Genomic DNA, 57671 nt, shown 5'->3' on the forward strand with positions numbered 1-57671 from the left:
GGTGGCACCTTGCTGCCCCGGCATGGCGTCGCCGTGGCCCAATGCCTTGATGGTGTCATGGGTACGTGGCACCATGCCGGCGTTTTCCGGATGGGGGATGACCACCATCAGATGCAGCAGCGGCACGTTGTCGCGTGTGCTTCCCACCTCCTTATGTCCTTGCAGATAGGCTTCACGCTGCTCTTTGAGATGATCGGCCCAAGGCTCGTAAAAGAAATACTGGTTTTCGATATAGATGTAGCGCCGTGCCGTGCTGGCGACATGCATGTACGCCAGCCGTATGCTTTTGTCGTAGTTGGTGTTTTCTTCTCCCTGATAGGCTTCTTCTGGCTGCGTGCGCAGGATTTGCAAGCGGGCAACATGGCTGGCGGCGCTGGTCTCAACGGGCTGGCTGAGGCGGGAGGGGTTGAGCGCTGCATTCAAGGGGGCGGGCTGTTTCGGCGCAGGGGGGCGGTTGCGCTGGAAGGGAACCGTCAGCGGTGGCAAGGCCGTCGCCCGGTTCCAGGCGCGGGTAAAGTTGATCCAGACATCCTGCAGGGCGGGCCCATGAATGCGGCAGGCATAATCCTGAAAGGGTTTGCGGCTGATGGGCTGACCCGCCTTGATCGCCGTTTGCACGATGGCATCGGTGCGGATGCCCTTTTCCTCCGCCGCCTTCAGTTCGGCCTGGGTGCTGAAGTCCTGTTCCCGCAAGTGGCTGTCAAACAGGTGCTGGGCGTCGTCCCAGTAGTCAGTCACGCTGTTAAGCCCCATGACATAACCCACCGCATGCTCTCCATCGGCATGGTCATAGTCGATGAGGATGGGTTTCTGGTGGTGCGTGGCATAACGTTCGATCAGCGTTTGCTCGTCAAATATGCCAAAAACCTCCCCCCCTTGTTGGCTGGGCTTGATGGGCTCATCCTTCACGCTGGCTTGCACCTTGTCGTCGGCGCCATCCCGGCAGCGCACTGTCAGGTTGGGGATGCGGCCATGGGTGGCATCGCGCCACCACTGGATGCAGTAATCCTGACGGATGTCAGCGAGGGGCTTGGGCATCTTTGCGTTGGGGTTGCGCTCATCCCAGGTCCATGTCAGTGTCCCGCCGGGCGGGGTATTGTCCGTGGCAACATAGCCCACGAGATTATTCTGCACGGAAGAGCCACCGTAGTTGTACCAGACCAGCAGGCGAACCTGCACGCCCTCCGCTGCTTTGCGCCGTAAGAGCTCGCCATAGGGCAGGCCGTTGGCCCATGGGTAATTTGCCTGGCCTTCGCCCCGCACCAGGGCCATGCCAGGGTCAAAGCCCCAGCAGACTATGCACAGGCTGCCACGCGCCGCTTCAATATCTTGCGCGATCCGCCCAAACCCCTCTTGTCCGCAGATCAGCGTTTCGATCCGGTTGCCTGCGGTAATCGGGTGCGAGCGGCTTTTTTCCAGTAGCCATTGAAAGCTGTGCGTGGCTTCGCCTGTTTCCTTGTCGAGCGGGGCAATAACCCGGTTGTGCGTGTTGTAGGGGTCGCGTGGCTGCATGGTCGGTGAGCTCCTTGGGGATTATTGGCGGGCACACCATGCTGCTGGCTGATAGGAGACATCTCACGCAACACCCGGTATGCCTTGCCATGAGGGTGTCGATCATGCACAGGATTGTTAAAAATGAATATTGCCCCAAAGGGCTTGGGGGCAAAGGGATGTGGGATGTTTTATTGCGCGCGCCAGAGGGACGCGCGCAATGGAGCGATCAGAACAAAATGGCGTTTAAATAGGCGTCGGCCAGTTCTGCAACAGCAGGGCAAATTCCGCCGCCGGTAGAGGACGGCTGGCGATAAAGCCTTGCATCTGGTCGCAGCCTTCTTTCTTGAGGAATTCGAGCTGGTTGACATTCTCCACGCCTTCCGCAATCACATTCAGGCGCAGGCCGTGGGACATGCGGATGATGGCGGTAATGATGGTGGCATCGTCAGGATCGGTCTCGATATCGCGGATGAAGCTTTTGTCGATCTTGACGTTGTTGATCGGCAGGCGCTTGAGATAGGAAAGACTGGAGTAGCCGGTGCCAAAATCGTCCAGCGCCAGTTTGACGCCCATGCTTCTTAGCTTGTGCAGCCAGTTGATGACTTCGGTTTCGGCGTGGATGGCCACACTTTCGGTGACTTCCAGCTCCAGGTAATCCGGCTCCAGCCCGCTCATGAGCAGAATCTCGCTGACCTCTTGCAGGAAGTTGTGCTGGCGCAGCTGCACGGTGGAAAGGTTAACCGCCACCGGAATGCGCGCCAAGCCTGCGGCTTGCCATTCCTGGTTCTGGCGGCAGGCTTCGCGCATGACCCACAGGCCTATTGGGCGGATCAGGCCGCTGTCTTCGGCAATCGGGATAAAGCGATCGGGTGCCACCAGCCCCCAGCTGGGGTGCTGCCAGCGGATCAGGGCTTCGGCCCCGACCACCTGCCCGGTGCGGATATCGATCTTGGGCTGGTAATACAGCACAAACTCGTTACGCTCCACGGCCCGGCGCAGCTTGCTTTCGAGTTCGGCAATCTCCATCACACGCTCGTTCATGGCACGGGTGAAGAACTGGTAATTATTGCGTCCCAGCGATTTGGCGTGGTACATGGCGGCATCGGCATTTTTGGTCAAGAGCTCGCCGTTTTCGCCATCGTCGGGGAAGACAGCAATGCCGATACTGGCCGACACAGTGATTTCGTGCGCGCCTATTTCATAAGGCACGGTGGCGGCGGCCAGCAGTTTTTCGGCCACCTCGGCAGGTGAGAAGTAATTGGTCAGCTCGGGCAGCAGAATCATGAATTCATCGCCGCCCTGGCGGCTGATGGTGTCGCTGGCGCGCAGGCAGCTTTCCAGGCGGCGTGCCACCATTTTCAGCAGTTGGTCACCCACTTCGTGACCCAGGCTGTCGTTGATATTCTTGAAATGATCCAGGTCCAGGAACATCAGGGCGATGAATTCCTGATCACGCTTGGCAATGGTCAGCGCCTGATGCAGGCGGTCATTCAGCAACAGGCGATTGGGCAGACCGGTGAGGTAATCATGCTCGGCCAGATAGGTCATCTTGTTGGCCATGTTGCGGGCTTCGCTCACGTCATGGAACACCAGCACCACACCCAGCACATTGCCATCCTGATCGCGGATGGGCGCCGCGGAATCTTCAATCGCGTATTCGTTGCCATGGCGACCGATCAGTGCGGTGTGGTTGGCAAGCCCGTAAATTTCACCATGCTGCAACACCACATCCACCGGGTTGGGCACCAGCTTGCGCGTGCTTTCATTCACAATGCGGAACACTTCCAGCAGAGGCTTGCCCTGGGCTTCGGCGTTGCTCCAGCCGGTCATGCGCTCGGCAACCGGATTGAGGTAATTCACCCGCGACTGCTTGTCGGTTGTGATGACGCCATCGCCGATGGATTGCAGGGTGACCACGGCGCGCTGTTTCTCGGCGTAGAGGGTTTGCTCGGCTTCGCGCCGCAGATCAATTTCAAGCTTGAGCAGGCGGTTGATTTCTTCCAGCTCGGCCGTCCGCTGGCGCACCTGAATTTCCAGCGTGTCATTAAAGGCCGCCAGCGAGCGCTCAGCCAGCTCACGCTCTTCGACTTCGTGTTCCAGCCGTTCTACCGTATCCTCAAGCTGCTGCGTGCTGGGCAGACGCAAGGCTTGCGGCATCAGCCGCCACAGCATGATGGCGGTCACCAGCGAGGCAACCCCCGTGATGGCTTTCATCGTCGCATCGGCCCAGTAGTCGGGGTTCCAGATCGTCCACAGGGAAAGCAAGTGGGTGGTGCCACAGGCAAAAATGAAAATGGAAAACATCACGAATATCCAGTTGAACTGGAGATCGGGACGTTTGCGCACGAAATACACCAGTGCCATCGGAATCGAATAATAGGCAACAGCGATCATGAGATCGGAGATGATGTAGGTCCAAAGCAAAGGTGGTTGCCACAGGTAACAATGCCCATGCGGCATGAAGCCATCGGTACTGAAAAAGCTGGTTATGACGTCCATCGCGGTTCCCTGTTTCTCGATTGCCATTAAGGCGTTATACACGTTTTCTTATGCACGCGGCTCTGATGAAGATAAACATCAGGAACTATGGGCAAGCTTTCACATCACATAAAAAGTAATACTTAAACACATCACGTACGCCAGTTTTTAACCAGAACAATCACCTCACTGGATACCATGCCGACTACCACTCCTCACCATGCGCCGTTTTACGTCATCCTTAATGCAGGATCTGGCCGCCACGACACCCATGAAGTTCGGCAAACCATACAGGGCATCATGGATGCAGCAGGCCGTCCTTGCACCATCATCGAGGTAGCCCAGCCGCAAGACCTGAGCCGCATTGCCCGCGAAACCGTCGCCACTGCCATGCAGCATGGCGGCATTGTCGTGGCCGCCGGCGGCGATGGCGCCATCAATGCCATCGTGCAGGAGGCCTGGCAATGTGATTGCCCCATGGGCATCCTGCCGCAAGGCACCTTCAATTACTTTGGCCGTACACACCACATACCCGAAGACACGGCAGAGGCTACCCGTGTGCTGCTGACGGGACGTTTGCAGCCGGTACAGATCGGCCTGGTGAATGACAAAGTGTTTCTGGTGAACGCCAGCGTGGGGCTGTATCCCCAGCTGTTGCAAGCACGCGAACAATTCAAGCGCCAGTATGGCCGTAGCCGCGTAGTCGCGCTGATCGCAGGCTTTTTCACCTTGCTGCGCCAGCATCGCGTCCTCAAGATCGTGTTGGAAACCAAAGGCGTCTCGCGCAAATTGCGTACGCCTACTCTCTTTGTCGGCAACAATCAGCTACAACTTGAGCAAATTGGTATACCACTGACCGATGCCTTGGCCACAGGCGAGCTGGCCGCCATCATGCTGAAGCCCACCAGCAAACTGGCGATGCTGGGACTCATGCTGAAAGGTGCGCTGGGCCGACTGGGTGAGGCGGAAAATATTGTCAGCTTCAGTTTTTCCAGCATGGGCATACGTCAGTTTTCGTTTCCGCGCCGCCGTATCAAGGTGGCGACTGATGGCGAGATCGTGCGGCTCAAATCGCCCTTGCAGTTTCGGGTGGCGCCGCGTCCGCTGCAATTGATCAAACTCGACGAGCCTGCCTGAGCGCCTGGAACCATGACCTTGATCGCCCATCTTTCCGACCCGCACTTTGGCACTGAACAACTGCCAGTAATGCAGGCGCTGCATGCCTTGCTGCAGCAGCAGGCGCCGCATCTGCTGATCCTGTCCGGCGATATCACCCAGCGTGCAAGACGCAGTCAGTTCAAGCATGCCCGCGCGTTTGTCGACAGCCTGAACATTCCGCACAGACTGGTGATTCCCGGGAACCATGACATTCCGCTTTTTAATCTGGCAGCGCGGGTGCTGGCCCCCTATGGTCGCCACCGCCAGGCCTTTGGGCATGACCTTGAGCCCCTGTATCGGGATGATGCATTGCTCGCCATTACCGTCAACACCACCCGGGCCTATCGGCATGAAGACGGCGAAGTCTCCCACGCGCAGATCACGCGGGTATGCGAGCAACTGCAACAAGCCGGGCCGCAGCAACTGCGTCTGGTCATTACCCACCAGCCGGTCTACGTCACTGAAGCGCGCGACAAAGGCAATCTTCTGCATGGTCATCAACAAGCAGTGCGCGCCTGGGCTGAGGCCGGGGCCGACCTGATACTGGGCGGGCATATTCACCTGCCTTTCGTGATTGCCCTGCATGAGAAACGGCCTGAGATACGCCACCGCATATGGGCGGTGCAGGCAGGCACGGCCGTATCCACCCGCATCCGCCGCAATGCGGGCAACTCCATCAACCTGATTCGTTACCAGGAGCGAAATACGCCCTGCATGGTCGAGCGTTGGGATTATGCGGAAACGCAGCAGCAGTTTGTGCAGGTATCTGCCGAAGCGCTGAACCTGGAGGGCGCATCGTCATGAATACCTCATGGTGGATGCACATTGCCACATACGGCGCTGAGTATTACCTGGTGGGGCTGGTGGCGATTTGGCTGATCGTGACGTTAGCTCACCATGCGCACTTTTCGTGTGCAGATGCTGAAAAGCGCTGGCTGACAACCAGCCTGTTGTTGATGAGTCTGGCCGGGGGGATGTTCTGCTGGATTGCCTACCTGCTGGAAACGGGCAGCCTCATGCAGCCAGATGCGGAATTCAGCGAAGCGGTGCGGGACCACGCCAGCCCATTTGCCATGCACTATTTCCACCTGATCACGCACCTGGGCAATACCTCGACGCTCACGGTAATCTGCGTGCTGGTGGTGTTGCTGATGCTATGGCTCAGGCATTTCAAATTGGCTGCGGGCAGTCTGCTGGCGATAGGCGGCAACAGCATTCTCAATGTCAGCCTCAAAGATATCTTTGAACGCCTGCGGCCGATAAACCCCTATAGCGAACCTCTCGAAAGCTGGAGCTTCCCCAGCGGCCACAGCTCAGGCTCGCTTGTGGCATATGGTCTGCTGGCTTATCTGGCCATGCGCCTGCTACCATCGCGCTACCATCTGCCAGCCCTGCTACTGGGTAGTTCCCTGGCGTTCAGCATTGCCTGCAGCCGGGTATTTTTGCATTATCACTATGCCAGCGATGTACTCGCTGGTTTAATGTCTGGCCTGCTATGGCTTACTTTTTGCATTGCCGTGATGGAGTACACCACCACGTCGTCCCCTTCGCATCAACCCTCACCAGATAAGGGTTGAATGCATTTTTCAATGCCCCTATGCTGGCCTAATTGATGTGTAAGAAAGCCATATGAAATCAGCCACCTTGCCGCCGGACGAAGCAGAACGTGTCGCCATGCTGCATGCACTCGGGCTGCTGGATACAGAGCCAGAGCCTGTTTTTGACAGAATCACGCAACTGGTTGCCCTGACCCTGAACGTTCCCATCGCCCTGATTTCGCTGGTGGATACGGACAGGCAATGGTTCAAATCCCGCATTGGGGTGGAAGCGGAAGAGTCGCCCCGTGACGTCGCTTTTTGCGCCCATGCCATCTTGCATACCAAGCCCATGGTGGTGAATGATGCCCTGCTGGATGAGCGGTTTGCCGACAATCCCATGGTGCTGCAATTTCCGAATATCCGCTTCTATGCAGGCATCCCCATACGGACCACGGCGGGCTATGCCCTTGGTACCCTGTGCGCCATCGATGCCCAGCCCAGAGAGCTGAGCAAACACGAGCTGGAGATATTGACCTGCCTTGCCGACCTCGTCAGCAAGGAAATCCGCTTGCGCGAAACCCTTGCACTCACCGAATCGCACCTCAAGCTCTCCCAAACCGTACTGCATGCTAGTGAAGCGCGCTTTCGCACCATCTTTGAAAAGGCTGCCATTGGCATTGCCCTGGTCGCCCCCGATGGCGGCTGGCTGAGTGTGAACGAAGAGCTATGCCGCTTTTTGGGCTACCATGCCGATGAGCTTTATCAGCTCAGTTTCAGGGACATTACCTGCCCCGACGATTTGCAAGCCGACCTGGATTTGCTGAAGCAATTGGCCGAAGACAAGATAGACCGTTACCAGATCGAAAAACGCTATATCCGCAAGGATGGCAAACTGCGCTGGGCCAGTCTGAGCGTCACCAAGCAGATCAATTCGCGCGGCGAGCTGGAGTATTTTGTTTCGATTGTCAAAGACATACACGACAGAAAAGTCGCCGAGCAGGCATTGAATGACTTGCAGCGCGACCTGGAAAACCGCGTTGCCCAACGCACCTTTGAGCTCAAGAAAAGCAACGAGATGCTGTCATTCGCCATGGCCAAGCAAACGCTGGCCGCGCAGGAACTCAAAGAACGCGAGCTTGAGATCAGCATGGTGATCGAAAATGCCAACGACGCTTACGTCAGCATCAATCAATCCGGCATCATCACCGCCTGGAACCGCCAGGCCGAATCCACCTTTGGCTGGTCGGCACGCGAAGCTATCGGCCAGCGTCTGGATCAGGTCATCATTCCGCCCCATCTGCGGCAGGCCCATCTCAATGGCATGCAGCACCACATGGATACCGGCGAAGCCGCCGTGCTGGGCAAACGGCTGGAGCTGGAGGCCATGCGCAAGGACGGCCGTACCATCCCGGTGGAAGTACGCATCAGCAAGATAGAGGTGCATGGCAAGCACATCTTCAGCGCATTTCTCAGTGACATCAGCGAGCGCAAGCACTTGCAAAGCCTGCTGGAAAAAGAAGCCAAGCACGATGTGCTGACCGGCCTGCCCAACCGCCGCGCCTTTACCCACGCCCTGCCGCTGGCGCTGGCCCGCGCCGACCGCACGCAGCAGTGGATGGCCTTGATGTTTATTGATCTGGATGGCTTCAAGCAAATCAACGACGAGCTGGGCCACGACGCTGGCGACATGTTGCTGCGCGAAATTGCCAACCGCCTCAGCAGCGCCACGCGGCAAACCGATACCGTCGCCCGCTTTGCTGGCGATGAATTTGTGGTGCTGCTGGAAAACATGCCAGAGCAAGCCCACGCCCAACTGGTGGCCGAAAAAATCCTGCATCTGCTGCGCGAGCCCATCCATCTGGGTGGCCTGCTACGCCACATCAGCTGTAGCCTGGGGCTGGCGTACTACGCCCCCTCGAGCGAAGTGCTGCCAGAAGCTCTGCTGAAAGATGCCGACAATGCCATGTACGAGGCAAAACGCAGTGGCAAGAATCAGATCCGGGTGGCGGGCTGACAGAGAGTAAATTCCAAGCCCACCACGTTCTCACAGTTCATGCCCATAAAAAAAGCCCCGCAAGCGGGGCTTTTTCATATCAGAACCAGTTTCAGGCGCGACGGCGACGGGCAACAAAGCCCATCAGGCCCAGACCCAGCGCCATCATGGCGTAGGTGTCAGCTTCAGGCACGGCCGAAACAGTGGGCGTGCCGGCGGTGTACCAGGCGCTACCACCTTGCGCATCGGTCAAGCCTTGTACATGCAGCGCAAAGGAAGACAAACTCAGGGTGACGTCGCTAGCAAAGGTAGCCGTCCAGGTAACGCTTTCACCATCAGTCAAACGGTCTTTCTTAGGACCTGTCAGATCAAAGCGAAAACCAAAACCACCACCAGGGCCACCGCCAGCAGCAATAGATACTGGCGCATCGCCTGATACATTTGACACAGTTGGCGTTACCGAAGAATCAACGGCAATGGCACCGATAAAGGCATCGGTCGTAAACAGCGCATTCAGATCATTGGCAGTAAGAGTGAAGGTATAAACATTACCGGTATTGGTATACGTCAGGGTGGCGAACGAACTGGACGGGGTGTAAGACCCCGACAGCAGCGTACCGTAAGTGTCAGTTGCCGCGTTGGCTGCCACACTTGCCAGCAGGGCCAGGCTGGCAATCAGGCCCTTGAAAAAATTATTGAACATTTGGCTTCCCCATAGTTGGCTAATCTGTTTTTGTAGTATTGCTTGATGCTGCGCCATTGTAGAGCTTGGGATTTATTGCACAATAGTACTTTGGTACTAGCGATGTCATGCCCACGCATGCCAGCTTGCCAGCCTACGTCATCCTGCTTATCAAAAACCCGGCTTGAATGTGGTTCAATCCCATGGCGTATGGAGCAAACAATAAGCTTCATACGATGATTAATAGGGAACCCCCACCTTGCATCATCTTTCATTCCGACGACTGATCACATGTCTGTATGCCGCCTGCGTAACACCGGCTTTTGCGCTTGAGTCGCTGACGCTAAGCCCGGTCAGCGTCACCAGCCATTACGACAACGCCATCGGGACCTCGGATGCTGCCAGCGAAGGCAGCGTGACGTCCACGCTGATCGCCAACCGCCCCACCCTGCGCACCGGCGAAATACTGGAGTTTGTGCCCGGCATGATCGTCAGCCAGCACAGCGGCGATGGCAAGGCCAACCAGTATTATCTGCGCGGATTCAATCTAGACCATGGCACCGACTTTGCCACCTATGTAGACGAGATGCCGGTCAACATGCGCTCGCATGCGCACGGTCAGGGCTATACCGATCTCAATTTTTTGATTCCCGAGCTGGTCGAGCGCATTCACTACCGCAAAGGGCCGTATTACGCTGAAGAGGGAGATTTTTCATCTGCCGGAGCGGCGCATTTGCAGCTGGCCAATACCTTGCCGCAGGGCGTGGCCTCGATGTCGATTGGGGAGAATGCCTACCGGCGTTACCTGCTGGCGAACGCCATGGCGGCAGGCCAGGGGCAGCTGCTGTATGGCCTGGAAATCAACCGCAACGATGGCCCGTGGGATACCCCGGAAAACCTGCGCAAGGTGAATGGCGTGCTGCGCTACAGCGAAGGCGATGCCGCCAATGGATTCCATGTCACGGCGATGGCCTACCACAATCACTGGAATGCCACCGACCAGATCCCCGCGCGTGCCGTCTCGTCCGGCCTGATCAGCCGCTATGGTGCAATAGACAGCACCGATGGCGGCGAGTCTTCCCGCTACAGCCTGTCTTACGGCTTGCACCGGCGCAACCAGCAAAGCGCGTTTGAGGTAAATGCCTATATGGTGCAATCGAAGCTCGACCTCTACAGCAACTTCTCTTACTTTTTGAATGACCCGGTCAATGGCGACCAGTTTAACCAGCGCGAGCAGCGGCGCATGGCGGGGCTGAATGTCAGCCAGACCTGGTTCAGCACATGGGCGGGGCGGGATGTGCAAAACAAGCTGGGCATGCAGACGCGTTACGACCGCCTCTCCCCGGTCGGGCTCTATAACACCGTGGCGCGGCAACGTCTTGCCACCATCCGCGAAGATCAGGTGAAAGAAGCCAGCATCGGCCTTTTCGCCGAAAACACCACGCAATGGCTGCCCAAATTCCGCAGCGTGGCCGGCGTGCGCTACGACAGCTATGCCTTTGATGTGGACAGCAGCATTCAGGGCAACTCCGGCACCGCACATGACGACGTGGTCTCGCCCAAACTCTCGCTGATCTTCGGGCCATGGGCCAATACCGAATACTTCGTGAATGTTGGCAAAGGCTTTCACAGCAACGACGCCCGCGGCACCACCCAAACCCAGCTGCCCAATGGCGGCGGTACCACCAGCGCCGTCACACCGCTGGTCAATACGCGCGGCATGGAGCTGGGGCTGCGCACCGAAGTCATCCGCGGCCTGCAAAGCTCACTCGCCGTGTGGCGGCTGGATAACGCCTCCGAGCTGGTGTTCGTCGGCGATGCCGGGGAAACCGAAGCCAGCCGCGCCAGCAAACGGGTGGGCGTGGAATGGAACAACCACTACATCGCCAATGACTGGTTGCTGCTGGATATGGACCTCGCCGCCACCCACGCCCGCTTCACCGAGCATGATGCGGCCGGTGACTACATCCCCGGCGCCATCAATCAGGTCGCCTCGCTCGGCGCTACAGTCACGCGGCTGGGTAACTGGTCAGGCGCCTTTCAGCTGCGCCACTTTGGCCCCAGACCCTTGCTCGAAGACAACAGCTTCCGATCCGACGCCACCACCATCGCCTACCTGCGCGTGGGCTATAAAGTGGATGCAAAAACCCGGCTGACTCTGGATATCTTCAACCTCTTCAATCGCAAAAACAGTGACATCGACTACTACTACGCATCCCGGCTGCAAGGCGAAGCGCTGGCCGGGGTTGATGATGTGCACTTTCATCCGGTGGAGCCAAGGACTGCCAGGTTGACGCTGTCTTATACCTTTTGATCATGGCAGGCGCGATCATCACAACCTGGCGATCGCTGCGCTCTGCATGCTGGGATAAGTATATTGCTCTGCTCTATTTAGTTAGTCCTGGAAAAAACATGGCGCACTCCAGTCTTTTGGTTTTCCAATGTCAATCTACTAGCATCAAAATCAACGATAGAATCTTGATCTTGCTTTGCATCTGAAGGTAGCGAGGGATTGCTATACAAATATGTCCAATAAATTACTTGGTCTTTTACATACCAGCTTCCTGTTGCTTCAAGCACATCCTTTCCATTTACGCTAACTTTGGTAGCAAAGGAAAGATCATTTTTCAAATTCATATATGCAACCAACTGATGGCCATTAGGTAAAGTTTCATTTGCCTTCCAGGCCCCAACATAGTCCGTTTCTACTTTCTTTTCTAAAGATGGCACAATCTCGTGGCTTGCTATCGACGCCAGTTTAAAAATACTCACGGTATCGGCCATGACTTTCTCTGTATCAACGTCTGGATTGATTACAGTAACAAAGCCCACGTAAGAAGATTTTTTATCTGTTAAGAAAAACACAAGCGATGGCTTATCCGAAGTTGATCCAGACTTTCTCCACTCAACCACAGTAGATTTTAGATTTCCTTGTGAATCAAAACGTTCGGATTTACCAATTTTCATATTGGGATATGCTGCTTTTACATCCCTAAAAAATCCTGATAGATAAACTTTTGAATCCAACCACCCAGGCGGAAGTTTCTCCACCAAAACTATGTAATCAAGCTGATCCTGATTCCAGCCGGCTATATATTTTTGAGCCTCATCAATTTCAGGGATTGCTTGATAAGTTAAATCAAGATCATCAGGTACATCAAACTGCAGGCCCGACGATGAAACTATTGAATCTGCATAAACCGAGCTAAAACATAAAGCCCACACGCAAACTAAAACTACTTTTGCCAACGCCTTCATAATTCCCATTCTATTTTTAACCACCCTGACTAAATTTCATCCGAGTATAGATGAGTATGGTTCTCATTACCATAAAAATGGGCGCCACCCCAATTGCCTCTGGAGCAGCAACGCTCATCATCCCGCGTAAGGTTGCGGAAGCGGTAACGCCGCAGGAGCTACCAGCTCACCCTGGCCTTTGGATCACTTTATGCGGGGGAGATATCTATAAAAAAAATTGGCCCCAACCAGTATCGATGCGGTTGAGGCCAAAATAATATTACGTGATACTGACAGAGATACCGTCAAATCTATGGGTAATCCTCTCCGCCTTGATACAAAGCACCATTACAACGCTTTATACGTTTGTACGTGTAATAAGCCCCCTTGACTGCCCCATACTTTCTCACAGCAAGAATTCCGTAGTTAGAGCAGGTTGGCGAATAGATACAACGCCTGTTATGAAATTTATGAAGATGACGTTGATAAAATCGTATCAGGAAAACCAATAGTGTCTTCAAGATGCTTTCTCAAACGTACAAATAAGCCAAGAACCTTTCCCGCCAGAGCAGCCTTTCACTGTAACCTGCCTAAACTCTTGAGAATGCAGACGCCAGCCAACTTCTGCGTGAGCATTCAAAAAATCTTGAAATTGCTTACAGCGAACCTCGTCCCATCCATTATCTTCTGCACCACACCCTGAGATTTTGGGGACAAACGCTTTGACCATATATTCGAACGCCATAACTTCGACTCCCTTCATTTATGTTATTTATTAGTTATTTACAGCGATTATGCCTTTAATACACTGAGACAATATTGAAAACAAATGAACGCCTTGGTTGTATTGTGTCCGTAATATAAATTTAGGCGGCGCCTCGCGCTGGGCTACGCTCCCGGCACGAAGCACCGCCTTAACATTTATAAAAAAAGCACCTCATGGGCGCTTTTTCTTCACCTGGTTGTATCAAACCTCCCGCGTAAGGTTGCGGAAGCGGTAATGCCGCGGGAGCTACCGGCTCACCCTGGCGTATCTTTGGATCACTTTATGCGGGGAAATGGTGCCGGAGATAGGAATCGAACCTACGACCTTCTCATTACGAATGAGCTGCTCTACCAACTGAGCTACACCGGCACTTGAAAGAACTGCATGAGGAATGCAGGGCTTGAATTATAAGGGCTTGCGGCGGCGAGGGCAAACCGCGGCGTGACCTTGCCCACGCTTAACCCTAGTGCTGATTGCCGTAGCCGATGAGGCCGAGGATGAAACGGACGGCGCCGAAGACCAGCCAGGAGAAGCCGCGGCGGATGAAGTGGCCGCGCTGCCACTCTTGTGGGCGTACCTGCACGGCGCCTTCTTGAATGGCGTGCTCCAGATCGTGCTTGAGGGTGAGGGCAAAGCCGTTGTCCATGACGGCGACATTGGCCTCGCGCGCGAGCAGAAGACTGAAGGGGTCGATATTGGAGGAGCCGACGGTGGCCCATTTGCTATCGACCACGGCGACTTTGCTGTGCATGAAGCTTTTGCGGTATTCGTAAATCTCGATGCCGCTATCCAGCAGCTGGTGATAGATGGCGTGGGTGGCGGTCATGAAGACGTATTCGAGTCGCCCTTGCAGCAGCAGGCGCACGCGCACGCCACGCTCGGCGGCGGCAATCAGGGCGCGGCGGAAGCGGCGGCCGGGCAGGAAGTAGGCATTGGCGATAAGGATTTCATCGCGGGCGCGGCCGATGGCTTGCAGGTACATGCGCTCGATATCCCGCCGGTGCAGCACATTATCGCGAATGACAAAGGCGGCGCGCACGTTACCGGTGCTGCTGGGTCTGCTGTCACCATCGACGGTGGAGGCATAGCGCACTTGCAGGTGCATCCAGGCAATACGCCGCCACAGGCGCTCTACGCGCAGCTGTATTTCGGCCAGCAGCGGGCCTTGCACACGCACGGCATAATCAATGCGCGGGCCCATATTGCCCGGCACATCCATGTCGTCAATGATGTTGATGCCGCCGACAAAAGCCACTTGCGCATCCACCGTGACTAGCTTGCGGTGCAGACGTCGAAGGCGGTTGCGCTTGAAGGTCCACGGTGAAATCTTGGGGCGGTAAAACAGCACCTGCACACCCGCCTGCTCCAGCTGCTCGCGGGTGTTTTCAGGGAAATGCCGGCAGCCGTAACCATCCAGCAGCAGATGCACCTGCACGCCACGGCCCACCGCATGCAGCAGCGCGGCGGTCACCTGCTGGCCGATGTCGTCCATCTCGTAGATATAGGTTTCGAGAAAAATCTCGTAGCGCGCGCTATCCAGCGCTTGCAGCAGGGCGGGGAAATATTCCGTGCCATTGCGCAGCAGGCGTACATCGTTACCCCGGCTGTAGCGCGGTCTCATCGTTTCTCCAGCACGGCGGAAAGAGCGGCGTGGTCGGAGGTGAGTGCAGTGCGGGGGCCACCGTGCACATGCGCGCTGTGGATGTGAAAGCCGCGCACATAGATGCGGTCCAGCCTGAACAGGGGGAACATGGAAGGAAAGCTGCGCGCCGGTTTGCCATGGGCATGCTCAAATACTTCGCGCATGTTCAGCCCATCCATCACCTGATGCCCGGCCGAGAGGCGCCAGTCGTTAAAATCCCCGGCGATCACCAGCGGCGCATCTTCCGGAATCACCGCATGGATGTAATCCCGCAGGGCGCCAAACTGCTTGAAGCGCCAGCGGGCCAGCAGCCCAAGATGCACGCAGATGCAATGCAGGGTTTGCGGCCAGCCTTCTATCGCGATTTCACAATGCAGCAGGCCGCGCTGCTCGATTTCATGCGCAGAAATATCATGGGTGGTGGATTGCAGGATGGGAAAACGGGACAGCACCGCATTGCCATGATGGCCGCCGGGGTAAACCGCGTTTTTGCCATAGGCGTAGTTGGGGCCGCAGGCTTCTGCCAGAAAATGCGTCTGGCCGGTGGCGGGCCAGTGCTTGAAGCGCAGGCCGTTGCCGTGGTGCTCGTCTTGAACTTCCTGCAAAAACACCACGTCGGCCTGCAGGTTGCGGATCATCTCGCGCTGATCGTGCAGGGCCAGACGTGCGTTGAAGCTCGTCAGCCCTTTGTGAATATTGAATGTGGCTACGCGCAGCGTGGGCAGCATGGAATCCCGATGAAGTGAACACGCAAGGTGCGACGCGGAATCGGCATCAAGGTTCCTGGCTTATGAGGCATCCAGCATGCGTTGCAGCGTGAGCTTGGCCAGCTCCGCCTCGTGTGGCGGCACGCTGATGCGGTTGACCACATTGCCATCCGCCAGGTTTTCCAGCGTCCAGGCCAGGTGTTGCGGGTCTATGCGCGCCATGGTCGAGCACTCGCAGATCACGTGCGACATGAATTGCACCAGCTTGCCTTCAGGCTTCATCTGCTCGGCCAGGCGATTCACCAGATTAAGCTCGGTGCCCACCAGCCACTTGGTGCCCGCAGGCGCTTCGGAAACGGTCTTGAGGATATATTCGGTGGAACCGACATAGTCAGAATTCAGGCACACCTCAAACGGTGACTCGGGATGCGAGATGACAAAGCCATCCGGATGTTCCGCGCGGAACCGCGTGATGTTCTGTTCGCGGAACATCTGGTGCACGGCGCAGTGGCCTTTCCACAGCAGGATTTTGGCATTCTTGATCTGCTCTTCAGTGAGACCGCCCATGGGCTGGTCAGGGTCCCACACTGGCATTTGCTCCAGGGGGATGCCCATCTTGTAACCGCTCCAGCGGCCCAGGTTCTGATCCGGGAAGAACAGGACTTTTTCGCGCTGGGCAAACGCCCATTCCAGAATCTTGGGCGCATTGGTCGAGGTGCAGACAATGCCGCCGTGCTCGCCGCAAAAGGCTTTGAGGTCAGCCGCCGAATTGATGTAGGTGACTGGCGTGATGGTGGCATCAAAATCCAGCACCTTGGCCAGCTCACGGCGCGAACGCTCGACCTTGGCAAGGTTGGCCATATCGGCCATGGAACAGCCGGCCGCGAGGTCAGGCAGAATCGCAATCTGCTCGGGGCGCGACAGGATATCCGCCACCTCGGCCATGAAATGCACGCCCAGAAACACGATGTATTCCGCATCCGTCTGCGCGGCAAAGCGCGACAGCTTGAGCGAGTCACCGGTGTAATCGGCATGGCGGTAAACGCTTTCTTGCTGGTAATGGTGGCCCAGGATCACCAGGCGTTTGCCCAGCTTGGCCTTGGCCGCCAGAATGCGTTCCTGGCAATCATCCTCGGCGGCGTGTTGGTAGCGTTCAAATTTGATGGTGGCTGTTTGCATGATTTCCGTTTACCTGTTGGCGCGCCAGCATCTGGCTGCCGCCCTATTGTGAGCCTGGGGCTCGAATTTCAAAAAAACACCTGACTCTATAATATTTCACCATGGCGGGCGCCCAGCATGCGCAGGGCTTCGACATTGGTCCATGAAAATACTTGTTTGGCGGCCTCGCGCCAGTCCACCCATGCATAGCGCACATGCTCATCCGGCGCGAGTTGCACCGGCAGCGGGGCTGGCAACTCAAGGCCGAACACATGCTCGGTATTCTGCGTTACCCCCGGCGCATAGCGATAACGCCAGTGCGGGTAGATTTCGTACACATTGGATGCCTGCCAGTCGCTAAAAGCATACTGCCGCGCATCCAGTCCGGTTTCTTCCGCCACCTCGCGTATGGCCGCATCAAACGGCGCTTCCAGCGTGCCATCGGGCAGGCGTTCCACACTGCCCGTCACCGATTGCCAGTAGCCCACCTTGTCAGCGCGCTCCATCAGCAGCACCTGCAAATCCGGCGTATGAATCACGATCAGGGCAGATACCGGAATTTTAAAAGAAGACATAGTCCAGGGACAGGCTAAAAGTTAAGTGGAATCGCACTATACCAGCGGAGGAGCGACGACTGCCGGGTTCTCCCCAAAATCAGTCACCCTCAAATTCGCATAGCGCATAAGCTTTGAGGCCCAGCGCCGCCAATCGTTTCATGCCACCCAGATCCGGCAGGTCGACAATAAACGCACAGTCGGTCACTTCGCCGCCCAGTTGCCGTATCAGCATCACCGCCGCCTCGGCGGTGCCGCCCGTGGCAATCAGGTCATCCACCAGCAATATACGCTCGCCCGGCACAATCGCATCGGTATGAATTTCCACGCGATCAGTACCATATTCCAGCGCATAGTCATGCCCCCGCACAGCGCCCGGCAACTTGCCCTGCTTGCGCACCGGCACAAAGCCCACGCCCAGCTGATACGCCAGCGCGGCGCCCACGATAAAGCCGCGCGACTCAATGCCCACCACCTTGCTGATAGTCTGGTCACGATACCGCGCGGCCAGCTGGTCTATGGTGAGCCGCAAGCCTTCGGCATCTTTCAGCAACGTCGTGATATCACGAAACTGGATGCCCGGCTTGGGGTAGTCGGGGATAGTGCGGATCAAGGATTTTATGGTCATAACCGTTTGTGCAAAATATTCAGTAATTCTTAATGGGGCAACAGCAACCAGCCGGTGATGATGTATTTGGAACCCTGCGACACCACTTCACCCGCATGGGCATGGGTCCACTCTGCCGGCCAGATCAGGGTTTTGCCTTTTTCCGGCTTGATTCTGAGTTGCTGATGCACAAAATGGGTATATCCATCTTCAAAATCATCGTTCAGATAGGTCATGAAGGCAAACAGCCGGTGCAATGAGGCAATGTCCGTACGCTCGCTGTGCACATGGGCAAAATGGCCGCCAGGATTGTATTTCTGGATATTGAACCGCCCGATGTCCAGCACCGGGAAGGTCTTTTCCAGAAACGGCCATTGCCTGGCGTAATCGGTATAGCAGGCATAGAGTTTGCCGATATACGCCTTGATGCAGCGATGGCTGGGCGTATTGATATCCGCCGGGGCAATCGACATATCCAGGGAGTTTTTAATGTTGGGATCAAAGCCCTCCAGCGTAACACCCTGACGTTGCCGGTCCTGATGCTCCTCAAAAAACCGGATGAGCTCATCGCACAGTGGCAGGTCATCCAGCTTCCAGGCACCGATAAAATGCGGGCTGGTCTCACAGGCAATATTGATCTGTTCCATCCGCTAACGCCTATAAAGCGGCGTACCCCTTTCCCAGCCTGAATCGTATAAACCCGGAGCCCTTGCGTATGGTCTCCAGCCCCTTGGCATGCATGCCTTGTGACAAATAGAGGTTGCCCAGATTATCAAAGGCTTCCTTGAAATTCTTGTGCGTTTTGGTCAAGCGCTCATAGGTCTCAATGGCACCTGCAATATCACCACTCCCTTTAAGGGCAGTGCCCAGGTTGAGCAGTATCTCGGGCTTGTCGGCCACATGCTCAAGTGCAATGCGGTAGCAGCGTATCGCTTCATTGTGCTGGCGTTCTGCCAGATAGGCATTCCCGAGATTGATATAAGCCGTATGAAACTCAGGATGCGATGCAATTATCGCCTGCAAACTCGCAATGGCATCGCTGGTTCTGCCACCATTCAACAAGGCATTTGCCAGATTGAACCTGGCTTCCAGATGATCCCCCTGCATGGCGAGCACATGCTGATATGTCTCAATCGCTTCGGCATATTGCCCCGCCTGCGCCAAGGTATTGGCGAGATTGAAATGGGCTTCCAGCACATGAGGATTGCTTGCAATCACATACCGAAAACTGGCAACCGCATCGGTTAACTGCCCCAGGGCTTTTTGTTGCATGCCAAGAAGAAAATACGCTTCTGCATACTGCGGGTTAGCCTTGATCGCAGACTGCAGGCTGGCAACCGCCTCCTTGATCTTTTTTTGCTCAACGTAGAACACCGCAAGGTTGTAATGCGCATCGGCAATGTGCGGATGAATAGCCAACGCCTGCTTGCAGGTAGCAATCGCTTGCTGCAAACGTCCACAGATGTAATGCAGGTTGGCATAGTTAAGATACACCGCCGGATTGCGTGAACGCATGCCGACCAACTGCCGAAAGAGGACTTCCGCCTCTTTATACTGCCCACGTTGTTGCAATAACAGAGCCTGATCCAGCAGCTGGTTTTCGTTAACCATGTGAGAGCTACCAGTGCTTGTATTTTTTACCGCTGCCGCAAACGCAATGATCGTTGCGGCCCGGTTTTGTGGATGACATCAATCTCGCTCAAGCCTGCAAGACAGCCGTCTGGCAATGAGATCAGCCGGCCGCATTCTGCTGGCGCACGCGGATGTGCAACTCACGCAACTGCTTCTCGTCGACTTCGTTGGGCGCATTGGTCATCAGGCATTGCGCGCGCTGGGTCTTGGGGAAGGCAATCACGTCACGGATGGACTCGGCACCGGCCATCAGCGTGACCAGGCGGTCCAAACCGAAGGCCAGGCCGCCATGCGGAGGTGCACCGTATTGCAGGGCGTCCAGCAGGAAGCCGAATTTCTCCTGGGCTTCTTCCTTGCTGATCTTGAGGGCGTCGAATACCTTGGACTGCACTTCCTGCTTGTGGATACGCACGGAACCGCCGCCGACTTCCCAGCCGTTGAGCACCATGTCGTAGGCTTTGGACAGGGCGGCACCGGGGTTGGTGGTGAGCAGGTCTTCGTGACCATCCTTGGGGCTGGTGAAGGGGTGATGCAACGCGACCCAGCGGTCGGCTTCTTCGTCGTGTTCAAACATGGGGAAATCCACCACCCACAGCGGTGCCCAGGCACGGCCATCAACATGGCCTTTTTCGTGGCCAACCTTGGTACGCAGGGCGCCCAGGGCTTCGTTTACCACCTTGGCCTTGTCGGCGCCGAAGAACACGATGTCGCCATTTTGCGCACCAGTGCGGTCAATAATGGCTTGCAGTGCGCTGACGTGGATGTTCTTGACGATAGGGCTTTGCAGGCCTTCTTCATTGAGCTTGGTGATGTCGTTGATCTTGATGTAAGCCAGACCCTTGGCACCGTAGATTTTGACGAACTCGGTGTAGGCGTCGATCTCGGAGCGGCTGATGGCAGCGCCATTGGGCACGCGCATGGCGGCCACGCGACCACCCACCATATTGGCGGCACCGGCGAACACCTTGAAATCCACATCTTTCATGATGTCAGTCAGCTCGGTGATTTCCAGTGTCACGCGCATGTCGGGCTTGTCGGAGCCGTATTTGTTCATGGCTTCGGAGAATGGCATGCGGGGGAACTGCGCAGGCAGATCAATGTTCTGCACGCTCTTGAACATCTTGCGGATCATGTCTTCCACGATGTTCATGATCTCTTCTTCGCCGAGGAAGGAGGTTTCAATATCGACCTGGGTGAATTCAGGCTGACGGTCCGCACGCAAGTCTTCATCGCGGAAACACTTGGTGATCTGGAAGTAACGGTCGAAACCCGACACCATCAGCAGCTGCTTGAACAGCTGTGGCGACTGCGGCAGCGCAAAGAACTGGCCGTGATGCACGCGTGATGGCACCAGATAGTCACGTGCGCCTTCGGGCGTCGAGCGGGTCAGCATAGGCGTTTCGACTTCAATGAAGCCGTTGCTGTCCAGATGGTCACGCAGGGTCTTGGCCACGCGGTAGCGCAGCATGAGGTTCTTCTGCATGGCGGGACGGCGCAGGTCGATATAGCGATGCTCCAGACGCACCATCTCGCTAAGGTTGTCATCGTCCAGCATGAACGGAGGCGTGAGCGATGGGTTGAGAATCTCGATCTCGGTCGCCAGCATTTCGACTTCGCCGGTCGGGATATTCGGGTTTACGGTACCTTCAGGACGGGCGCGCACCTTGCACACCACCTTCAGCACAAACTCGCTGCGTACGGTTTCGGCCAGCTTGAAAGCTTCCGGCGTATCGGGGTCGATCACGATCTGGGCCATGCCTTCGCGGTCGCGCAGGTCGATGAAGATCACGCCACCATGGTCACGGCGGCGATGCGCCCAGCCGCACAGGGTAACAGTCTGGCCAATGTGTTCGCGGTTCAAATGACCGCAGTAATGAGTACGCATAGTGAATATCTTATTTTGTCGGGTTGGTGATGATAGGGGATTTGTCGGCAGGTGCCACCACCCCCATGGAAATAATGTACTTGAGTGCTTCGTCCACGCTCATGTCGAGCTCGACCACATCTTCGCGCGGCATCATCAGAAAGAAGCCGGACGTCGGGTTGGGCGTGGTCGGCACATAGACGCTGACGTAATCGCCCTTGAGATGATTCGAGACATCGCCGCCAGGCTGACCGGTGAGGAAAGCCACGGTCCAGCTGCCTTCACGCGGGTATTGCACCAGCAACGCCTTGCGGAAGGCATTGCCGGAATCAGAAAACAGCGTGTCGGATACTTGCTTGACGCTGTTGTAGATGCTTTTTACCACCGGCACACGGCCCAGCAGGTTTTCCCACAGGGCAATCAGCTGCTTGCCGAAAAAGTTGGTCGCCACCAGCCCGGTGACGAAAATGATCAGCAGGGTGAGGATGGCGCCTATGCCTGGGATGCTGCGGCCAAACTGCGCTTCAGGACGCCAGGCCAGCGGCAGCAACAGCAGGCTCTGGTCCATCAGGCCAATCAGGGTCGCCAGTACCCAGGCAGTAATGAACAGCGGCACCAGCACCAGGAGGCCGGTAATAAAATAACGCTTCATGTAGGGATTCTTGATTTAGGGGTTAGTGGCAAGCACAGCCGGGGTTGCAGGCGGCAGCTGCCGCTTCAGTCTTTTTTTCGGGTTTGGCACTCCCGCCCTTGAAATCGGTGGCATACCAACCGCTACCGCTCAGCTGAAAGCTGGGAGCCGATACCTGCTTGGCAAAGGTTTCCTTGCCGCACTCAGGGCAAGCAATATTCGAGGTCGCTTCGCTGACCTTGCGCATGACTTCTTTTTTAAATCCGCAACTGGTGCATTGATAATCGTAAATAGGCATGACGAATCCTATATAAAAACGTAAATGGTATAAAAAACGTGATTATACCCGAACACAAGGCCATAGATGGGGCGATTAGGGCGAAGTATCAAGTGCTTGGCTCAGGCGCGCCACAATAAAAAAAACCGCCAGCCCGGGGGCTGACGGTTTGGTACGACAACCGCTTTCAAGCAGGATGAAAGCGGAAACACGCGGACTCAGGCAAGCTGGGCTTGCAACTCATCCTGTATCTCGAAAATATCGGCCACGATGCCGTACTTGGCAATGGTGAAAATCGACGCACCGGGATCGGTATTCACCGCCACGATGGTGCTCACATGCTTCATGCCCGCCATGTGCTGGATGGAGCCGGAAATCCCCATCGCCACATACAGCTTGCACGCACTGACCACCTTGCCGGACTGCCCGACCTGGCGCGACTTGGGCAGCCAGCCAGCATCGGCAATCGGCCGCGAGCAGCACAGGGTGGCGTCGATGTTATCCGCCAGCTCGCGGAAGTCTTCCACATTGGCCTCTTCGCCGATGCCGCGGCCGATGGACATGATGAACTCGACCGTGGTGATGTCGATATCGCCACCACCGCCCTGCTCAATGAATTCCAGCGGACGGCTGCGGGCGCTCAGATCGCTGCGGTCATCCACCGTCAGCAGCGGTGCCGCTGCCGTTTCTACCGGCTTGAAGGCGCCGCCGCGTATGGTCATCACCGCACAGGCATGACCGGGAAAATCCACCTCGACATTCACCTTCTGGTTATAGCCGCCGCGCGTGGCAACCAGCGCGCCACCATCGTAGGCGAGCTTGAAGACATCGGTGGCATAACCATAACCGCCTTTCACCGCCACCGCCGTCGCGTAGCCCAATGAATCCACACTGTGCGGCAACAGCACGGCAATGGGTTTACGCGAGACAATCAGCGCAGACACCGCCTGCTCGGCCAGCTCCGGTTCAAATTCGGCGCTGCGGGTCTTGCAGGCGATGATTTCGTCCACGCCTGCCCATTGCAGCTGGCTGGCAAGCGACTCGGCCTCTTGACCCATAATCGCCAGCAGCACGCGGTCATCTGCCGCCGTTTTCAGTTGCTGGGCGGCGGTGATCAGCTCCAGCGTCACCGGACGCACCTCGCCACGCCGGTGCTCAGCTACGACAAGAATAGTGTTCATGCAGCTTCTCCCTTGTATTCCTTGATGATTTCAATCAGCTTGGCAGCTTGTTCGGCGATCGTGCCCTCTATCATCTGGGCGCGACCCTTGACCGGGATTTCCATGCGGCGCACGCGGGATAGCGCGGCGGTGGTGCCTACTTGCGTCGCATCCAGCCCCAGGTCGCCCAGGCTCCAGTGCTCAATCGGTTTGGCGGCCGCCTGCTTGATACCCCGCAGCGAGGCATAGCGTGGCTTGTTGATGCCGAGCTGCAAGGTCAGCACGGCCGGGCAATCAATTTCCACCGCCTGCAGCATGCCGCCTTCCAGCTCGCGCTTGATGCGGGCCGTGGCAGCACCGGGCTGATAATCCAGCTCGGCCACCACCGCAGCATGCGGCCAATCCAGGCTGGCGGCGATCGCCATGCCGGTGGCGGCATTCGCCTGGTCAGAAGACTGCACCCCGGCAAACACCATGGCAGGCGCTTCCTTTTTCACCACGCCCGCGAGAATGCGGCCTATGGTCACGGCATCCGAGCCTTCCATGGCGTCATCCCATACGCGGATGGCGCGATCAGCGCCCTTGGCCAGGCACTTGCGCAGGCTTTCATCCACACGCTCCGGCCCCACCGACACCGCAATCACCTCCACCGCGCCCTCGGCAGCGGCTTCCTTGATCTTCATGGCCTCTTCCAGCGAGTAGTCATCCCACTCATTGAGGTCATACATCAGAAAATCCTCGTCCACATCCAGGCCATCGGCGCGTATCTCGAAATCGTCATCGAGCGCGGCCACCTGTTTTACTGCCACTACTATTTTCATGCCTTCCTCCTGTAGAAATACCGGTCGGCCACCGGGCGCAAGGCGCGCGCGGCCAGCCATTGAAATAAGGCAAAACGCACCCGTGGATCGGGGTCGTCCCGCAGTTGCCATTTGTCCTGGTCGCTGAGTTTTGGGCCGCTCGCCAGCATCACGCGATGCAGGTAATACGGGTCTTGCAGCAGCGGCAGCAGAATGTCAGGGCCCGCTGCCGGATTCAGGATCACGCCGCGCCGCACGTCCAGCTCCTCGGAGAACACCAGGCGCTTCAGCAGCGCGGGCGCCGTGTGTGGATTGGCCGCCACGCCGGACAGCACATCCACCGCGCTATCGCGCGCCAGGCTCGCCATCAGGCAGGACGTGACATTGGGCTGATACGCCACGGCGGCGCGCACCCAGCTTCTATGGTCAGACGCCAGTTTCTCCAGCAAGGTGATGGGGCAATTCGGGTTACGCGCCACGGCACGGCGCACATCTTCATGGATATCCAGCGCCAGCTTTTGCAACACGTGCTTGCCCGCCATGGCATTGCGGCCCAGCCATTGCCGCACCCAGGGGTCATGGTCTTCTGCCAGCATCTGCATGAGGGCGGGCGAAAGATCGGCGCGGCAGGCCACCGCGCGGCGTACACTGTCGCTTTCGTCCAGCGCCAGGCGCGCACTCAAGTGCACAGGCAAATCTGTCCGCGTCGCCAGCGCCGCACGTATGGCGTTGTCCTTGTGCTGGCTCAAGGCATCCACCAAGGCCGCGGGCAACAACGGATGCTTGACCAGGGCACGCAATATCAGGGTATCGGTGGATTTGGCTGCCTGCAGCAACACGGCCTCCGGCACCTGCTTGTGCGCCAGCACGGCGGCCCGCACAAACTTGTCGCCACGGTGGTAGAGCGTGCCCAGCAGATCCGCTGGCACCGCGGTGTGGCTGGCAATCTCCTTGTCAAAGCGTCTGGGGAATCGCTGCGCCAGCAGGCGCAACACCTCCGGCTGCGCACTGGGGTTACGCGCCAGCCCTTTCAACACCACCTGATCGTGGTCGCCCATGGCAATCTGCAACAGCAAGGGCGCAGGCGTATTGGCATGCAAGGCAAGGAGACCCGTGAGCGCAGGGTCGTCCGACTGGCTGAACTGATGCTTGAGCGTGCTGCCCCCGGTATTGCGGTGCTTGACCACGCGCCGCGCCAGCGGCATATGCTCCAGCCGCGACAGGGCGTCCAGCACATTGGCGGGCGTGTGTTCCCAGCGCGCCAGCATCAGCACATCGCGGCGACTGCCAAACAATCGCTCCTCCAGCCGCTGCCGTTGCCTGGCATCGGCGATACCATGCACGGCCACCGCCGCATAAAAATCACCACTCTCCAGCACATGCGCCACCAGCGCCTGTGCAGTCATGGGGACCTGTGACTCAGACTTCGACAGAAAGCGCTGGGGACTCATCGTATTCCACACATTCTTCTATCAGTTCAATCAGTTCGCGCACCACAAACTTGCCCTCGTAGCCCGAGGTCTTGAGGGCATCCTCAAACATGGTGAGATCCTTGGGGCAGGACACCACGAACACTTGCAAGCCTTCGATGGCACCCGCTTCGTGCATGCGGTTCTGCGAAGGTTTTTCCGTGCCCGGCGCATCGGGGATCCAGATACGGCCGCCACCCGCGCCGCAGCAGAAGGAGTTGTCGCGGTTGCGCCCCATTTCCACCAGCTCGCATCCCAGCATCTGCAGGATGTCGCGCGGTGCATCAAAGCCCTTGTTGTAGCGACCCAGGTGACAAGGGTCATGAAAGGTCACGCGGTAGCCCAACGTTTTGCTCAGGCGCAAGCGGCCTTGCAGCAACAGCTCGCGCACCACGGTGGTGTAATGCTGAATCTCGAATTCGCCGCCAAAGTCGGGGTATTCGTTGCGGATGGTGTTGTAAGAATGCGGGTCGGTGGTGACCACGGACTTGAACTCGCAATCACGTATCGAGGTGATGTTGGCGGTGGCGAGGTATTCATACAGCCCCTCCTCCCCCACGCGGCGTACATCGTTGCCTGCGTTCATTTCACCTTCAAACAGCAGGCCAAAATCCACCCCCGCCTGATGCATCAGCCGGGCAAAGGCACGGGTGACTTTCTGGTTGCGCGGATCAAACGAGGCGTAATCACCAACAAACCACAGCATGTCCACCGCTTCCTTGCGCGCATCCTTGATGGTGAAGGGCAGCTCCTTGGTCCAGGCGGCGCGCTTGCGTTTGGATTCGCCAAACGAATTGCCGGTCTTGTGGATGGTCTGCAGGGTTTTCTCCAGCAGCGGTTCCATGTTGCCGTCTTCCACCAGCTTGCGGCGCATCTGCACAATAATCGGCACATGCTCCACCGCCACCGGGCAGATTTCCACGCAGGCCAGGCAAGTGCGGCACGACCACAAGGTCTCCATGAACACCTGCCCCGGCGCCTTGCCGTGCACATCCAGCTCGGCTTTTTCCGGCAGGGTGACAGCGTTGAGGCTCTGGTTGGCAAACTCGCGCAGCGACAGAATCACATCGCGTGGCGATAACGGCGCCCCCACGGCATTGGCCGGGCAAGCTTCGTGGCAGCGGCCGCATTTGGTGCAGGCATCCAGATGCAGCAGCTCTTTCCATTTGAAATCGGTGATGTACTGATAGCCTGCACTGGCCTGCTCTTCCGGCACCTTGGGCAGGCGACGGCCCGCCAGGGGGTCGCGCAGCATCAGTGAGGTTGGCGCGGTGACAATATGCTTGATCTTGCTGTAGGGAATGAGCGCAATAAAGGTGAGCGCCAGCAGGCCGTGAAACCACCACAGACCGCTGCGGAACAGCCCGGCACCTTCCGGTGACAAGCCAAACCATTGCATGGCATGCGCCATGACGGCACCGACCGGTGACCAGAAGCGCAGGTCCCACACCGTGGGCTGGCCGCTCAGCCAGACCAGGCGTGTGGCTTCCAGCACAAAGCCAGTGATGCCAATCAGGATCAGCGCCCACAGAAAGGCCCAATCCTCACGACGATAGGCACTGCGATCGTAATCCGGGTCTTGCGGGCTGCGATCCGGCCGGGCGTAATCCAGCTTGGGCAGCTTCAGCCACTGGCGGCGATACATCATGTACAGCACACCGGCGATCAGGCCTGCGCCAGCAATATCCAGCACCAGCGAAAACCACAGGTAAAACTCACTATGCCAGAAGCGCCAGCCAAACAGCGGCTGCAAAATGTCGTATTCAAGCGTGATGGTGGCCGTGCCAATGAACAACAGGGCAAAGCCAAAGAAGATCAGCGCATGGGCACGCCCCGCCTTGCGGTCACGCCGTACCAGGGTACGATGTGTCAGCATATCCTGCACCATCGTGACGGCACGCTGGCGCCAGGCGCCGATGTCCAGCGGGCGGCCGCGCCGGTATTTACGCACCTGGGTATACACACCGTGGGCAAAGATGCCGATGGCGGTGTAGCCCAGCAGGTAAAACAGGGTGATGCTCCAGGAAGAAAAATCCTGGAAAAGAATGCGGGTGACCAGGGTGGTATCGCTCATGAACTGTCTCTTTTGCTATCGGAGGTCTTCACGGCCCACTGCTGCACTGGGCCGTGAAGTGAACCGTTGACTAAACCTTGTACTCGATCTTGAACTGACCGCCCGGCATGTGAGGCGCGCCCCATACCGCCACCTCGCGTTTGTAAGGCAAGGGGTATTGCGGATTGGCTTCTTCGATCTCGCGTGCCACGCGGTGGCCGGTAAAGGTCGCGTCGGCAATCAGGCGGGGAGCCTCGGCATCACCAATCAGGTATACCCCCTTGATGCCATTGGCCTCCCACTCGCTTTCGCGGGCTTTCAGGTCGTTGAACAAGGCATTCTCGGAATGACGGCCGGTGACCAGAATCAGCGAATCAAACTCGAGCCAGCGATGGGTCTTGTTGGCATCACGCGGAGCCACGCCCGGGCCGCGATAAGTGCGCTTGGAACCATCGCCCCAGATGTTGTAGATCTCCAGACGGCCCGGCTCAATGCGTGAGCAGAAATGGTCGCCCAGCTCTTCCACACCCAGCTCATGCAGGCGGCGCATCATGTTCGGATACTCCAGCGTGAAGTGCATGTAATTCGCCAGATGCACTCCAGAAACGATGGTGACCTCGTGCCCCGCCACAGCCAGCTTCTCGGCCAGGCTAGGCGCCATGAAATAGGTATCGGCATTCAGGATCACCACACGCTTGCCGATGGCTTTTTTGCCTTCCATCACCTGCTCAGGCGTGAGCTGGTCAGCACGCGAAGCATCGGCACCGGGAATGGCATCGTGCGTCAGGCAGTTGGTGCCATCGGTATTCCAGCTGGAGCCGGTGGCGATCACCACCTTGTCGGCGCCGTATTGCAGGATATCGTCGGCGGTCAGGCGTTTCTGGCCGAGGGCAATCACCGAATCCTTGTTTTTCTTCACCAGCTTGTTGAGCTGGGTTTCGCGGTAATCGCGGTGGTAGCTCCATTCACCCAGGCCAGGCAAAGTCGCGACACTATTCAGGTGGCCGCCGACTTTTTCGGCGCTGTCGTACAGGTGCACGGTGTAGCCACTTTCCATCAGCACACGCGCGCATTCCGAGCCGGATGGGCCGGCCCCGACCACCAGCACGGCATCGCTGGAAGCGGTCTTGCGGAATTTTTCCGGATGCCAGCCACGGCGGTATTCTTCCCCTGCCGTTGCGTTCTGGGTGCAGATCATCGGAGGCCCACCGATTTCCCAGCGCGAAATACATACGTTGCAGCCGATGCAGACGCGAATATCGTCATAGCGGCCTTCTTCAATCTTCTTCGGCAGGAAAGGATCGGCAATCGATGGACGGGCGGCGCCGATGATGTCGGCATAGCCCTTGGTCACGATCTCGGTCATTTTTTCCGGGTCGGTATACCGGCCCACGCCCAGCACCGGCTTCTTGGAAACCTGCTTGACGAACTTGGTCCACGGCACCTGATGGCCCTGCTGGTAAAAGCGCGATGGGCCCGCATCTTCGCCCCACTCGGCAATGTCACCGACATCCACGTCCCACAAATCCACCAGCGGATCAGCCAGCTCAATGAACTTCATGCCATCCACTTCAACTTCGATCTGGCCTGGGCCATACACGGTGTCCACGGCAAAACGCGTGGCAATCGCGCAGTCATCACCCACAGCACGGCGTACCTTTTCCAGCGTCTCCAGCCAGAAGCGGGCGCGGTTTTCCAGCGAGCCGCCGTAGCCATCGGTGCGCTTGTTGTAATAAGGATTCAGGAACTGCAGCGGCAGGTAGGAGTGCGCGCCGTAGACATACACAATGTCAAAGCCGGCATCGCGGGCGCGGTAGGCAGCATCCACATAGTATTGCTGCACCATGGCGATGTCGTTCAGGTCCATTTCCTTGCAATAGGTCAGGGTCTCGAACTCGGAAGCGTACTGGCTGGGGCCGCGTGGCGTGGCACGTGACTCCATGCACGGCGCATGCGCGCCGCCGTACCACATCTCGATACCGGCCAGGGCGCCGTATTTATGCACTTCATCGGTCATGGCGCGCAGGTTGCGCACATCGCCTTCATCCCAGATACGCGCCGACAGACGGTGGGTATCATCAGACTCCGGGTGGATGGAGCAATATTCGGTGTTCATCGCGCCCCAGCCGCCTTCGGCCTTCATGGAGCGGTGCGCCGCCTGAAAGCCAGGCTTGTCCGAACCGGCGCCGATACAGTGCGGCACCTGATAAAAGCGGTTGCGCAGGATTTTCGGCCCAATCTGAATGGGCTCAAACAGAATGTCGTGCTTGGGATCGCGTGCCATGAAGTGTCCTCTCGAAATAGGCGAAGTGAATCGTTGTTGTGGAGCTATTTTCGAGGGGCAGGCGTGCTCTCACAATTCTCCTTAGGGCTTACCACCTAGGGAGTACCGGCTACCAAAACTTTCATTACGAATCAATTAATTAAATAAAAAAACGGGCCGCCTTGCGGCGACCCGTCTCCATGCCCGGTTAGCGCGGAATACTAACCGAGATGATGGAACACATAGACTACGACTACCCCGGCGACCAGGGCGACGTATGGCAGGATACCAGCACGGCTTGCCACACCAGCTTCATCCCCGACATGCATGTCCTCGAGCATGGCCTTGGGGAACTGGCCTTTGTCCTGCACATAGTGCCGGTAGATGAAGACCGGGATAATGAGCGCCGCGAAGAACAGGCCGGTAACCAGCGTGCCTTCACCCCAGACATCGGCACCGAAACCCATCAGAGCCAGGTTGACGAAGCTGAGCGCACCACCAGCTGCCAGCAGGATGGTAGGTGCCTTGTAGGGGCGCAGCCAGCTGGGGCGATCCATGCGGTGTATCCAGCCGGAGTTGAGGTTGAGGAAGTTGAAGATGATGTAGCCGATATTGGATGCCGCCAGCACGAACACATAATCGGACAGCAGCAGCAACAGCAGATTGAAACAGAGGTCGGTCCACATGGCGGGGGTAGGCGCGCCGTGTTCATTGACCTTGGACAGGTACTTGGGCAACCAGCCATCGACTGAAGCCTGGTACAGGGTGCGCGAAGAACCCGCCATGGAGGTCATGATGGACAGCAGCAGCGCCAGCACCAGCATGATGACCATGACATTGCCGATGATCTTGCCGCCGCCTGCCATGTCGGACAAGGCGCTGGCAACCCCCATGCCACTGTAGATGTCAGGTGCCAGCATGCCGCTGTAGACCGCAGGGGTAACCGTAGTGCCTGCAGCATCGACGACGGCTGGGGTGACCAGCTGACCGAGGCCAAGGTGGGCCTGGAAGGCAATCGGCACCAGCGTAAACACGGCGATAGAGAGCAGCCCAGAGTAGAAGATCGCCTTGAAGGTATCGGTCTTGGGGTTCTTGAACTCGCGGGTGTAGCAGACCGATGTTTCAAACGCATAGGTAGACCAGGCGGCAATAAAGAGACCACCCGCCATCAGTTTCCAGCCCTCAATGCCCCAGACACCATCGACCACATTGCCTGCGGCGTCATAGCTCAGCGGTGCCATGGGGAAGAAATTCACCTGTGGCACATCGCCCGTCAGGATAGGGATCAGACCAATCAGCATCAGCGGGATCAGCGCGGTGATGCCCAGTATCATGGTGACGCGGGCAGAACGCAGAATGCCGCCATGCTGCACGGCAAACACCGACATCAGCACGGCAGCGCCGAGGATGAAGGTAGCATTGATACGCAGCACCAGGTCGCTCTTGATGAAGCTCAGGTCCATGAGCGTGATCTGCCAGGTGTTGATGACGGCATCCGGCGCAAACAGCGCGCTCAGGATATAGCCGGCGGCAAGACCGGAACCTATCGCCAATACTGGCGACCAGGCGAACCAGTTACACCACACCGAGATCGGTGCGATGAACTTGCTGTAGCGCACCCAGGCCACGGCGCCATAGACTGAGGCGCCGCCGGATTTGTGCGGAAACAGGCCAGCGATTTCGGCATAGGTAAAAGCCTGGATAAAGCCGAAGGCGATCGAGATCATCCAGACTATCCAGGAAGGTTTGCCGACGGTGGCGGCAATGGCGCCTATGGAAAAAAGCACCAGTGCCGGTACACCGCTGGCCACCCAGAACGCACCCTGCCAGCTGATCTTGCGGTGCAGGGTAGAGTTCTGGGCCACGACATCGCCGGATAAATCGGCGGAGATCGCGTCTACGGGCGGATTACTGTTCAATTTAATTCCCCTTATCGAAAAGTCATGCAGTCAGCAGATCCATGGCCAGCACATACGGTACTGACATGTCCTGCATTGGGCACCATTGAATACCCGCCGCCCCCGCCTCACAATTCTCACTACGGATTACTCCTTAAGAAGTAGCAAGAAAATGGTGCGGCATGCGTGGCTTAAAGCAGGTTCCGGTCCAACTTGGGGCATCAGGCAACGTGGTCGCCCCAATGGCCCGCCCTACTCCCTCAGGAGTATGGAAAGACAGGCCGCGTGCCCATTACCATTTCTGGCAAATACGTTTAAAGGAATCCGTCTCATGCAAGCCCCGCCCTACGCCGCCAGACTACAATCCACCCTGCAACGCCATTACGCACGCAACCAGCGCTGGGGATTCATGTGGGCCTTGTGGACGGCGATACTGTGGGGCGCCTGGTATGTGCCAGGCACAGCGCTTTGGTACGAATCACCTTATGTGGATATCCCGCAGGATCAGCAGTCGCTGAGGCTGGCCGCCACGGCTGTCATGACCTGGGTGCATGCGCTGACGGTATTTGTGTTTTTGCTGCTGTGGAATGGGGTGCTGGGCAAGGTGGGGGATTACGCCCGTACCATGGGGCGCTTTCGGCGCATCTCCAAGTGGTATGCGCTGGCGTCGCTCTGTGGCGGGCCGATGGCGATCTTCGGCTCCTATATGGCCATGGGCTATGTGGGGCCGGTGTTTGCCGCGGTTACTTCGCTGTTTTACCCGGTCATCGGCGCCGTGGTGGCGCGCTTGTGGTACCGCGAAAAAATCTCCACGCGTGCCGCGCTGGGCATGGTGATCATCATGCTGGGGGGCCTGGTGATTTATGGCCCTGGCCTGTTTGGCGAGGTGGGAGGCGATAATAGCCACGCCTGGCTGGGCTATCTTGGCGGCATCATGTCTGCACTGGGATGGGGCATGGAAGGTGCGGTGGCAGCACGTGCCATGGATGTGACCGACCCGGATGTGGGCATTCATTGCCGCTTCAGTTTCGAGATCCTGTTCTGGGGCATATTGATCCTGCCAGCCCTTGCGCTTTTCACCAGCCTGCCGATAGGTGAGCTACTACTCACTACCGTGCAAAACCCCAAGGCCATGGTGTGGATAGTGCTGGCCTCGGCCTGTCATGCCTATTGCTACACCGCTTTTTACAAGAGCTTCAGTTTGATCGGCGTGGGCCGCGGCGAAGCAATAGGCAATCTCTATGCGGTGTTTGCCCTGCTGTTTATTGCAGCCTTTACCCTGCAGATGCCGCCGTGGTATTTCCTGGTCGGACTCATCCTCACCGTGGCGGGCAGCTTTGTCATGTTTGGCGAATCGGCCGAAAACGTGGCCCAGTTACGCGACAACCCAGCGGGAGAACACGCATGAAACTGCACATCAAGGGATTCTTACTGACACGGCTGCACCAGTTGGGCGGCATGCGCGATCAGGCGCTGATTGAGCTGACCCTGAACGCCTACAGTCTGCGGGGGCGTTATGCGATCAACAGCCTGCATGTGGCGCTGGATGAGTTATCCGCCGCCGGTCTGGTGGCGCGCAATGAACCGCAACTCATCACCGAAACCGTGGGCAATATCTTGCCGCGCGAGGCCCTGTCGTTTTATTACCAGCTGACAGCGTTTGGCTTGGCTCGTATGGAAGATACCGGGCTACTCGCCAACGATGGCAGCGCCATGGAGGAGTATTGCGCATGAACAGTTTCTGGGGATATGCCGGGGCCGATGTGCTGGCTATCATCATCATCGGCCTGGCCAGCTTGATCTGCCTGATCTCTGCCCGGCTGTTTGTCAGTCGCCGCTAGTCCGGGCAAGACCAGCCAGCAGAGCAGGCACTTACTTTTTACGATGGGCCCACACGGCAGCTTCGAGCCGGCTGGTGAGCTTGAGCTTGCTCAACAGATGCTTGATATGCACCTTGACCGTGGTATCGGAAATGCCCAGCTTGCGCGCGATGGTCTTGTTGTTGAGGCCATCGGCCAGGCATTGCAGGATCTCCTGCTCGCGGTCGGTCAGCGCCACGTCGTCATCCGCCTTGCGCGTGCGCGGTTCCAGCAAAGCCTGCTTCAGCACCTCGGTCAGGCTATCCTGTATCACCGTCATGCCGGAGATCACCTTTTTCAGGCTGGCACAGAGGTCTTCCGGCTCCATGTCTTTCAGCAGATAGCCATCCGCCCCCGCGCGCAGGGCTTCCAGCAGGTCATCCTCGGCATCCGACACCGTGAGCACGACAAAGCGCGCCTGCAAACTGCTTTCCGTTTTGAAGCGGCGCAGGGTTTCAATGCCATTCAGGCCCTTCATGTTGAGGTCGATCAGCACCACATCGGGCTGCAAAGGCGGAGCCAGCAACAAGCCCTCGCTACCCGAAGCCGCCTCGCCCACTACCCGGAATGCCGGATCGGCTTCTATCATCTGGCCGACCCCCTTGCGAAACAGCGCATGGTCATCAATCAGGAACACCTTGGTCGGGCTGGCGCCGCCGGATGTCAGCTCAGAGGTCGGATTACTGGGGGTGCTCAAGGTCGTGCTCTCCTGTCATTGTGCCAATTGCGGCGTAAATACCAATCTTACCCGCGTGCCGCCGGTGCGGCGACGCAAAACTGCCAGCTCGCCCCCCAGGCTGTATGCACGCTCCTGCATGATGCTGTGCCCGTAATGCCCAGGCTCGCCGGGCTTGCTGGCATAGCCTATGCCATCATCGTCGATGGTGACGATCACCGAGCCATTACTCTGGTAGACCAGCGCCACCGTCACCGTGCTGGCGCCGGAATGGCGCACGATATTCGACAGCGCCTCGCGGATCACATGCAGGATATGAAACTCCTCGTTCACCGTCAGGCGGCAATTCACCAGCCGGTTATCCAGCGCGATCGAGAGATTGGAGCGCTGCATGAATTCGTCAATTGCCGACTGGATGGCAAAGCCCAGCCCGCGCACATCCATGTGCACGCGGAAGGTCGACAACAGCTCGCGCAACTCGCGGTAGGCATTATCCAGCCCCTGGCGCAGCTCGTTCACAATGCCGCGCAGGTCGGCGTGCTGGGTCTGCGGATGGCTTTGCAGGCGGAAAATCTGGATTTTCATGAACGACAGCGACTGCGCCAGCGAATCATGCAGCTCACGGGCAATGGCGGCACGCTCATCCAGCAAGGCGGCACGCCGGCCTTCCTGCTCGCGGTTCTGCGTGCCCATGACCATGGACAGCAATTGCGCGGTCATTTCCACCAGCTCGATATCGGTTTCATCAAACACATGCGATGCCTCGGCTTCCACCGTCAGCATGCCCAGCGTTTCCCACGGGCTGGTAAAGGCCGCGGCGAGACAGTTACTGGCCTCCTGGCTGGTGGTGGGCTCCAGCTGGTAATTCACCGCCTGGCTGGTATTCAGTTCCGCGAGCAGGCTTGGCGGCACCGGGCGCGGCGTATGCTGCGAAAACAGCATGCGCTCCACCGGCTCACCGGCGGATTTTTCGGCAAACAGCAAGGCGACATTCTGCACATCCAGCGTGCTTTCCAGCATGTACAACACCTTGCGCAGCAAGGCTTCGCTGAGGTCAGGGGTATTGATCATGCCCACCAGCCGGTGCAAAAATCCCTGTGCGCGCAACAGGCGGCGCAAGCGCTCACTGCGGGTCTGGTTAAACCAGGCACTCTCGGCCTTGAAGCCCTCAAGCCGGGCCGCAATACGGAACACGGTCTGCTCCAGCCGGGCAAACTCATCAGCATGCCCCTGCTCATCCGCCACCTGAAACTCCTGCGGCAGCAACTTGGCCAGATGGCCGACACGGTCTATCAGCAGATGCTTGGCCTTGATGGCCACGGCAAACAGGCAGCACACCAGCAACAGGCCGCTCACCAGTTGCAAGAGCCCGATCACCGACTGCTTGACCTCAACATCGCGCTGCAACTCCTCTGCCAGCAGATCGTAATCCTGCAATACCTTGTCTACCGCCTGCAGCCAGCCCGCCGTATGCTCGGCTTGCGGATAGGCAGAGAACAGGGCTGCGGTATCGGCTTCCAGTCGGGCAATGGCGGGCGGCAAGCGCGAGCCCAGTTGCTGGCGAAACCAGGAGAACTCCATCATGCCATCCCCGGCATTGAGCCCGGAACCGGGCAGCCGGGTATCCTGCGGCGTGGCAGCAACTTCGGCGCGCAGCACCTGCCAATGGAATTTTTGCGCATAGAGCTGCCGCATGGCAGACTGGTTGCCGGGAATGTAATCCAGCAGGAACAGGGAGCCGACCTGCATCATGATGATGAGCAAAAGCACACAGAACAGCAGCACCACCAGCCGCAGATAAAGCGTATGGCGCAGCAGGGCCTTGATTTCGGCCACGTCGGACAATTGTTTCAACCAGCGCATATCAGGACACGGTCTCCCCGGAAACCCACACATAACAGGACACAAGCATGAGCATATATGTATTCAGCACGCTGATCCTCAGTATCATTTTTCTATTCGTCTTCAACACCTGGTGGGCGGGTAGCGCCCCGTTCAAGATGCATCTGGCCGGGATGGTGATCGTCGCCACCACGGCATTTTCCGCCCTGCTCATGCTGGCGATATATCCACTGCTGCGCAATCGTGGCAGCACGGCCCTGAGCAACCCGGGCTTTGACCGCAAGGCCTGGGGCATCAATGTGTCATCACTACTGGCAACGCCTGCCGCCGTGGTGGAAGGCTACACCGTCATTTTCGCCAACAATGCCTTTCTTGCCGAGCTGGGCATGCAGGGCATTTCCGATCAGATTCTGGGCATGCCGCTGACCAATGTCATCCATCCCGGCGATCACCAGGCGCTGGCTGCGCTGCTGGCCACCCCCGAGCACGACAAAAAAGCCACGCACCGCTTGCGTCTCTTGTGCATGGATGGCTCGATATTGCCCGTGCATATCTCGGTCTCTCCCATCAGCGAAGCCGCCCATAACGAACAATTGCTGCTGCAATTTTCCACCGTGTCGTCGCACGATACGCCAGGTGCCAATTTTCGCGAGCAGTTTCCTTATCATCTGCTGGTCAACCAGATCGAGCAAGTCGTGTTCCAGGTCGATACCGCACAAAACATTCTTTTCCTCAATCCCTCGTGGCAAGGCCTGCTCGATTTCAATGTGGAAGATTGCCTGCAAAAACCGCTGCTGAGCTTTATCCACCCCGAGGACAAACCGCTGGTGGAAGCCCGCCTGCATTCGCTGATCCAGGGCAAGCGCAGCCGCTGCCTGCTGGAAGCCCGCGTCATCAGCAAAAATGGCGATTCGCACTGGGTGGAGCTGCGCGCGCGCAACACCTCTTCCGTCAAGGGCGAGCGTTCCAGCGTGGTCGGCACCCTGACCGACATCAGCCACAGCAAGCAGGCCGAAGCCAGCCTGCGCACCAACCGCCGCTCGCTCAGCATGCTGATCAACAATGCGCCCTGCATGATCTATCGCTGCAAGAACGACAGAAACTGGAGCTTCGAATTCGTCAGCGATGGCTGTGCCGAAGTCACCGGCTACGAAGCGCATGAGATGATCAATTCGCTCAACTTTTCCTATGTCGAGATCATTCACCCGGAAGACCGCACCCCGGCCTGGCAGCATGTGCAGGAAAAACTCGCCATGCAGGACAAATTCCAGCTGGTGTACCGCATCATGACGCGGGCGGGCAATACCAAATGGGTATGGGAACAAGGCAAGGGCGTTTACTCCAGTGCAGGTGAACTGCTGGCGCTGGAAGGCTTTATCGCCCACATCAGCGATGACGATGCCCCGACCGGCCTGATTGCCGATATCAAGCGACTGATACAGTCCCAGCCTACCCACAGCGGCGAATGAAAGAGGGCGTTTTGCAACGCCCTCTTCAGGTACATCCCGACTAAAAATCAGGGATTAGAACGTGCGCTTGATAAACAGCACCAGGTGATCATCGCCGGTCTTGCGGCCTTTGGCATCTACCCACAAATCGCCATCGGCATTGGTACCGGTGTAGTTGAAGCCGGCATTCCAGCCTTCACTCTTGCCAACAGAGAAGTCCTTGTTAAGGCCGATCAGATAATCGCTGTAGCTGAGATCACCGTAGTTTTCAACGCGCTGATGACCTGCGTGCGCCACCAGATTGATATCCTTCACCGGCAGCTTGTAGTTGAAATTCAACTCAATGTAATCCGTACCCTTGGTATCCCCATGTCCCAGTGTGCCACCGATGGACTTGGTGTTGTAACCGAAGAAATCGGTCACGGCGCGGGAGTACTTGAGGGTGAACCACTTGTAGCCCAGGGCACCGTTCAGCTCGGTGGTATTGGCAGACTGACCGGCAATCTTTTCATTGTCAGGATAGTAAAACTGCAGGAAACCGACATTCAGGCTGAGATCAGGCGTGAACTGGTGCAGGTAGCCACCATAGATATCGACTTCGAGCGTATTGCCATAGAGCGCATTCTTGTCGACATTGGTGCCCCATACACCCAGGTAAAGACCGCTGGAGTGGGCATAGTCAAAACCGCCTTGCACGGCTGGGCGCTCGTTGGTGTAGGTGATGCCACGAAACACATACTGACCGAAGAAACCGATATTGGTGGTCAGGGTGTGGGGTGAGGCCTCGGCGGCGGCTTCATCCGCAGCAAACGCCGGCAGGTTGAAAAGACTGCAGGCCACAAGACCGGCCACACTCAGACGCTTTACATGGTTCATTACGTTCCCCTTATGAAAAGATAGATGCAAATGGAATTGCCCGGTAACCACGGCGCCATGGCTTAAGCCTTATTCAGGCTGGGTGCCTGTGCCGATGTCGGCGCCGTCGTCGAATCTGGAAAGCCAGGCCACCACGGCCTGCTGGTATTTGGTGATGCCCTTGTACTCCACCAGGTCAGGGTGAAGATCGCGCAGCACACGGTGAAAACGCTTGGCCCAGCGTGGGTAGGTCGCCATTTCCTGCATGCTGATCAGGTAACAGCGGATGCTGAACACAATGGCATTGCTGCGTGGCATGCGGAACAGGGTTTGCAGCTCCACACGCAAATGTGCAAGTTCGCCCGCATTCTGCTCGTTGACCTTGTTGCGGTCGCCGCCCCACAGCGGATAGTTTTCCGGCGAGGTATCCAGGCGCGGATTGATGGTCATGGTCCAGTTAAGACGGCGCACCGGATTGGCCTGCTGCAGGCTCATCAGGAATTTCAGCGCACGGTCCATCACGCCCAGCTTGGTCACTTGCGGTACCGGGCCATGCCATTCATTCCATGACATGCCCACATTGAAAGCCAGCGACCAGTCAGCCTGGCTGGTAACAATGCCCGCATCGGCAAACAGGGTGTCTTCACGCTGATCCAGCAGCACAAAGTCGCCCTGCACCTGGCGGCCCATGTATTCAAACGGCCCCATGGGCAGAGTGGCGGCATCGCCAAATACAAAGGATTGCTCGATCCCGAGTGGACGGTTGATCCAGGTCCAGGCCTTGCCGTTTTTGCTCAGGCTGAATTGCTCGGGATAGTCGCGCGCCAGGCTTTCCATGGTGAACTCCAGGAAATCCCACTCGGCATCCATCATGTGGGGCAAGGAGGCACAGCGGCCGGGATCCTGCTCCAGGGTAATCGCCTTGTCGCGGCACTCGGCCACATAGTGCTCGTCCACATCCAGCGTGAATTCGGTCACAGCGCCCTTGGGACCAGCCGTATGCGGCTCGATGTTGACCGAGTACATGTACTGGTCTTCGGGAAACGGAAAGGGGAAACGGCGTATGGCTTCCGGCGAATTGCGGAAGGTATAGTCGTCGCGAAAGGTTTCCTGCTTGAAAGCGAGGCTCATGGGAGCATTCCTCAAAGGTTGAGTTCCAGATAACCGCATTTGGCCCGGGATACACAGGGCATGATCTTGCGGCCGCTAGCCTTGTCGGCGTCGCTCAGATAGTGGTCGTGATGCTGCAGCTCGCCGTCGGTGCCCAGCACTTCAAGTTCGCAGCGGCCACAGGCGCCACCGCGGCATAATGAAGGGGCATCGACGCCAGCGGCCTCCAGGGCCTCCAGCATGCTCATGTCGCCTTGCACGGTGATTTCCAGCTCGGACTTGCTGAGTTTGAGCGTGAAGGGCTCGCCCACCGGCGGCGCCAGGAACTGTTCGCTATGAATGTGGTGCTCGGGCCAGCCGAGCGCACGCGCGGTCGACACCAGCGCTTCGACCATGCCTTGCGGGCCGCAGGCATACACATGAGTACCCAGCGGCTGAGCGCGCAACAGGGCGTCAAAATCCATGCGCTGGCCCAGGCTTTCGTCATAGCACACCGCACGCTGGCTGACGCGCCCCTTGAGAGCATCGGCAAAGGCGGCATGCTCGCGTGAGCGGAAACCATAGTGCAGGCTGTAATCGCCGCCCAGACGCTCAAGATCATGAATCTGTGCCATGAAGGGCGTAATGCCAATGCCACCGGCAATCAGCAGGTGATGCTTGGCCACGCGCGACAAGGCAAACAGATTGACCGGGTAGCTGATGTCGAGCACGCTGCCAACCTTCACTTCTTCGTGCATGTAGATGGAGCCGCCGCGCGACTGTGGCTGGCGATGCACGGCAATTTCGTAATGTGCGCGGTCTTCCGGCGAACTCAACAGCGAATAGGCATTGCGATAGGTGCGGCCGGGCGCCGGCATGGTGACCACAATATGACTGCCGCCAGAAAAGGCGGGCAGCTCGCCGCCATGGGCATCCACCAGCGTGAAGTGACGCACGCCAGCGCTGACGTCCTGAATGGACGCCACTTTGACCTGTAACTGACTCATGGATAAATCTCCTCGATCTGGGGCACTTCGCCGGGGTTTTCGGCATCCACCATCAGCCCCATGTAGGCGCCCATGCGCCGCGAAAAATGGTCGCGCACAAACAGCTGGCGGCCGCAGCCGGAGCAGGTGGCGATGTTGCTGGTGACCTCATGCGTAAGCGACTTGCAATGCACGCAGTACACCGAGCGTGCCAGGGAGCCGGTCAACTCTTTCATGACGTCCTGATTGAGAATGCCGAAGTCGGCGGCTGCATCCGTCACATCCCACATGAATTTCTCGGTACCCGCGGTGTAAATGCGCAGGCCCATGCGGGCGGTGGCCAGATAATCCGCCCAGGCGGCCAGCAGCTCGGCCGTGGTTGCAAACACCCGCAGATCCGCATCTACCGCTGCCTGCAAGGCGGGCAGGTAGTCCTTGTCGGCACCCGCCGGGCTGTAAAACACCGTGATCGGCTGCTCGGGCAAGGCCTGTTGAAAGAGCTTGAGCACGGCAAGCCCGCCGTCCCCCGCTGCCAGCACGGCGTGCGCCGTGGCTTTATCGTTCCAGAGCAGCGCCGTGTAGACCGGCTTGCTGCGTATCCAGTAACCGCGTTCCATCTTGAATGTCCTCTTAAACTGCTGATCCTTAAGCCTGCTGACTTACGCGCCTTCGGGATGTGTGCGCAAACGCAAGGGGTCGTAAAACGGCGTAGGCGCAATATAGGCCTTGCTGACACCGCTACTGTTGTGCACTTCCAGCGTGGTGCCGATGGCAGAAAGCTCCGGTTTCACATGTGCCATCGCCAGCGAGAGCATGAGGTAGCGGCTGTAACTGGCGCTGGTGATGACGCCGATTTCCTTGCCGTCCTTGAACAGTTTCGCCCCGGCTTCCATCGCCGATGCGCTGCGGCAGATAAGGCCGACATGGCGCACGCGCTCGCGGCCCTTGAGCTTGAGCACGGCGGCTTTGCCGATGTAATCGCCCTTCTTGTCGAGGTCCACGCCCCAGCCCATATTGACTTCCCATGGCGTGGTATCGCCTTCGGGCATTTCAAACGGGAAGAACAGCAAGGCCGCTTCAATACGGGTCAGTTCCAGCGAATTCCAGGAGGCGGCAATGGCACCGAAAGGCGCGCCGACTTCCAGAATCTTGTCCCACAGGAAAACGGCATCGGCGGCGGTACAGTAAACCTCATAGCCACGCTCGCCGGAGTAACCGCCGCGAGCGATGATGATGTTTTTGCCGAACAGCACGGTAGGCACATGACGGAAATAAGGCAGACCTGCCAGATCAAAGCCGAGGTGCGGTGCGAGGATATCCAGCGACAACGGGCCTTGCAGGGAGAGAATATGCACATCCAGATCAGGCTCGATCTTGATGTTTTTACCGGCAGACAACAGCTTGAGCTGCTCGGGGGTTTTGCCGCTGCCATGCGAGAGACGGAAGTCGGTAGCCGAATCGCGTATCACCATGATGTCATCACACAGGGCGCCGCTTTCATCGACTTCCGCAGCCAGCAATGAGCAGCCAGGCTCCAGCTTGGTGATGTCGCGCGCCACCAGTTGGTCGATCACGGCTTCGGCATCCGGACCACTGACCTTGACGATATTCAGTGCCGATACATCATACAAACCGGCTTTGCTGCGCACCGCCACGACCTCGTCATGCACGCTGGTGTTGTAGCTCCACGGAATCGGCATATCGTTCCAGGTATCGCCATCCAGCTTGGAGCCGAGTGCGCGATGTCGTTCATTCAGGATGGAATTTCTTGCCATGTGGATGTCCCCTTTAAAATTTGATGCAGTGTTGAACTTGGCATCACGATAGCCAAATCACCGGGGGACCAAAATTCTCTTGAAGGGGTACTACCAAAGAAGTACGCATAAGAAATCTAAGCTTTTAGATGTAAAACCCGAAACAAGCCAATGAAAACACTTTAATTCTTCGCATTAATTCTATATATTCGCGATTAGTATGCGTGAATATCGGCCTGACTTCCTGCCCTGTTCGCGTCCAGAGTAATCACGACAAATTGATGGGTTTTGCCGCGCCAATGAAATTCCTAACGTCAGCGTTGGATATAACTATAAGGCTCTCCTGGTGCACAAAACTGGCGGTGCTGATCTGCCTTTTCACGCCACCTGCATTGGCTGATGCCCAAAAAATCAACCTGCAGCTCAAATGGCATCATCAGTTCCAGTTTGCAGGCTACTACGCGGCCCAAGCCAAGGGGTTCTATAAAGACGCCGGGCTGGATGTCAACATCATCGAGGGCGGCCCGGACAGGCCGGCACTGGATGCTGTGCTGTCCGGCAAGGCGGAATATGGCGTAAGCGATGCCGACCTGCTGCTGGCCCACATGCATGGCAAGCCCGTCGTCGCCATGGCGGCCATCTTCCAGCACTCCCCTTTCATCATCGTCAGCCGCGAAGACAGCAATATTCACCGTCTGGCCGACCTCATGGGCAAATCGGTCATGATGAAACATGACCTCAGCGCCGTGCAGTTTGATGCCATGATGCTGAAAGCCGGGCTGGATCCTGCCAGCGTGCGTTTTGTCACGCACACCGGCAAGCTCGATGACCTGATCAACGGCAAGGTGGATGCCATGTCAGCCTATTCCACCAACGAACCCTACCGCTTGCGCGCACGCGGTATTGAGCCCGCCATCATCAGCACCATCGATTACGACGTGGATTTTTATGGTGACACCCTGTTCACCTCACGTAACGAAATCGAGTCGCACCCGGACCGGGCTGATGCCTTCCTGAAAGCAACCCTCAAAGGCTGGCGTTATGCCTTTGACAACCCGGAAGAAATTGCCGACCTCATCCTGCAATTACCCGGTGTAAAACAGAGTGGCGCCACCCGGGAATTGCTGCTGGCAGAAGCCAAAAGCATGCGCCCGCTGGTCATGCCCGATATCGTGGACATGGGCCACATGAATACCGAGCGCTGGAGCCACATCGCCCAGCTGCTGACCCGCTTGAAACTGGCGCCGAATAACTACCAGCCGCGCAAGTTCATCTACCATTACTCCACTACGCCGAATAACCTCAACACCCGCTGGATTGCGTTTGGTATTGCCGCCCTGCTGCTTTGTGTGATGCTGGTGATTTTGTGGAATGTGCAGATGCGCCGTCAGGTGCGCATGCGTACCGAGGCGCTGCACGCAGAAATTGCCCGCCGCGAACAAACCGAAGCCTACCTCAAGATATCCAGCCGCATGGCACGTGTGGGCAGCTGGGTATTGAGCCTGCCGGAAAAAAACATCTACTGGTCAGACGAAGTGCGGGATATTCACGAGTGCCCGTCCGACTTTGCGCCGACGATGGAAAACACATTGGCGTTTTATCCGGAAGAGTGGCGCAGTCGTATTGTGCAGGCCCTGGAGGAATGCATGCAGCACGGCACAAGCTTCGACGAGGAGCTGCCCATCCTCACCTGCAAGGACAAGCTCTTGTGGGTGCGCATCATTGGTCAGGCGGTCGTTGACGGGCATGGCAACATCACCCGTCTCGAGGGCGCGATTCAGGATATCAGCGCACAGAAAGTGGCCGAAAGCCGCATTCAACATCTGGCGTTTTATGACTCACTGACCAGCCTGCCCAACCGCCAGCTGTTCATAGACCGGCTGGAACATACCCTAGCTTATTCGGCGCGCACCAGCAAATCCGGCGCGGTGCTGTTCATCGACCTGGATAACTTCAAAACCCTGAATGACACCATGGGCCATGACCTGGGGGACATGCTGCTGCAGCAGGTGGCCATGCGTATTGCCGGCTGCCTGCGCGAAAGCGATACCGTGGCGCGCTTTGGTGGCGATGAGTTTGTGGTGCTGCTGCATGAGCTGAGCGGCAATCACCAGGAAGCCGCCGCCCAGGCCCGCCTGGTGAGTGAGAAAATTCTGATCAGCTTTGCCCACCCGTTCCAGTTCAGCGGCTATGAGCATCACACCAGCGCCAGCATAGGCGTCACCCTGTTTGATCAGCAGCCCACCACCGTGGATGAAATCCTCAAGCGCGCCGACCTGGCGATGTACCAGTCCAAAGCCGCTGGCCGTAATGTCATCCGCTTTTTTGACCCAGAAATGCAAGCGCTCATCGCCGACCGCGTCGAGATGGAAGAGGATCTGCGTAACGGTCTGCGTAATGACGAGTTCTTCTTGTGCTATCAGCCCCAAGTGGATAATCAGGGCCGCCTGCTGGGCGCTGAAGCGTTGCTGCGCTGGCGCAACCCCAGACGTGGCATGATCCCGCCCAGCACCTTTATCCCATTGGCAGAAGACAGCGGCCTGATTGTGAGTGTGGGCAACTGGGTCATGTATGCCGCCTGCAAACAGCTGGTGCTATGGGCACAGCAACCGCTGACGGAGAAGCTGACACTGGCGGTGAATGTCAGCGCCAAACAGCTGCGCCAGATGGATTTTGTCGATCAGATTGTGGAGGTGCTGAATGTCACTGGCGCCAACCCCAAACGTCTCAAGCTGGAGCTGACCGAAAGCCTGATGGTGAACAATATTGAAGATGTGATCGCCAAGATGACCGAACTGAAGAATCTCGGTGTTGGCTTTTCGATTGACGACTTCGGCATCGGCTATTCGTCGCTGTCTTACCTCAAGCTGCTGCCGCTGGATCAGCTCAAGATTGACCAGTCGTTTGTGCGCGATGTGCTCACCGACCCCAACGATGCCGTGATTGCCCGCACCATCATTGCGCTGGGCAAAAGCCTGAACCTGCAGGTGATTGCGGAAGGGGTGGAAACACTGAGTCAGCGCGAGTTTCTGGATAACTATGGCTGCGATGCCTACCAGGGTTATCTGTTCAGCAAACCCGTACCCGCGGATGAATTTGAGCGGGATGTGGTGCAGACCTTCGAACACTTCTAGATTCCCCGCCAAGCGCATCGGCATGACGGGCTGACGCCGCCTTGGTCAGCGCCGCCCGACCAGCATCTCAGCCCGCGATAACGGGCGCATCGGCGCCATGATCCGCAAAGCGCAATGAAATGCGCAGCCCGCCTTCCGGCGTGGCGTCCTGCATCTGGATGGTGGCACCATGCACCTGGGCAATTTCCAGCACAATGGCGAGACCGAGACCGCTACCTGACTGCTTGGTACCCACCACACGATGAAAGCGCTCGAACACCTTTTCGCGCTCATCCTCCGGAATCCCCGGCCCGTCGTCTTCCACGCTCAGTACAAAACCTTCCGCATCGCGCAACAGGCTCACCGTCACGCGGCCACCTTCATCGCTATAGCGTATGGCGTTGTCCACCAGATTCGAAAGCATCTCCTCCAGACTGGTGGCATCGCCCAATACCCAGGCATGCGCAAGCTCGCTCTCAAAACCCAGGTCTATATTCCGGGGCAACGCCAGGGAGACCAGATCCCCCGTTACATGCTGCGCCAGCGCACGCAAATCCAGCACATGCATCTGGATGGCCCGCATCACCTCAGGCTCGGCGCGCGCTAGTATCAGGAGCTGATTGACCATATGCACCAGGCGCTCGGTACTGATGGCAATATTGCCCAGACTTTTTTGCAGGGCCTCGGGATTGGTTTCATATTGCGCGAGTTCGGTCTGCGCCATGACCCCCGCCAACGGCGTGCGTAACTGGTGCGCGGCATCGGCAATAAAGCGGTTCTGCGATTCCAGCAAGCGTTGCACCTGCTGCATGAGCTGATTGATGGATTCCACCAGCATGCTCACCTCTTCCGGCACCTGTTTCAACTGTACCGGGCTGAGATCACGCGCGGTGCGCTGGGCCAGAGCGGCGTGCAGATCCCACAACGGACGCAAGCCTCGCCCAATGCCAAACCACATCAGCACCACGGCCACCACCAGCAGCAGCAATTGCGGAATCAGTATCCCCAGCAATATCTGGCTCGCCAGATGCTGGCGCTGATTGCGCGTCTCTGCCACCTGAATGCGCACCGGCGCATTGCCTTCTTCCGTCGCGATCACCACCGGCATGGAGACGACGCGCACATCGTGGCCATTCACCAGGCCCGCGCCGTAATACATGGTGTTGTGTTGTCCTTTCAGCGGCTTCAGGTAAGGCAGCACGCGGTCGCCTCCCATGAAGTGACCTTGCTGATCGTACACGCTGTAATACATGACATCCTGCTGACTGGAGAGCAGCATGTCGCGCACTTCCGGCTTCAGTTCCACCTGGGCGTGGTTAAGGCGATTCTGAATAAGGATCTGCGAAACATCGTACGCGGTTTCATAAAGCGCATGGTCGAACGCCTTGCGCAGGAAGTGCAACGAGATGCGATAAAGAATGGTGGAATCGACCGCGATCAAGATCAGCAATGGCACCAACAGCCATTTAAGCAACTGCCGCCGTACAGAAAAGCGCGACTTCATGCGGGCTGTTTTTCCAGGAGATACCCCAGGCCACGCACCGTGCGTATCATGATGCCGTAGGGTTCCAGCTTTTTGCGCAGGCGGTGAACATACACCTCAATGGCATTGTTGCCGACATCCACATCCCAATTGCAGAGATTTTCCACCAGCGCTTCCTTGCTCACCACGCGCCCGCTGCGCAAGATCAGCGCTTCCAGCACGCTCAATTCGCGCTGAGAAAATTCCACCAGCACGCCATCGACCGTCACCGTTCTATCCTTGCTGTCAAAGCGCATGGCGCCAAAATCGATATAAGACGTCACCACCTGATGACTGCGCCGTATGTGTGCCCGCAGCCGCGCTTCCAGCTCGGGCAGTTTGAATGGCTTGGTCAGGTAATCATCCGCGCCCAGGTCCAGCCCGTGCACCCGGTCATCCAGCCCCTCGCGTGCCGAGAGTATCACCACCGGCACCAGCTGCTTGCGCTGACGCAAACGCCGCAGCACCTCCATGCCGTCCATGCGCGGCAAACCCAGGTCCAGCACCACGGCATCGTAAACCTGCTCATGCAGCGCCACATCCGCCTGCTGACCGTCCTGCGTCCAATCCACCGCATAGCCGGATTTGATCAGCGAGCGATGTATGGCATCACCAAGTACGGCGTCGTCTTCCACTAGCAAAACCCGCATGACGATCCCCTTGCCAAAATAAACCAAAAGCGTATTTCCGCCGACTTACAGTCGGCTTACATTATCCAATCTTAACACTCGTCCAGCTGAACTCAGCCTCAGCAGCGCTGGAAAAACCTGCATTTCCTTCGCATGTCCGCCTGCGCTAAACTGCCTGTTCTTTCATTACATGCAGTGAAAGGAGTATGTCGCATGACAACAGGTACCGTGAATTTGCATCGTGTATTTCGGGCTCCACCGCAGCGTGTGTATCAAGCGTTTCTCAATGCAGACGCCCTGGCAAAGTGGCTGCCTCCCTATGGCTTCACCTGCAAGGTTCATCATCTGGAAGCCAAAACCGGTGGCACCTTCCGCATGTCGTTCACCCACTTCAGTTCGGGAAACCAGCATGCCTTCAGCGGCGAATATCTGGAGCTGGTTCCTGACACCAAACTGCGCTACACCGACCGCTTTGATGATCCCAACCTGCCTGGCGTGCTGGAGGTCACCGTCACCCTGACCGGGGTCTCATGTGGTACGGACATCACCATCCAGCAAACGGGCATTCCCGCCGCGATCCCGGTCGAAAGTTGCTACCTTGGGTGGCAGGAATCGCTAGCCCAGCTCGCCACGCTGGTAGAGCCCGATATTCCGGGATAGCAGACAAGGCCGCCCTGTAGATAATGCTTACCTCCGATTTTGATTTAGTATTCACTCATCCCTACATGCAGACTCGTTGGTAGTCCACCAACAACAATACATCAGGCCTCTTACATGAAACACCTACCGTTATTGATCACCAGCTGGTTATTTTGGTCATTTGCCTTGCACGCGCACGCATCAGAAGCCTACATGGGGCAGTTTCTTTATCAATATGAAGGCGGAAATGTGTACCGGGTAACGGTAAGTGATGCCAAGTCCATGGCATGGAAATGCATCGCTGGCTCGGAAAAAGGCGCGCATGGAACCGAAACACCTGAGCGCTTCAAGGTGGATGACAATATCTACTTTGCCACATGGCGTGAGAAGACAGGCATTAACGTCACTCAAGTCATCGACCTGAAAAACATGAAGGTGTACTCCACCATCATTGATGGCAAAGAACGTTATGTTCTCTCGGGCAAGATTGTGCGGGAAAAGTGATGTTTGCCCATCGGACCTGAGCGCCCGGCAGACATGAAAAAAGCCCGTTGAACTGAATCAACGGGCTTTTTGGTATTGGCGGAGTGGACGGGGCTCGAACCCGCGACCCCCGGCGTGACAGGCCGGTATTCTAACCAACTGAACTACCACTCCATTCGTTAAGGATTTGGTGGGTGCTGACGGGGTCGAACCGCCGACATTCGCCTTGTAAGGGCGACGCTCTACCAACTGAGCTAAGCACCCGTTTCCTCACGAAGGCCCGCATATTACACAAGGCCGGGCCGTTTGCCAAGTACAACGTGCAAGCTTTATCTTGAAGCGCCATTGGGCAGGGTGGTGCGCGTTTGCACCAGGTCGCTGGTTTCGAACAAAGCCGCGGTCCAATCAATGAAGGCGCGCACCTTGGACGACAGGTGGCGATTTTGCGGATAGAGCACATACAGGGGCAGGTTTTCCGACAAATGGGTACCCAGCACGACTTGCAACTCGCCACTGGCAATGTGCTCCTGCACCATGAAGGTCGCCGCCTGAAAAACGCCTAGCCCGGCCAGGCAGGCGGCGAGACAGGCGTCGCCATCGTTGAAGATCATTTTTCGATGGCTGGACACTTCATAGCGCTGACCTTCGCCTTCAAAGTCAAACTCGTAGACCTTGCCGGTTTTGGACGAGAAGTAATGGATGCCGGTATGGCGCTCCAGATCGCGAGGCTGCAGGGGGATACCATGTTTGCGCAGATAGCCTGGCGTAGCGCAGGTAACAAAGCGCAATGAGGCGACGCGCCTGGCCACCAGCGATTGATCCAGCGGATCACCTCCGCGAATCACGCAATCAACCCCTTCTTCCAGCAGATCTACCGGGCGATCATTGCAGCCCATTTCAAGGATGATGTCGGGGTATTTTTCCGTAAAGTCGGGTAATGCGGGAATCAGGATGCGCCGCCCGATGGAGCCCGGCACATCTACCCGCAGCCGCCCACTGGGCCGCGATGTGGCCTGCCGCAGGGCGGCCTCGGTTTCTTCCAGTTCATTCAATAGCGCCACGGCCCGCTCGTAATAGGCGGCGCCGTCCGTCGTCACACTCACATGCCGTGTGGTGCGGTTGAGCAATTTCACGCCCAGCCGATTTTCCAAAGCCTGTACCTGGGCAGAAATCGTGGTTTTGGGGAGATTCAGCGACAAAGCCGCCTTGGTAAAACTCGCCAGCTCCACCACACGGGTAAAGGCCTGCATCGCTTCAAACCTGTCCATTGCCATGTTTACACCCCCATTGTCCCGATTTATTGCACAGTGATTCTTATTTTAGCCTATTTATCTGGTTTTATGCTCAATATAAAGTGCGACTAACAACTTTTGCAGTCTTCATTTTTAAAACTTCAAGGAGCTTCATCATGGCAAACAAACTGATCAACAAGGTGGCAGTGATTACAGGTGCATCCAAAGGCATAGGCGCTGGCATTGCCAAGCTCTATGCAGCAGAAGGCGCCGCCGTGGTTGTTAACTATGCCTCCAGCAAGACGGGGGCTGAACAAGTCGTTGCTGAGATCACCGCCGCTGGCGGCAAAGCGATTGCCGTGCAGGCCGATGTCGCCAAGCAGGCCGATATCCAGCGCCTGTTTGCTGAAGCAATCAAGACTTACGGCAAGGTCGACATTCTGGTCAACAATGCCGGCGTTTACGAATTCTCCCCGCTGGAAGCCATCACCGAAGAACACTTCCACAAGCAGTTCAACCTGAATGTCCTGGGCCTCATCCTCACCACCCAGGAAGCCGTGAAGCACTTTCCCGAAGCAGGCGGCAGCATCATCAACATCAGCTCTGTCGTCTCCAGCACGTTTGCACCGGCACAAGGTTCGGTTTACAGCGCCACCAAGGGCGCGGTGGATGCCGTGACGCGCTCGCTCTCCAAGGAGCTGGGCCCTCGCAACATCCGCGTCAATGCCATCAACCCTGGCATGGTCGAAACCGAAGGCCTGCATAGCGTGGGATTTGCCGAAGGCGAATTCCGCAGCCACATCGAAAGCCAGACACCGCTGGGCCGCATTGGCCAAGTGCAGGATATCGCGCCTGCAGCGCTTTTCCTGGCATCCGACGATGCCGCCTGGGTCACGGGTGAACCGCTGTTCATCTCCGGTGGCCTGCGTTAAACCCGCCGGAAAGATCCCTCGCCAACGTTCAGGAACAGCCGTTAAATGAAACCCGTATCCGATCATCAACCAAGCCAGCCGTGGAGCACCAGTTTTATCTCTGCGCATACCGACCGCCTGGTCGGTATCCAGGTCTTTGGCCATGGCAAGCATGAACTCGCCAAACCGGTGATCGTGTACTTTCACGGCGGGCTATTCAACTGCGGCTCGGTGGAAGATGCCTCCGGACTGGCGCGCATGCTGGCCAACGATTGCGTCGTGGTGTGCGTGGATTATCCGCTGGCGCCGCAGCTGCACTTTCCCGACACTGTGGAAGTGGTATTTGATGCCACGCAATGGGTACACAAGCAGGCAAAAAAACTGGGCGCTGACCCCAAACAGCTGTTTGTCGCGGGGGATCAGGCCGGTGGCAATCTGGCAGCCGTCGTGGCCATGATGGCACGCGACCGTGGTCTTGGCCGCGGCAGCCACCTCAAGGGACAAATACTGATCAACCCCATGCTGGATCCGGGGCAGTCCACCCTGTCCATGCGCGCAGCCGAAGACTGCCCGTGCCGCAAGGCCTGGGCAGATTATCTGCCAGTGGCGAGCGATGCCTTGCACCCGTATGCCGCACCTTTGCATTCCAAACGCCTGGCCGAGCTGGCACCGGCGTTGATCCTGACCTCCGACAACGAACCCTTGCGCGATGAAGCCGAGCTCTATGCCTCACGCCTCATCGCGGCAGGTGTCTCGGTCAAGGTGCGCCGCCTGTCATGCCAGAAAGAGAAAGACAGCCTCGCCAGTCCTCGCTGTCAGGGCTTTCACGAGGTGACACAACTTATCACCCAATTCATCACCGAGATGGCATAGCCAGCGCACACCAGCCAATCGCCAGCTCACGTTTCAAGAGTTCACCATTTTTAAAAACAGGGAGTTACACATGAACGCAGCATCCCCCCGCTTTAACCGCAAACTGATATGGCTGGCCCTGGGCGTGGCGCTCATCGGCACGGCAGGCATAGTCTCGCACAACAGCCAGGCCGCCCGACCTGCAGCCACCGCTGCCGCCCCCGCCCCGGTGACAGTTGCCACTGTCATTGAAAAATCCGTCATCGAATGGGATGAGTTCTCTGGCCGCGTAGAGGCGGTGGAATATGTGGAGATACGTCCGCGCGTGACCGGCACCATTGATGTCATTCACTTTCGCGATGGACAACTGGTGAAAAAGGGCGACCTGCTGTTCACCATAGACCCACGCCCATTCCAGGCTGAACTCGCCCGTGCCGAAGCCGACAAGGCCAGCGCTGAAGCCGCCCTTGAGCTGGCCCGCACCGAGCAGGAGCGTACCCGCCGCCTGATCGAAGACCGCGCCGTGGCCCAACGCGAACTGGATGAACGCAACAACACCTATCTGGTGGCCAACGCGCGCCTGAAAGCGGCCGAAGCCGCCGTGATGACCGCCCGCCTCAATCTGCAATACACCGCCATCACCGCGCCGGTGAGCGGCCGCGTATCGCGCGCTGAAATCACCGTGGGTAACCTGGTCGGCCCTACTGGCAACTCCCCGGCGTTGACCACGCTGGTGTCCGTATCGCCCATGTACGTGAATTTTGAAGTGGATGAGCAAACCTACGGCCGTTATCTGGCCCATGGTGCTGGCAACAACGCCCATAGCGATCGCATTCCCGTCGCCATTGGCCTTGCCAGCGAAACCGGCTATCCGCATCAAGGCCAGATCCGCTCGTTCGATAACCGCCTGGATACCGCCTCGGGCACCATCCGCGTGCGTGCCGTGCTGGATAACCAGGATGGCGCGCTGACGCCCGGCATGTATGCCCGCGTGCGCACCGGCGGCGGTGGCGAGAAGCCCGCGCTGCTGATTGACGACAAAGCCATAGGCACCGATCAGGACAAGAAATTCGTGATGGTGGTGGATGCCGACAACAAGGCCAACTATCGCCCGATCAAGATCGGCCCCATGGTGGAAGGCATGCGCATCGTGCGTGAAGGCCTGAGCGCCGGTGAACGCATCATCGTCAATGGCTTGCAGCGCGTACGCCCGAACGATGTCGTGGCGCCCACACCTGTCGTCGAATCGCCTGCTGCGCCAGCAGCCAAATCGGCCAGTCTCGTACCCGCGCCCACCAGCGCGGCTGCCAAGAAAATCCGCATCTGAGTCGGCACCACTGACCAGTACAGGGAGAATGTAACGTGAATATATCCAGATTTTTTGTGGACAGGCCGATCTTTGCCGGCGTGCTGTCCGTTCTTATTTTTATCGGCGGCTTGATCTCCATGTTCAACCTGCCGATTTCGGAATACCCCGAAGTCGTGCCGCCGTCCGTCATCGTCAAGGCGCAGTTCCCCGGTGCCAATCCGCAGACCATCGCGGAAACCGTGGCAGCGCCGATTGAAGAGCAGATCAACGGCGTGGAGGGCATGCTGTACATGGCATCGCAAGCCACCTCCGATGGCCTGATGACATTGACCATCACCTTCAAGCTTGGCACCTCGCCCGACTTGGCGCAGCAACTGGTGCAAAACCGCGTCAACCAGGCCTTGCCCCGCTTGCCAGAAGAAGTGCAACGGCTGGGGGTGACCACGGTGAAAAGCTCGCCCGACCTCACCATGGTCGTGCATTTGCTGTCGCCTAATGGTCGCTACGACATGACCTACCTGCGCAACTACGCTCTGCTGAATGTGAAAGACCGGCTGGCGCGTATTGAGGGCGTAGGCCAGGTGCAACTGTTTGGCGCCGGCGATTACTCCATGCGCATCTGGCTGGACCCGCGCAAGGTGGCCGAGCGCAAGCTCACCGCCAATGATGTGGTCACCGCCATCCGCCAGCAGAACGTGGACGTGGCAGCCGGTGTGATCGGCGCATCGCCGTCTCTGCCTGGCACCGATTACCAGATTTCGGTGAATGCGCGCGGCCGTCTCAATACCGAAGAGGAGTTTGAGAATATCGTCATCCGCACCTCGTCCGATGGCGTGGTCACGCGCCTGAGCGATGTTGCCCGCGTTGAGCTGGGTGCCAGTGAATATGCCCTGCGTTCGCTGCTGGATAACAAATCCGCCGTCGCCATTCCGATCTTCCAGGCACCGGGTTCCAACGCCCTGCAGATTTCGGAAAACGTGCGCAAGACCATGGCCGAGCTGCAGGAAGACATGCCCGAAGGTCTGGAATACCACATCGTGTATGACCCCACGCAGTTCGTCCGCGCATCCATTCATGCCGTGACCGAAACGCTGCTGATCGCCGTGGGTCTGGTGGTGCTGGTGGTGATCATCTTCCTGCAAACCTGGCGTGCTTCCATCATCCCGCTGCTGGCGGTGCCGGTGTCGGTCATCGGTACCTTTGCCGTGATGATGGGCCTGGGCTTTTCCATCAATACGCTCAGCCTGTTCGGGCTGGTGCTGGCGATTGGTATCGTGGTGGATGACGCCATCGTGGTAGTGGAAAACGTGGAGCGCAACATCGAGCGCGGTCTCTCGGCCAAGGAAGCCACCTATCGCGCCATGCGCGAAGTGTCCGGCCCGATTGTCGCCATCGCGCTCACCCTGTCGGCCGTGTTTGTACCGCTGGCGTTTGTGAGCGGCTTGACCGGCCAGTTCTTCAAGCAGTTTGCGCTGACCATCGCCATCTCCACGGTGATTTCGGCATTCAACTCGCTGACGCTGTCACCCGCGCTGGCCTCGCTACTGCTGAAGCGCCATGACGAAAAGAAAGACGCGTTCCAGCGCACCATTGACCGTCTGTTCGGCTGGTTCTTTGTACGCTTCAACCGCGTGTTCCATCGCGGCTCGGAAAAGTACGGCAATGGCGTCACCGGCGTGTTGCGCCACAAGAGCGTCATGCTGGTGCTGTATGGCGCGCTGATCGGCTCCACCATGCTGCTGATCCATCTGGTGCCTACCGGCTTTATTCCGGCACAGGACAAGCAATATCTGGTGAGCTTTGCGCAATTGCCGGATGCCGCCTCGCTGGATCGCACCGAAGACGTGATTCGTCAGATGAGCGAGATTGCGCTCAAGCATCCCGGCGTGGAATCCGCCGTGGCCTTCCCTGGCTTGTCGATCAACGGGTTCACCAACAGCCCCAACTCCGGCATTGTGTTTGCCACGCTGAAACCGTTTGATGAGCGCAAGGGCGCGGACCAGTCCGGCTTTGCCATTGCCCAGCAACTGAACCAGCAATATGCCAGCATCCAGGGCGCGTTCATTGCCGTGTTCCCACCACCCCCGGTACAAGGTCTGGGCACCATAGGCGGCTTCAAGTTCCAGATTCAGGATCGTGGCGCGCTGGGCAATGTAGCGCTCAACGATGCCCTGCAGGCCTTTATGGAAAAAGCCCGCAAGGCGCCTGAACTGGCCGGCATGTTCTCCAGCTTCCAGATCAATGTGCCGCAACTGTATGCCGATGTAGACCGCACACATGCGCAGCAGCTGGGCGTTTCCATCCCGGAAGTGTTCGACACGCTGCAGATTTACCTGGGCTCGCTGTACGTCAATGACTTCAACAAGTTTGGCCGTACCTACCAGGTGCGTGTGCAGGCAGATGCGCCTTTCCGGGCGCATGCGGAAGACATTGGCCTGCTCAAGACCCGCAATGCGCAGGGCGATATGGTGCCGCTAGCTTCGGTGCTGAAGATGACGCAAAGCTACGGCCCAGACCGCGCCATGCGTTACAACGGCTTCCCGTCGGCTGACGTGAATGGCGGCGCGGCGCCCGGCTACAGCACAGGTGAAGCACAGGCCGCGGTGGAACGCATTGCCGCTGAAACCCTGCCCCGTGGCATCGGCTTTGAGTGGACCGAGCTGACCTATCAGGAAAAGATTGCCGGCAACACGCTGTTCGTGATCCTGCCGCTGTCCATCCTGCTGGTGTTCCTGGTGCTGTCTGCGCAGTATGAAAGCCTGACCCTGCCGCTGGCGGTGCTGCTGATTGTGCCCATGGGCCTGCTGTCTGCCATCTTTGGCGTGTGGCTGACCAATGGCGATAACAACATCTTCACCCAGGTAAGTCTGGTGGTGCTGGTCGGCCTTGCGTGCAAGAACGCCATCCTGATTGTGGAGTTTGCCCGCGAGCTGGAGCTGGAAGGCCGCAAGATTTATGCAGCCGCCATTGAAGCCGCCCGCCTGCGCTTGCGCCCTATCCTCATGACCTCCATCGCCTTTATTGCAGGCGTGGTGCCTCTGGTGGTGTCCACTGGCGCGGGCTCCGAAATGCGCCATGCCATGGGGATAGCCGTGTTTGCCGGGATGATAGGCGTGACGGTATTCGGCCTCTTCCTCACCCCTGTGTTCTACGTACTGATTCGTACCATGGTGACCAAATGCCAGGACTTCGGCCATGCGCATCACGCTGCCGCACCTGCCATTGAACCAGCACCTGCCTTAGAGAAAGGAACCCAAGAATGAACAAGCACAGCCTGAAACTCAGCTTGCTGGCAACAGCGCTGGTGCTGGCCGGATGCTCCACCGCCAAGCCGCCGGAGCAGATCAACCTGCAACTGCCAAACCAGTATCGCGAAACCGCGCAGCTGGATGGCGCCTGGCAAGCAGGCAACCCGGCCGACCACATTGACCGTGGCGCCTGGTGGACGGTGTTTAACGATACCGAGCTGAATAACCTGATCGAAGCGGCTACCGAAAGCAGCCCGACACTGGCCATCGCGCTGGCGCGGGTAAAAGAAGCCCGCGCCAATGCCGGCGTGGTCGACGCTGATCGCAAGTTCCAGCTGAATGGCGGCGTGGGCCCCACCCGCCAGCGCGATCCGGATACATCGGCCAATACCGAGTGGCGCGCCCAGGTAAATGCCTCGTATGAGGTAGACCTGATCGGCCGCCTGTCTGACCAGAGCCGCGCCGCCCGCCTGGATGCGCAAGGCCAGGAGGCCGCCTATCGCTCGGTATTGCTGGCGCTGCAGGCCGATATTGCCCAGCAATATTTCACGCTGCGCGCACTGGATTCGGAGCTGGAGATTCTGCGCAAGACCATAGACCTGCGTCAGGAAGAGCTGCGCATGGTGCAGCGACGCTTTGACCTCGGCGATATCGGCGAGCTTGACCTTGCCAAGGCCAAAACCGAGCTGGCCACTGTGCAAGCCGAACAGGAGTCGGTCGTGCGCAACCGCGCGCAGCAAGACCACGCGCTCGCCATTCTGTTGGGCAAAACCCCGGCCGAATTCACCCTGGCTGCAGCGCCCTTGCAACTCAACGTAGTGCAGGTGCCGGTTGGCCTGCCATCACAATTGCTGGAGCGTCGCCCGGACATTGCCCAGGCACAACGTGCGCTTGCCGCCGCCAGTGCCCGCGTGGGTGCAGCCAAGGCCGCGTTCTTCCCACGGCTGGTGCTCACCGGCACCGGCGGTTACGAGTCGGACGAACTGCATGAGCTGTTCAAATGGTCCAGCCGCAGCTGGTTGCTCGGCCCTCTGGTCGGCACCGCGCTCACGCTGCCCATCCTCGATGGCGGCCGCAACAAAGCCAACCTGTCACGCGCCGATGCCGTTTATGAACGCGAAGTCGCCAACTACCGGCAACAAGTGCTCGTCGGCTTTCAGGAA

48 protein-coding genes and 3 tRNA genes (2 of these 51 only partly in view) are annotated in these 57671 nt (G+C 57.9%); 16 read left to right on the forward strand and 35 right to left on the reverse strand.

What is annotated here, in order from left to right:
- Positions 1 to 1512, reverse strand: the 5' portion of a protein-coding gene (locus tag LG203_RS12115; protein ID WP_230345995.1) for a phospholipase D-like domain-containing protein. Its footprint begins 540 nt before the window's first position; 1512 of the gene's 2052 nt are visible here — the first part of the coding sequence; it begins with the start codon at positions 1510 to 1512; its stop codon lies beyond the left edge, outside the window.
- 225 nt (positions 1513 to 1737) lie between these two features.
- Positions 1738 to 3993: a putative bifunctional diguanylate cyclase/phosphodiesterase gene (locus LG203_RS12120; RefSeq protein ID WP_230345996.1), complete on the reverse strand. Its 2256-nt coding sequence runs from the start codon at positions 3991 to 3993 to the stop codon at positions 1738 to 1740.
- Positions 3994 to 4170: 177 nt separating this feature from the next.
- On the opposite strand from LG203_RS12120, the gene LG203_RS12125 reads away from it, so the two are divergent.
- The 4 genes from LG203_RS12125 to LG203_RS12140 are packed head-to-tail and all read left to right on the forward strand — an operon-like array spanning position 4171 to position 8682.
- Positions 4171 to 5109, forward strand: a complete 939-nt coding sequence (locus LG203_RS12125; protein ID WP_230345997.1) for a diacylglycerol/lipid kinase family protein — start codon at positions 4171 to 4173, stop codon at positions 5107 to 5109.
- Between the two features lie 12 nt (positions 5110 to 5121).
- Entirely contained in the window at positions 5122 to 5934 is an 813-nt protein-coding gene (locus LG203_RS12130; protein ID WP_230345998.1) for a metallophosphoesterase family protein, read from the forward strand.
- Positions 5931 to 6707, forward strand: coding sequence for a phosphatase PAP2 family protein (locus LG203_RS12135; RefSeq protein ID WP_230345999.1), 777 nt, complete (start codon positions 5931 to 5933; stop codon positions 6705 to 6707). The genes LG203_RS12130 and LG203_RS12135 overlap by 4 nt, the downstream gene beginning before the upstream one ends.
- Positions 6708 to 6759: 52 nt before the next feature.
- The gene (locus LG203_RS12140) at positions 6760 to 8682 is read left to right on the forward strand and encodes a sensor domain-containing diguanylate cyclase (protein WP_230346000.1); all 1923 of its coding nucleotides are present in this window, start codon (positions 6760 to 6762) and stop codon (positions 8680 to 8682) included.
- Positions 8683 to 8773: 91 nt separating this feature from the next.
- Here LG203_RS12140 and LG203_RS12145 read toward each other — a convergent pair whose 3' ends face one another.
- On the reverse strand, positions 8774 to 9364 hold the full coding sequence (locus LG203_RS12145; RefSeq protein ID WP_230346001.1) for an FxDxF family PEP-CTERM protein: 591 nt from the start codon (positions 9362 to 9364) through the stop codon (positions 8774 to 8776).
- A gap of 262 nt (positions 9365 to 9626) precedes the next feature.
- On the opposite strand from LG203_RS12145, the gene LG203_RS12150 reads away from it, so the two are divergent.
- On the forward strand, positions 9627 to 11657 hold the full coding sequence (locus tag LG203_RS12150; protein ID WP_456085644.1) for a TonB-dependent receptor: 2031 nt from the start codon (positions 9627 to 9629) through the stop codon (positions 11655 to 11657).
- Positions 11658 to 11734: 77 nt separating this feature from the next.
- Here LG203_RS12150 and LG203_RS12155 read toward each other — a convergent pair whose 3' ends face one another.
- From LG203_RS12155 to LG203_RS12240, 20 genes are all read right to left on the reverse strand, one after another.
- Positions 11735 to 12601, reverse strand: coding sequence for a hypothetical protein (locus tag LG203_RS12155; protein WP_230346002.1), 867 nt, complete (start codon positions 12599 to 12601; stop codon positions 11735 to 11737).
- Between the two features lie 290 nt (positions 12602 to 12891).
- Positions 12892 to 13101, reverse strand: a complete 210-nt coding sequence (yidD, locus tag LG203_RS14485) for a membrane protein insertion efficiency factor YidD (protein ID WP_407665403.1) — start codon at positions 13099 to 13101, stop codon at positions 12892 to 12894.
- Between the two features lie 538 nt (positions 13102 to 13639).
- Positions 13640 to 13715 (reverse strand) — tRNA-Thr (locus LG203_RS12160).
- Positions 13716 to 13809: 94 nt separating this feature from the next.
- On the reverse strand, positions 13810 to 14967 hold the full coding sequence (clsB, locus tag LG203_RS12165; protein WP_230346003.1) for a cardiolipin synthase ClsB: 1158 nt from the start codon (positions 14965 to 14967) through the stop codon (positions 13810 to 13812).
- On the reverse strand, positions 14964 to 15716 hold the full coding sequence (locus LG203_RS12170) for an endonuclease/exonuclease/phosphatase family protein (RefSeq protein ID WP_230346004.1): 753 nt from the start codon (positions 15714 to 15716) through the stop codon (positions 14964 to 14966). Before LG203_RS12170 ends, clsB begins: the two co-directional genes overlap by 4 nt.
- Positions 15717 to 15776: 60 nt before the next feature.
- Positions 15777 to 16874 (reverse strand): quinolinate synthase NadA, encoded by a 1098-nt coding sequence (nadA, locus tag LG203_RS12175; RefSeq protein WP_013443157.1) that lies wholly within the window; start codon positions 16872 to 16874, stop codon positions 15777 to 15779.
- An 86-nt stretch (positions 16875 to 16960) separates the two neighbouring features.
- A complete protein-coding gene (nudB, locus tag LG203_RS12180) occupies positions 16961 to 17428 on the reverse strand; it encodes a dihydroneopterin triphosphate diphosphatase (RefSeq protein WP_230346005.1) in 468 nt (155 codons plus the stop codon).
- A gap of 79 nt (positions 17429 to 17507) precedes the next feature.
- Positions 17508 to 18035 (reverse strand): adenine phosphoribosyltransferase, encoded by a 528-nt coding sequence (locus tag LG203_RS12185; protein WP_230346006.1) that lies wholly within the window; start codon positions 18033 to 18035, stop codon positions 17508 to 17510.
- A gap of 29 nt (positions 18036 to 18064) precedes the next feature.
- Positions 18065 to 18661 (reverse strand): 2OG-Fe(II) oxygenase, encoded by a 597-nt coding sequence (locus tag LG203_RS12190; protein WP_230346007.1) that lies wholly within the window; start codon positions 18659 to 18661, stop codon positions 18065 to 18067.
- Positions 18662 to 18671: 10 nt separating this feature from the next.
- The gene (locus tag LG203_RS12195) at positions 18672 to 19625 is read right to left on the reverse strand and encodes a tetratricopeptide repeat protein (RefSeq protein ID WP_230346008.1); all 954 of its coding nucleotides are present in this window, start codon (positions 19623 to 19625) and stop codon (positions 18672 to 18674) included.
- Between the two features lie 7 nt (positions 19626 to 19632).
- On the reverse strand, positions 19633 to 19704 hold the full coding sequence (locus LG203_RS14490; RefSeq protein ID WP_407665412.1) for an SEC-C metal-binding domain-containing protein: 72 nt from the start codon (positions 19702 to 19704) through the stop codon (positions 19633 to 19635).
- A 42-nt stretch (positions 19705 to 19746) separates the two neighbouring features.
- Positions 19747 to 21531 (reverse strand): aspartate--tRNA ligase, encoded by a 1785-nt coding sequence (gene aspS / locus LG203_RS12200; RefSeq protein ID WP_230346009.1) that lies wholly within the window; start codon positions 21529 to 21531, stop codon positions 19747 to 19749.
- 10 nt (positions 21532 to 21541) lie between these two features.
- Entirely contained in the window at positions 21542 to 22162 is a 621-nt protein-coding gene (locus tag LG203_RS12205; RefSeq protein ID WP_013443163.1) for a DUF502 domain-containing protein, read from the reverse strand.
- A gap of 22 nt (positions 22163 to 22184) precedes the next feature.
- Positions 22185 to 22439 carry an FmdB family zinc ribbon protein gene (locus tag LG203_RS12210; protein ID WP_230335360.1) on the reverse strand — a complete coding sequence of 85 codons (255 nt, stop codon included), beginning with the start codon at positions 22437 to 22439 and terminating at the stop codon, positions 22185 to 22187.
- Between the two features lie 197 nt (positions 22440 to 22636).
- Positions 22637 to 23599 carry an electron transfer flavoprotein subunit alpha/FixB family protein gene (locus tag LG203_RS12215; RefSeq protein WP_230346010.1) on the reverse strand — a complete coding sequence of 321 codons (963 nt, stop codon included), beginning with the start codon at positions 23597 to 23599 and terminating at the stop codon, positions 22637 to 22639.
- Entirely contained in the window at positions 23596 to 24399 is an 804-nt protein-coding gene (locus tag LG203_RS12220; RefSeq protein WP_230346011.1) for an electron transfer flavoprotein subunit beta/FixA family protein, read from the reverse strand. Before LG203_RS12220 ends, LG203_RS12215 begins: the two co-directional genes overlap by 4 nt.
- Positions 24396 to 25829 carry a hypothetical protein gene (locus LG203_RS12225; RefSeq protein ID WP_230346012.1) on the reverse strand — a complete coding sequence of 478 codons (1434 nt, stop codon included), beginning with the start codon at positions 25827 to 25829 and terminating at the stop codon, positions 24396 to 24398. The genes LG203_RS12220 and LG203_RS12225 overlap by 4 nt, the downstream gene beginning before the upstream one ends.
- A complete protein-coding gene (locus LG203_RS12230) occupies positions 25798 to 27921 on the reverse strand; it encodes a heterodisulfide reductase-related iron-sulfur binding cluster (protein WP_230346013.1) in 2124 nt (707 codons plus the stop codon). Before LG203_RS12230 ends, LG203_RS12225 begins: the two co-directional genes overlap by 32 nt.
- 70 nt (positions 27922 to 27991) lie before the next feature.
- Entirely contained in the window at positions 27992 to 30184 is a 2193-nt protein-coding gene (locus LG203_RS12235) for an oxidoreductase (RefSeq protein WP_230346014.1), read from the reverse strand.
- A gap of 200 nt (positions 30185 to 30384) precedes the next feature.
- Entirely contained in the window at positions 30385 to 32082 is a 1698-nt protein-coding gene (locus LG203_RS12240; protein ID WP_230346015.1) for an APC family permease, read from the reverse strand.
- 310 nt (positions 32083 to 32392) lie between these two features.
- Here LG203_RS12240 and LG203_RS12245 point away from each other — a divergent pair, with 310 nt between their 5' ends.
- Complete coding sequence (locus LG203_RS12245; protein WP_230346016.1) at positions 32393 to 33469, forward strand: DMT family transporter; 1077 nt, start codon at positions 32393 to 32395, stop codon at positions 33467 to 33469.
- A complete protein-coding gene (locus LG203_RS12250) occupies positions 33466 to 33795 on the forward strand; it encodes a hypothetical protein (protein WP_230346017.1) in 330 nt (109 codons plus the stop codon). The genes LG203_RS12245 and LG203_RS12250 overlap by 4 nt, the downstream gene beginning before the upstream one ends.
- A 138-nt stretch (positions 33796 to 33933) precedes the next feature.
- Here the strand turns inward: LG203_RS12250 and narL are convergent, their stop codons facing one another.
- Both narL and LG203_RS12260 read right to left on the reverse strand, forming a co-directional pair.
- Positions 33934 to 34617 (reverse strand): two-component system response regulator NarL, encoded by a 684-nt coding sequence (gene narL / locus LG203_RS12255; RefSeq protein ID WP_230346018.1) that lies wholly within the window; start codon positions 34615 to 34617, stop codon positions 33934 to 33936.
- A gap of 15 nt (positions 34618 to 34632) precedes the next feature.
- On the reverse strand, positions 34633 to 36459 hold the full coding sequence (locus LG203_RS12260; RefSeq protein WP_230346019.1) for a histidine kinase: 1827 nt from the start codon (positions 36457 to 36459) through the stop codon (positions 34633 to 34635).
- A 47-nt stretch (positions 36460 to 36506) separates the two neighbouring features.
- Between LG203_RS12260 and LG203_RS12265 the strand changes: the two genes are divergently transcribed.
- Positions 36507 to 37907, forward strand: a complete 1401-nt coding sequence (locus LG203_RS12265; RefSeq protein ID WP_230346020.1) for a PAS domain-containing protein — start codon at positions 36507 to 36509, stop codon at positions 37905 to 37907.
- 54 nt (positions 37908 to 37961) lie between these two features.
- Here LG203_RS12265 and LG203_RS12270 read toward each other — a convergent pair whose 3' ends face one another.
- From LG203_RS12270 to LG203_RS12290, 5 genes are all read right to left on the reverse strand, one after another.
- A complete protein-coding gene (locus LG203_RS12270; protein WP_230346021.1) occupies positions 37962 to 38762 on the reverse strand; it encodes a TorF family putative porin in 801 nt (266 codons plus the stop codon).
- 69 nt (positions 38763 to 38831) lie between these two features.
- Positions 38832 to 39872: a heme-dependent oxidative N-demethylase family protein gene (locus tag LG203_RS12275; RefSeq protein WP_230346022.1), complete on the reverse strand. Its 1041-nt coding sequence runs from the start codon at positions 39870 to 39872 to the stop codon at positions 38832 to 38834.
- Positions 39873 to 39883: 11 nt separating this feature from the next.
- Positions 39884 to 40837, reverse strand: a complete 954-nt coding sequence (locus LG203_RS12280) for a PDR/VanB family oxidoreductase (RefSeq protein ID WP_015830968.1) — start codon at positions 40835 to 40837, stop codon at positions 39884 to 39886.
- A complete protein-coding gene (locus tag LG203_RS12285; protein ID WP_230346023.1) occupies positions 40834 to 41433 on the reverse strand; it encodes a dimethylamine monooxygenase subunit DmmA family protein in 600 nt (199 codons plus the stop codon). The genes LG203_RS12280 and LG203_RS12285 overlap by 4 nt, the downstream gene beginning before the upstream one ends.
- A gap of 42 nt (positions 41434 to 41475) precedes the next feature.
- A complete protein-coding gene (locus LG203_RS12290; protein WP_230346024.1) occupies positions 41476 to 42591 on the reverse strand; it encodes an aminomethyltransferase family protein in 1116 nt (371 codons plus the stop codon).
- A gap of 260 nt (positions 42592 to 42851) precedes the next feature.
- Here LG203_RS12290 and LG203_RS12295 point away from each other — a divergent pair, with 260 nt between their 5' ends.
- Positions 42852 to 45704 (forward strand): EAL domain-containing protein, encoded by a 2853-nt coding sequence (locus tag LG203_RS12295; protein WP_407665405.1) that lies wholly within the window; start codon positions 42852 to 42854, stop codon positions 45702 to 45704.
- Positions 45705 to 45771: 67 nt separating this feature from the next.
- Here LG203_RS12295 and LG203_RS12300 read toward each other — a convergent pair whose 3' ends face one another.
- Entirely contained in the window at positions 45772 to 47187 is a 1416-nt protein-coding gene (locus LG203_RS12300) for a sensor histidine kinase (RefSeq protein ID WP_230346026.1), read from the reverse strand.
- Positions 47184 to 47855, reverse strand: a complete 672-nt coding sequence (locus tag LG203_RS12305) for a response regulator transcription factor (RefSeq protein WP_230346027.1) — start codon at positions 47853 to 47855, stop codon at positions 47184 to 47186. Before LG203_RS12305 ends, LG203_RS12300 begins: the two co-directional genes overlap by 4 nt.
- A 192-nt stretch (positions 47856 to 48047) precedes the next feature.
- On the opposite strand from LG203_RS12305, the gene LG203_RS12310 reads away from it, so the two are divergent.
- On the forward strand, positions 48048 to 48494 hold the full coding sequence (locus LG203_RS12310) for an SRPBCC family protein (protein WP_230346028.1): 447 nt from the start codon (positions 48048 to 48050) through the stop codon (positions 48492 to 48494).
- Between the two features lie 114 nt (positions 48495 to 48608).
- Positions 48609 to 48977, forward strand: a complete 369-nt coding sequence (locus LG203_RS12315) for a MoaF-related domain-containing protein (protein ID WP_230346029.1) — start codon at positions 48609 to 48611, stop codon at positions 48975 to 48977.
- 76 nt (positions 48978 to 49053) lie between these two features.
- Here LG203_RS12315 and LG203_RS12320 read toward each other — a convergent pair.
- From LG203_RS12320 to LG203_RS12330, 3 genes are all read right to left on the reverse strand, one after another.
- Positions 49054 to 49130: transfer RNA gene (locus LG203_RS12320), tRNA-Asp, on the reverse strand.
- Positions 49131 to 49144: 14 nt separating this feature from the next.
- Positions 49145 to 49220 (reverse strand) — tRNA-Val (locus LG203_RS12325).
- 65 nt (positions 49221 to 49285) lie between these two features.
- Positions 49286 to 50230 (reverse strand): LysR family transcriptional regulator, encoded by a 945-nt coding sequence (locus LG203_RS12330; protein WP_230346030.1) that lies wholly within the window; start codon positions 50228 to 50230, stop codon positions 49286 to 49288.
- Between the two features lie 134 nt (positions 50231 to 50364).
- Here LG203_RS12330 and LG203_RS12335 point away from each other — a divergent pair, with 134 nt between their 5' ends.
- The 5 genes from LG203_RS12335 to LG203_RS12355 all read left to right on the forward strand — a co-directional run.
- Positions 50365 to 51120: an SDR family NAD(P)-dependent oxidoreductase gene (locus LG203_RS12335; protein ID WP_230346031.1), complete on the forward strand. Its 756-nt coding sequence runs from the start codon at positions 50365 to 50367 to the stop codon at positions 51118 to 51120.
- Between the two features lie 45 nt (positions 51121 to 51165).
- Positions 51166 to 51972, forward strand: coding sequence for an alpha/beta hydrolase (locus LG203_RS12340; RefSeq protein ID WP_230346032.1), 807 nt, complete (start codon positions 51166 to 51168; stop codon positions 51970 to 51972).
- Positions 51973 to 52042: 70 nt separating this feature from the next.
- Positions 52043 to 53278, forward strand: a complete 1236-nt coding sequence (locus tag LG203_RS12345; protein WP_230346033.1) for an efflux RND transporter periplasmic adaptor subunit — start codon at positions 52043 to 52045, stop codon at positions 53276 to 53278.
- Positions 53279 to 53313: 35 nt separating this feature from the next.
- A complete protein-coding gene (locus LG203_RS12350; protein ID WP_230346034.1) occupies positions 53314 to 56523 on the forward strand; it encodes an efflux RND transporter permease subunit in 3210 nt (1069 codons plus the stop codon).
- Positions 56520 to 57671, forward strand: partial view of an efflux transporter outer membrane subunit gene (locus LG203_RS12355; protein WP_230346035.1) — the 5' portion only. The gene runs 273 nt beyond the window's last position; 1152 of the gene's 1425 nt are visible here — the first part of the coding sequence; it begins with the start codon at positions 56520 to 56522; the stop codon falls past the right edge of the window. Before LG203_RS12350 ends, LG203_RS12355 begins: the two co-directional genes overlap by 4 nt.

Origin of the sequence: Methylovorus mays (assembly GCF_020531915.1) — a bacterium.
GTDB classification, from domain to species: Bacteria; Pseudomonadota; Gammaproteobacteria; order Burkholderiales; family Methylophilaceae; genus Methylovorus; species Methylovorus mays.

Bases quoted from the DNA above. Each gene is read 5' to 3' on its own strand.
- LG203_RS12120 (WP_230345996.1), bottom strand. From the start codon at position 3,993: ATGGACGTCATAACCAGCTTTTTCAGTACCGATGGCTTCATGCCGCAT.
- LG203_RS12125 (WP_230345997.1), top strand. From the start codon at position 4,171: ATGCCGACTACCACTCCTCACCATGCGCCGTTTTACGTCATCCTTAAT.
- LG203_RS12130 (WP_230345998.1), top strand. From the start codon at position 5,122: ATGACCTTGATCGCCCATCTTTCCGACCCGCACTTTGGCACTGAACAA.
- LG203_RS12135 (WP_230345999.1), top strand. From the start codon at position 5,931: ATGAATACCTCATGGTGGATGCACATTGCCACATACGGCGCTGAGTAT.
- LG203_RS12140 (WP_230346000.1), top strand. From the start codon at position 6,760: ATGAAATCAGCCACCTTGCCGCCGGACGAAGCAGAACGTGTCGCCATG.
- LG203_RS12145 (WP_230346001.1), bottom strand. From the start codon at position 9,364: ATGTTCAATAATTTTTTCAAGGGCCTGATTGCCAGCCTGGCCCTGCTG.
- LG203_RS12155 (WP_230346002.1), bottom strand. From the start codon at position 12,601: ATGAAGGCGTTGGCAAAAGTAGTTTTAGTTTGCGTGTGGGCTTTATGT.
- clsB (WP_230346003.1), bottom strand. From the start codon at position 14,967: ATGAGACCGCGCTACAGCCGGGGTAACGATGTACGCCTGCTGCGCAAT.
- LG203_RS12170 (WP_230346004.1), bottom strand. From the start codon at position 15,716: ATGCTGCCCACGCTGCGCGTAGCCACATTCAATATTCACAAAGGGCTG.
- nadA (WP_013443157.1), bottom strand. From the start codon at position 16,874: ATGCAAACAGCCACCATCAAATTTGAACGCTACCAACACGCCGCCGAG.
- nudB (WP_230346005.1), bottom strand. From the start codon at position 17,428: ATGTCTTCTTTTAAAATTCCGGTATCTGCCCTGATCGTGATTCATACG.
- LG203_RS12185 (WP_230346006.1), bottom strand. From the start codon at position 18,035: ATGACCATAAAATCCTTGATCCGCACTATCCCCGACTACCCCAAGCCG.
- LG203_RS12190 (WP_230346007.1), bottom strand. From the start codon at position 18,661: ATGGAACAGATCAATATTGCCTGTGAGACCAGCCCGCATTTTATCGGT.
- LG203_RS12195 (WP_230346008.1), bottom strand. From the start codon at position 19,625: ATGGTTAACGAAAACCAGCTGCTGGATCAGGCTCTGTTATTGCAACAA.
- aspS (WP_230346009.1), bottom strand. From the start codon at position 21,531: ATGCGTACTCATTACTGCGGTCATTTGAACCGCGAACACATTGGCCAG.
- LG203_RS12205 (WP_013443163.1), bottom strand. From the start codon at position 22,162: ATGAAGCGTTATTTTATTACCGGCCTCCTGGTGCTGGTGCCGCTGTTC.
- LG203_RS12210 (WP_230335360.1), bottom strand. From the start codon at position 22,439: ATGCCTATTTACGATTATCAATGCACCAGTTGCGGATTTAAAAAAGAA.
- LG203_RS12215 (WP_230346010.1), bottom strand. From the start codon at position 23,599: ATGAACACTATTCTTGTCGTAGCTGAGCACCGGCGTGGCGAGGTGCGT.
- LG203_RS12220 (WP_230346011.1), bottom strand. From the start codon at position 24,399: ATGAAAATAGTAGTGGCAGTAAAACAGGTGGCCGCGCTCGATGACGAT.
- LG203_RS12225 (WP_230346012.1), bottom strand. From the start codon at position 25,829: ATGAGTCCCCAGCGCTTTCTGTCGAAGTCTGAGTCACAGGTCCCCATG.
- LG203_RS12230 (WP_230346013.1), bottom strand. From the start codon at position 27,921: ATGAGCGATACCACCCTGGTCACCCGCATTCTTTTCCAGGATTTTTCT.
- LG203_RS12235 (WP_230346014.1), bottom strand. From the start codon at position 30,184: ATGGCACGCGATCCCAAGCACGACATTCTGTTTGAGCCCATTCAGATT.
- LG203_RS12245 (WP_230346016.1), top strand. From the start codon at position 32,393: ATGCAAGCCCCGCCCTACGCCGCCAGACTACAATCCACCCTGCAACGC.
- LG203_RS12250 (WP_230346017.1), top strand. From the start codon at position 33,466: ATGAAACTGCACATCAAGGGATTCTTACTGACACGGCTGCACCAGTTG.
- LG203_RS12260 (WP_230346019.1), bottom strand. From the start codon at position 36,459: ATGCGCTGGTTGAAACAATTGTCCGACGTGGCCGAAATCAAGGCCCTG.
- LG203_RS12265 (WP_230346020.1), top strand. From the start codon at position 36,507: ATGAGCATATATGTATTCAGCACGCTGATCCTCAGTATCATTTTTCTA.
- LG203_RS12270 (WP_230346021.1), bottom strand. From the start codon at position 38,762: ATGAACCATGTAAAGCGTCTGAGTGTGGCCGGTCTTGTGGCCTGCAGT.
- LG203_RS12275 (WP_230346022.1), bottom strand. From the start codon at position 39,872: ATGAGCCTCGCTTTCAAGCAGGAAACCTTTCGCGACGACTATACCTTC.
- LG203_RS12280 (WP_015830968.1), bottom strand. From the start codon at position 40,837: ATGAGTCAGTTACAGGTCAAAGTGGCGTCCATTCAGGACGTCAGCGCT.
- LG203_RS12285 (WP_230346023.1), bottom strand. From the start codon at position 41,433: ATGGAACGCGGTTACTGGATACGCAGCAAGCCGGTCTACACGGCGCTG.
- LG203_RS12290 (WP_230346024.1), bottom strand. From the start codon at position 42,591: ATGGCAAGAAATTCCATCCTGAATGAACGACATCGCGCACTCGGCTCC.
- LG203_RS12295 (WP_407665405.1), top strand. From the start codon at position 42,852: ATGGGTTTTGCCGCGCCAATGAAATTCCTAACGTCAGCGTTGGATATA.
- LG203_RS12300 (WP_230346026.1), bottom strand. From the start codon at position 47,187: ATGAAGTCGCGCTTTTCTGTACGGCGGCAGTTGCTTAAATGGCTGTTG.
- LG203_RS12305 (WP_230346027.1), bottom strand. From the start codon at position 47,855: ATGCGGGTTTTGCTAGTGGAAGACGACGCCGTACTTGGTGATGCCATA.
- LG203_RS12310 (WP_230346028.1), top strand. From the start codon at position 48,048: ATGACAACAGGTACCGTGAATTTGCATCGTGTATTTCGGGCTCCACCG.
- LG203_RS12315 (WP_230346029.1), top strand. From the start codon at position 48,609: ATGAAACACCTACCGTTATTGATCACCAGCTGGTTATTTTGGTCATTT.
- LG203_RS12330 (WP_230346030.1), bottom strand. From the start codon at position 50,230: ATGGCAATGGACAGGTTTGAAGCGATGCAGGCCTTTACCCGTGTGGTG.
- LG203_RS12335 (WP_230346031.1), top strand. From the start codon at position 50,365: ATGGCAAACAAACTGATCAACAAGGTGGCAGTGATTACAGGTGCATCC.
- LG203_RS12340 (WP_230346032.1), top strand. From the start codon at position 51,166: ATGAAACCCGTATCCGATCATCAACCAAGCCAGCCGTGGAGCACCAGT.
- LG203_RS12345 (WP_230346033.1), top strand. From the start codon at position 52,043: ATGAACGCAGCATCCCCCCGCTTTAACCGCAAACTGATATGGCTGGCC.